The sequence below is a fragment of the Arthrobacter sp. MYb23 genome, from assembly GCF_002979775.1.
In the GTDB taxonomy this organism is placed as follows: domain Bacteria; phylum Actinomycetota; class Actinomycetes; order Actinomycetales; family Micrococcaceae; genus Arthrobacter.
Map to the genome: position 1 here is coordinate 57,672 of NZ_PCPR01000017.1, position 57,671 is coordinate 115,342.

Consider the following 57,671-nt stretch of genomic DNA (forward strand, 5'->3'; position numbering starts at 1 on the left):
GCGGAGTCGGTGCCCGGACGGTTGGCTATGACCCAACCTTCAGCGTTCCGCTGCGCGGCCAGGCTGAGGGCCAGGGCTCCCGCGGGAACATCCTTGCGGATGACGGCTCCGGCGCCGCTGTAGGCACCGTCACCAACCGTCACAGGAGCCACGAAGACCGTGTTGGAACCTGTGCGGACGCCCGAGCCGATCACCGTACGGTGCTTCTTCTCGCCGTCGTAGTTGGCGGTGATGTTGCCGCAACCAATGTTGGTGTCCTCGCCGATCTCAGCATCACCTGCATAGCCCAGGTGGGACAGTTTGGAGCCGCGGCCGATGGTGACGTTCTTTGTTTCGTAGAACGCGCCGATTTTGCCGGTCTCGCCAAGGACCGTGCCCGGGCGAAGGAAGGTGAAAGGTCCAACGCTTGCCTTTGCCCCAATGGTGGAACCGGAGCCGTGCGTGCGGATCACCTTGGCGCCCTCGCCCACCTTGACGTCAGTCAGGGTGGTGTCCGGGCCCACGACGGCGTCGCGCGCCACGGTGGTGGCACCGTGCAGTTGGGTGTTGGGCAGCAGGCGGACATCTTCGTCAAGGGTGACGGTGGCGTCGATCCATGTGGTTGCGGGGTCCACCACGGTTACCCCTGCGCGCATCCAGGACTCAATGATGCGGCGGTTGTGCTCGGCTCCCAGCGCGGACAGCTGAATGCGGTCATTGGCACCCTCAACCTGCCAGCGGTCTTCAGTCACGACGGCGGCTACCCGGCCGCCAGCGTCACGGGCCAACCCGAGGACATCGGTCAGGTACATCTCGCCCTGCGCGTTATCCGTGGTGACCTTCGCCAGGGCGGTGCGCAAAACGGCGGCGTCGAAAGCGTAGATACCGGAGTTGACCTCGCGGATGGTGCGCTCGGTGTCGCTGGCATCCTTGTGCTCGCGGATACCGGTGACGGTGCCGTCTTCGGCGCGCAGGATCCGGCCGTAACCGGTTGCGTCGTCCAGCACGGCGGTCAAGACCGTGACGGCGTTCCCTTCAGCCTCGTGGGTTGCCACCAGTTCGCCAAGAAGCTGGCCGGTCAGCAGCGGGACATCGCCGTAGGTGACCACCACGGTGCCGGAAAGCTCGGCATCGGCATCCAAGGCGTTGAGTGCTGCTTCCACTGCGCGGCCGGTTCCGGGAACCTCGTCCTGGTCAACAATCAGCGCTTCCGGGTCAAGACCTGTGACGTGCTCGGCTACGCGGTCACGCTCATGGCGGACAACCAAGGCCAGCTTCAGTGGATTGATGGCACGTGCGGCAAGAAGAGCGTGGCCAACCATGGAACGGCCGCCGATTTCGTGGAGGATCTTGGGAGTCCGCGACTTCATGCGCGTTCCGGCACCTGCGGCCAAAACGATCACCGCTGCGGGACCGATGGTTTCGGGGCTCACGTACTGGCTCTCCTTGCTCGGTATGTCCCGGGTAACCCGGCTTCGGAATGCTGCCATCCAACAATGGACCCAGGCACCATGAGAGCCGCTACAGGTACAGAGAAGGAGCGCATTTTCCGACCGTTCCGCCCATAGGATTCGAACCTATACTCCACGGCTCCAAAGGCCGGGGTGCTGCCATTACACCAGAGCGGACCGCGCATGCTTTCATCCCCCGGATCTTGCGGTCCGGAGGGTTTCCCGGATCACCGGGATGCACACACAAGAATCTAGTTTGCCATGACCACCACGTGCTTCGCGACTTGACCGCCCCGCGCCCGCCCCGCGCTTCGCCCTTCCACCCTCAGGGGACCCGCTCATCAGGCCTTCCAGCGGCCACTTAGGGCATGATGGTCACGTGAGCAACCGCACTGACCTCCCCCGCCCGGCGGCAGCGTCCGAGCCCGCAGAGCACGTCACCCACACTCCCGCAGTGCGAGTACGGATGACCGGCCAGCAGCGCAAATCTCAACTCATCGGCGTCGGACGCGCACTCTTCGCGGCCCGCGGCCTGGACGGCACCACCATCGAGGAAATCGCCGCCTCCGCCGGTGTTTCCAAACCCGTGATCTACGAGCACTTCGGATCCAAGGAAGGCCTGTACCGGCAGGTGGTGGAGACCGAGTTCCATATCCTGCTGGACTCCATCACCGGGGCCCTCAGCACAGAAGCCAAGCCCCGCGTGCTGGTGGAACGGGCTGCGCTGGCCCTCCTCGGGTACATCGAAGACCGCACCGATGGATTCCGGATCCTCATGCGTGACGCTCCGCCCTCACAGCCCGAGGGCGCCTTCTCGACGCTCCTCTCCCATGTCACTGCCCGCGTGGAACACCTGCTCTCCGACGAGTTCGCGCGCCGCGGTTTCAGCGCGGCGGACGGAGCCATGTACGCCCAGATGCTCGTTGGGATGGTGGCCATGACAGGCCAGTGGTGGCTCGACAGCCGCACTCCGGACAAGAGGGCCGTTGCCGCGCACCTGGTGAACCTGGCCTGGAACGGCCTCACGGGGCTCCAAAAAGAGCCTGAGCTCCGCAGCGGCGACTAGGTCTATTTCGCGTCGGGCCAGCCATTAGCGTCGGGCCAGCCATTCGCGTTGGGGCAGCCATCCTCTGCGTGCTGCTCCTTCGTCGCTTTGACGCACGCTGCCGGATGCATGCCACAACGCTCTCTCACATCCCACGCCCTTGAGCCCAACCATCTCTCACACCCCACGCCCTTCAGCCCAACCCTCTCTCACACCCCACACCCTTCAGCCCAACCCTCTCTCACACCCCACACCCTTGGTGCTTTGTACGATGTAGTCATGACGGCACCGCAGCTCTATGTCAGCTTTCCCGGCACAGCGCGTGAGGCGCTCGGTTTCTACGCGGAGATTTTCGGCGGGGAGCTTTCCTTGTACACGTATGGGGAATTCAGCCGCACGGACGGGCCTGTCGATGCGATCGCCCACGGCATGCTCAGCGGAGTGGTGTCCTTGGGCGGATCTGATGCGGCGGAAGGCGAAAAAACCGTCGCAATGGAAGGTGCCATGCTCTCCCTATTGGGAGCGGCTGACCCTGAAGTCCTTCACGAATGGTTCCACAAGCTCGCCGACGGAGGCCGGATCGTGGATCCCCTTGCACCAAAACCGTGGGGCGCGTCTGACGGCCAGGTAGTGGACCGCCACGGCCTGCACTGGCTCATAGGCTACGAACAGGCGCAGTAACCCGAGGGATGTGCAAGAGGGTCGGCCCGAAGCCATAGGGATGTGCAAGAGGGTCGGCCCGAAGCCAGAGGGATGTGAGAGAGCGTTGGGAATACTGTGGCGGAGCGGCAGGCATCCGGAAGCGTGCGTCAAAGCGACGAAGGAGCAGCACGCGGAGGACGCGTGGCGCTCCGCCACACCGACCAAGGCGCGGCACGCAGAGGATGTTTGTAGCCAGCCCCCGCCCTACTCGCCGAGGATTTCGGCGGCCTCCAGCCATTCGAGTTCCAGGCCCTCTTTCTCGTCGAGCAACTCGCGCAACTTGGCATTGAGCTCCCCCAGCGCGTCAAAGTCACCCGACTCGGACTTCGCAGCCATCTGGGTGTGGAGCTTTTCTTCCTGCTGGGAGATCTTGCCTAGCTGGCGATCGATCCTGTTGAGATCCTTGCGGGCTTCGCGCTTTTCGGCTTCGCTGGCACCGGACGACGCGGCAGCGGAGGAAGAAGTCCCGCTTGCAGAGGTCGGGGCACTTTGGCCACTGCGGACTGCCCCGGAGGCAAGCGCGGCTTCACGCAGTTCAAGGTATTGATCCACACCGCCTGGCAGGCCACGGAGTTTGCCGTCGCCGAGCAAGGCCATCTGGTTGTCGGTGACGCGTTCCAGGAGGTAGCGGTCGTGGCTGACCACCACGAGGGTTCCGGGCCAGCCGTCCAGGACATCTTCGACGGCGGCAAGGGTGTCGGTATCGAGGTCGTTGGTGGGTTCGTCGAGCATGAGGACGTTGGGTTCCCCTACCAGCAGGCGCAGGAGCTGGAGTCTCCGCCGCTCACCACCGGAGAGGTCGCTGACGGGTGTCCACTGCTTTTCCTTGGTGAACCCGAGTTGTTCCACGAGCTGGCCGGCCGTGAATTCCTTGCCGCCCACGTTGAAGGACCGCTTCTCGCGTTCGATGACCTCGATCACGCGAAGGTCTGAGACGTCGTCCAGCTCCTTGACGTCCTGGGTCAGCACGGCGGTGACCACGGTCTTGCCGCGTTTTACCTTGCCTGAGCTGGGCTGGATTTCGCCGTTGAGGAGTTTCAGCAGGGTGGACTTGCCGGCACCGTTGACGCCCACCAAACCGAGCCGTTCGCCCGGAGCGAGCCGAAGAGTTATGTTGTCGAACAGCTTCTGCCCGGTTTCGCCGCCTTCGAAGTCCAGCGTCACGTTCTCGAGGTCCAGCACGTCCTTGCCCAGGCGTGCGGTGGCCATTTTGCTCAGAGCCACGGAGTCGCGGGGATCCGGCACATCGGCAATGAGATCGTTGGCGGCTTCGATGCGGAACTTGGGTTTGGCGGTTCGGGCGGGAGCGCCGCGCCTGAGCCATGCCAGTTCCTTCTTGACCAGCTGCTGACGTTTACCTTCGACGACGGAGGCCATGCGGTCGCGCTCGGCACGGGCCAAAACGTAGGCGGCGTACCCGCCGTCGAACATGTCCACCATGGCGTCGTGGACTTCCCAGGTGTAGTTACAGACTTCGTCCAGGAACCAGCGGTCGTGAGTGACCACCAGGAAGGCGCCCTGGTTGGCGCGCCAGCGCGTTTTCAGGTGCCGGGCCAGCCAGGCGACGCCTTCGACGTCGAGGTGGTTGGTGGGTTCGTCCAGCATGATGACGTCGTGGTCCTCAATGAGGAGCTTGGCCAGCGCAACCCGGCGTTTCTGGCCGCCGGAGAGGGCATGAACGTTGGCGTGCCAGTCGACGTCGCCCACCAGTCCGCCCATGACTTCGCGGATTTTGGCGTTGGCGGCCCATTCGTGGTCCGCGCGGTCGCCGACGATCGCGGCGCCCACTGTGAGGTCGCCGTCGAGTACGTCGCTTTGGTCCAGGTAGCCCACGTTGACGTCCCCGCGCTTGGTGACGCGGCCGGAGTCAGGAGTCGAGCGCAGGGCAAGCAGGCGCATAAGCGTCGATTTACCGTCGCCGTTGCGCCCCACCATGCCGATGCGGTCGCCATCCTCCAAACCGAGGGTGACGCCGTCGAGGACAGTGCGGGTCGCGAACGAAACGGTGAGGTTTTCGCCGCCAAGCAGGTGGGCCAATGGGTACTACTTTCTACTGCTGGAATGCGGGGTACAGGAGCTGGAGGGGTACTACAGGAGGGTATCGGAGATGATCCGGGCGCCGGGAACAGGACCGTGGACGGCCAGGGCATTGTGTCCACGGTGGACCAGTTCTTCAGCAAGAACCGCGGCTGAGACGGAATCCCGGGCAAGCAGTGCGATGGTGGGGCCCGAGCCTGACACCATGCCGGCGAGGGCGCCGCGCGCTTCGCCCAGTCCAATGGTGTCGCGAAGTTGGGGAGCCAGCGTGATGGAAGCCCGCTGGAGGTCATTGATCAGCACCCTGCTGAGGGTCTCCGGGTCCCCGTTGCGCAGCGCTTGAAGAATGGTGGGGTCCACGTCAACGGGCTCAGGAATCTCAACACCTTCCGAGTCACGAAGGCCGTCAAGCGTGCGGAACACATCAGGGGTGGACAGCCCGTAGTCGGCAAAAACCAGCACCCAGTCCATTTGTGCCTTGGCCAGCGCGGGCGAGAGTTTGTCTCCCACGCCAAGCCCGACGGCGGTGCCTCCCAGGAGCGAAAACGGAACGTCCGCGCCGAGTTCGGCCGCCAGATGCGCGAGTTCCTCGCGTGAGAGGCCGCTGTTCCAGAGTGCGTCGCACGCCAGCAGAGTGGCTGCGGCATCTGCAGAACCGCCGCCCATTCCACCAGCTACGGGAACACGTTTGGTGATCTCCAAGTGCACGCCCGTGGGCTTTTCGGACATTTCAGCCATGATGGCTGCAGCTTTGTAGGCGAGATTGCGCTCGTCCAGGGGGATGTCCACGCCGTCCAAGTCCAGCGTACTGTCCGGGCTGATGCTGATAGTGATGCCTTCAGCCTCTGTGCTGCTGGCAGTGACTTCCTCATACAGGGAGACGGCCAGATACACGCTGGCAACCGAGTGGTAACCGTCAGGGCGCAACGGGCCCACGCTCAGGGAGACGTTGACCTTGCCCGGGGCTTTGACCCGTACTGTGCGGGCGTGGAAGCGTTCCCCCACAAATGGGAGGCTGCTGGGTTTACGGCTGCCCGGGTTCATGCGTCCACGGGGTGGCGGGCTTCGGCGATCTTGACATAGGCATTAATATCCAGGACCTCGCCGCGCGCTGTGGGGTCAACGCCGGCAGCCACAAGGCACCGCTCAGCTTCGGATGCGCTCCCCGCCCAGCCGGCCAGTGCGGCGCGCAGGGTCTTGCGCCGTTGCGCGAAGGCAGCATCAATGACGGCGAATACCTGTTCACGGGTTGCATGCGTCTCCGGGGGGTCGTGCCGGGTGAAGGCAACCAGACCCGAGTGGATTTTTGGCGCAGGCCAGAACACGTTCATCCCGATCACGCCGGCTTTTCGCATGTGTCCGTACCAGGCCGCCTTGACCGACGGGACACCGTAGATCTTGGAGCCCGGGGTGGCGGCCAGACGGTCGGCAACCTCATCCTGCACCATGACAAGGCCATGCTGAAGGCTGGGGAAATGCTGCAGCAGGTGAAGCACCACCGGCACTGCCACGTTGTAAGGCAGGTTGGCCACCAAAGCGGTGGGAGGCAAAGGCAGCTCGGTGACCTTCATGGCGTCGGAGAGCACCAGGTGGAAGTTCGCTTCCGCCCCGGGCCGCCAAGCACGCACGGTTTCCGGCAGCTTTTCCGCCAACACAGGGTCAATTTCGACGGCGACCACGGCTGCGGCCGCGTCCAGCAAGCCGAGCGTGAGGGAGCCCAGTCCGGGGCCCACCTCCAGCACGGTCTCACCATCGGCTATGTTGGCGGCGGCCACAATCCTGCGGATCGTGTTGCCATCGATCACAAAGTTCTGCCCCAGGGTTTTCGTGGGGCGTACACCGATTTCCTCGGCGAGCCGTCGGATATCTGTGGCGCCCATCAAAGGCGCGACGGCGGCGGGTTCGGAATTCGGTTCAGTCACCTAGGTATCGTATCGCCTGTGCGGGGTCAGGCCGCGTGGGCGCAGCCCCAGTCGCTGAGGCCGTTCTTTGCGTAGAGACGGTTGGCGATGTCAATCTGCTGTGCCTTGCTGGCGAGGCTGGCGTTGGGAGCGTAGGCTCCACCACCGTTTGCCAGCCACGTGGGGCTGGAGAACTGCAGTCCGCCGTAGTACCCGTTACCGCTGTTGATGGACCAGTTTCCGCCCGATTCGCACTGCGCGATCCTGTCCCACATGGCTTCGTTCGGGGCACCGGTGGGGCCGCTGGCTGCGGGTGCTGCGGTTGCGGCTGCTGCCTGGGGAGTGGCGACGGGGCGGGCCTTGGTGCCGACGCTGATCTTCTCGGCCACAGGCTGAGTGGCCACGTTGCTGGATACCAGGGTGCGGGAGGCTTCACGGCCGTCCACGAGGACCAGCTTGAAGGTCTTGACCAAGGATCCTGCCACGCCTTCCTGGGTCACTTTCTCTTCGCCCTTGAAGAGCTCTGCACTGTCACTCTTCACGCTGTCGAAGGGAACTTCTTCCGTGGCTTCGGCCGTCTTGCTGGTGTCCACGCGGGAGACCTTGATCACCATGTCCTGGACGATGGGAGCGTTGCCAGGCTGGGAGATGTGGTCGTTGGCGCCCACGGTGATTCCAGTGTCCTTGAGAACGGTGGCGACGTCGGTGGCCGTCGTGGTGGTGCTGGTGTCCTTGCCGTCAGCTACCACGCTGATGGTCTTGGGAGTGGAAATGGAGACGAATGAGCCGGTCACTTCCAAGGACGCTTCCTTGGGCTGGGAGATTTCGGAGGAGCTTGCCACGCCGAGTTCGCTCACCAGTCCAGCTACGTCAGGGGAGGTGGTGTTCACGGTCTTCCGGGCGCCATCGAGCTCGATGGACACGGCCTTGGCGAGATTGACGTTGACCACCGAGCCATTGTCGATCTTCGCGTCGAGAGCCGGTGAAACGCGGTCCGCGTCCTTCAACTCGACCTTGGCTGCCTTGACCACTTGGTCCACAGTGCCGCCAAAGGTCTGGATGGAGCTCACCTTGCCGTCCACGTTGAGGGTGACGGTCTTGTTGTTGCCCACAAATGCCACAACACCAACCACCAGCGCTGCAACTACCAGCAACTGGGTACCTACTTTGAGGAAGCTGAACTTGCCATCCGTTGTGAAGAACTTGATCACGATCGCCCATTACTCTCAGACCATCCGGGCACGGGGAAAAGCGCAAAAGTAATGCCGACCGCAAAAACGGAGGGCCAGGCATGAAGCCTGGTCCCACTCTTGCTGCCGGCATCTGCGCCGCCAAAAAACATTGAACTGATTGCACCGGAATGAACCGGAACAATTGTCCGAAGGCCTTCCCCGACCCCGGCTACTTGTTTAACACAGTAACCGATCCGTTATAAACGAACCAAGTAACATGCATACCGGGTATCCAGTCGGACCGCTAGCGGCGGAGTCGAAAGAGCCCGCTTAGGCCCAGGATCCATAGGCATTCAGGGTGTTTTCGGCCAATCGCGAACAAAGTTCGGACAAGTCATCTCCTGTCACGTCCGCCATGGACCGGACCGTGTAGGGAACCATGTAGCTGGCATTCGGCCGTCCACGGTGGGGATGCGGTGTGAGGAAGGGCGAATCGGTTTCCACCAGAATCCTGCTCGGCTCGGCGATGGCCAGGGCGGCGCGGAGATTGCCTGCGTTCTTGAACGTCATGGTCCCGGCGAACGACATGTACCAGCCGTTCTGGTTACAGATGCGGGCCAGAGCTTCGTCTCCGGAGAAGCAGTGGAAAACCACCCGTTCCGGAGCACCTTCCTCCCGCAGAACCTGGACGACGTCGTCGTGGGCGTCGCGGTCGTGAATCTGGAGCGTCAGTCCCAGCCGTTTGGCAATGTCAATGTGGCGTCGGAAGGAGTACCGCTGATGTGCCAGTCCCTCACCAGGGGTCCGGAAGAAATCCAATCCTGTCTCGCCGATGGCCCGGATCCGCGGGTGGCGGGCCAGCTCCTCGATCTCTGCGAGCGCCGATTCCAGCTCGCCACGGGCCGCGTATTCGGGGGCATCGTTGGGGTGGATGGCCACAGCTCCGAGTAGCCGGGGATCTGCTTCCACGGCCTGCACCGTGAATCGGGACGATTCGAGATCGCAGCCCACCTGCACGGCTCCCTGCACACCCACCGCTTCCGCCGAGTCCATGGCATCCCTGACGGAGACCTCAATCAGGCCGTGCCTGAAGTCCAAGTGGGTGTGGTTGTCCATGACCGCCACGGGGAGCGGCTCCGGCGCCGGCGGGTATTCGCGGCGGGAGTCTTTTTCTTCTGCGGAGGGGGACGGCGCCCTGTAGGGTGCCGGGGCGAGGGAATTGCACATGCTTCCACCTTAATCGGACTGCGGTCCTCCTTGGACAACGAAGAAGGCGTGCACCTTAAATTCCGCTTGGCACATAAATTCGGGAGCGCTATGTCAGCGGCAGCCAATGTCTGGGTAGTCTGGAACGGACAAGCGGCCACCACCAACAGCGTTAAGCGAAGATTGCTGTTGCCTAGGCCACGGCTGAAGGGCGATTCATGGAGTCCAAGCGACAAGTCACCGTTGAACCCTCTCCTGTCCAGGGCGAGGCATACAGCCCCCTGCCGCGGGATGGCGCGGGACTCAACGGGCACAGGCCGCACGTCATGGACGCGGAGCGGTTCCATGACGCCAGCGAGCGCATCCTGGGTTCCATCAATCAGGTCATTGACGGTAAAGCCGATGCTGCAAAGCTCGCTCTGACGGTCCTGCTGGCCCAAGGCCACCTTCTCTTGGAGGACGTCCCGGGTGTGGGCAAGACCCTGTTGGCCAAGACGCTGGCGCGCAGTGTGGACTGCACGGTGTCCCGAATCCAGTTCACCCCGGACTTGCTGCCCTCCGATGTCACTGGTGTGTCCATCTACAATCAGTCTTCCCGGCAATTCGAGTTCCGCCCCGGCGCAGTGTTCGCAAACATCGTCATTGGCGACGAGATTAACCGCGCTTCGGCCAAAACCCAGTCAGCGCTCCTTGAATGCATGGAGGAGCACCAGGTGACCGTGGACGGTCACTCGTACCAGCTGGGTTTGCCCTTCATGGTGGTGGCCACGCAGAATCCCATCGAAATGGAAGGCACGTATCCGCTGCCTGAAGCCCAGCGTGACCGTTTCATGGCGCGAATCTCCATGGGCTACCCGGACAAGGATGCCGAGATCGAGATGTTGGAGACCCATCAGGCGTCTTCGCCGCTGGTGAAGGTGACTCCCGTGGTGACGGCCGCCGATGTTGCTGCCATGATCGCCACCGTCCAGCAGGTCTTCGTCTCCACAGCCATCAAGGAGTACACGGTGGCCATTGGACGGGCCACCCGGGACAGCGCCCGCCTCCGCCTGGGTGCGAGCCCACGGTCCTTGCTGCAATTGTTGCGTGCGGCCAAGGCCACGGCAGCATTGGATGGCCGCGATTTTGTCCTCCCGGATGACGTGGTGGACGTGGCCGAGTCGGTGCTGGCCCACAGGATTATTCTGGACCGCAAGGCCGCGAGTTCGGGCGATACACCACAGAGCATTCTCCGGGGCATTTTCGCTTCCCTGCCCGTTGCCCAGGAACCGCCCGGCGCATGGCGCAGGGACAGGAACAGCGTTTAGGAGACATGCCCAATGGCGCTCATGGATCGGCTTCCCAAGCACTTATTCACCAACCGCGGCTGGGGGCTCCTGGCAGCCGGGGCTCTCTCGCTGGGGTGTGCCTATGTGATGGGCAGGCGGGATCTCCTGTCCTTGGCCATCTTGCTGATCCTCCTTCCTTTGGTTGCGCTTGCAGGCGTCCGGGTGCTCAAACCCAAGTTCCAGGTGTACCGGGAGTTCAATCCGTCCACGGTGGAGACGTCAAGCACCACCACTGTTCGCCTGGCCGTTGCCCGTTCTTCGTATGCCACGGGGCAGGTCATTATGGAGGAGCAGTTGCCTCCTCGTTTCGGGGAGCCTCCCGCTTTCCGTTTTCCGGCCAGATCAGCGTCCGGAGGCACCAGCCGCTACGAATATCACCTTCGCTCGGGCAAGCGGGGACAGTTCAGGATTGGTCCGGTCACGGCAGAGTTCAGTGACCCGTTCGGCTTATCGTTGCGCAGGCATGCAATTGACGACGGCGACATCCTCACCGTGACGCCTGCCGCCGTCGAACTTCCCGTCACGGGCCTCGCCGGTGCGCGCGGCAACGATGGCGTGACCGCGACCCGGATCCGGGCCAATCCCAGCGATGACGACATCATGACCCGTGAGTACAGGCATGGTGACCCCATGCGCCGCGTTCACTGGGCCGCTACCGCCCGCCATGGCCAGCTCATGGTCCGTCAGGAAGAGTCGGTGACCACACCGGAAGCCACCCTCATCCTTGACCAGAGGTTCTCCGCCTTTGCCGCCGGAAACGGGTCCGTCTTTGGAAGCCGCGACGAAGACTCGGATTTGGTGACCAGTACCAACTTTGAGTGGACTGTAACGGCAGCGATGTCGATCGCTGCACATTTGGCGGAACGAAATTATTCCTTGCGGCTCCTCGACTCATTCGGCGGACCGGCGTTCCACCGTTCACGGTCGGCCGCGGACATGGATGCCGAGGAGTTCTCGGGTGCGGGCGGTCTTCAAGCAATCGCTGAGGCACTGGCGGCAGTGGAGCTGAGCGGCCCAAGGCACATCAGGGCGGAACACCACCGGACCGAGCACACAGACCACAAATCCGGTTCGGAACACAAAGAAGGCTCCCCCGCTCCGACAGGCTCAGAGACTGCAGATTCTCCCTTCAACGACCGCCTGATGGATAAACTCTCAGCGCACCGCTTGCGTGGCCCCCTGCTGGCGTTGGTGGGCAACCTGACAGTCGCGGAAGCACGGTCTCTTGCTCCCGCAGCCGGGTACGGAGCCAATGCCTTCGCCCTGGTGATGACCGATGCTTCACGAAATAATGACGAAGTACTGGAGATTCTGCGCCTGGCAGGCTGGAGAGCGGCCGCTGTCACCTCAAAGACTCATTTGACTGCGGCCTGGTCAGCCTTCGATGAGGGCGGAATCGTCGCCGCAGCCGATGCAGCCATGGATGTCCGTCGTGGAGCAGCGGTGCCGCGATGACTACAACCTCCCACCGCGGCTCCCCCAACGCCCCGGTCCAACCTGGCGGCGGGTCAGCACCGCGGCCGTCACCCCGTGCGAAAACCCCGGGAGCCGGACCCTATCCATGGGCCATGGCCGGATCCATTGCCGTGGCCGTTCTTGGCGCGGCCTTGTCCCTGAATGGCGTCCTCAGGGGTTGGGGCTGGTTCATGCCGCTGATCACCACAGTGGTGGTGGTTGCCCTGACGCTTGCTGTGCTCCGGGCGCTCCGTGCCCAGCCCCTGCTCGCCACGTTGGCCTCTTTTGCCTCCTTGGCCGGCGTCCTTAGCTTCATTTTCTGCCGTCAGGAAAGCCTGGCGGGATTCATCCCCACCACCGGAACCTTCACCGCCGTCGGACGCCTGATCAAGCGGGCCGCAGAAACAGTAGTGTCCGAGAGCGCGCCTGTTGCACCCAACGCAGGGATCGTCTTTGTCATGTGCGCCTGCCTGGGCCTCCTGGTGATCTTGATCGATGCCCTTGCCGTTCCCTTGTCCATGCCGGCCGCCAGCGGCATTGGCCTCCTGGCGGTGATGGTGGTCCCCGCCACCATCAAGCCCCAGAGCGTGGGAGTGGCCGGGTTCATCGGTGCGGCGGTGGGCTACCTGCTCATCCTCGGCTGCAGCCACTGGTTTGCCCCTGACGCCAGGCTGCAGTCCGGATCGGGACGCGGAGCCGGCCAGTTCAGGCGCTCGGTGGTTACAGGAGGCCTGGCTCTGGCCATGACCCTGACCGTCCCCCTGGTGATTCCCGGTTTCGAGACCGGCACCTTTCCGCAGGGCTCGCGGCTGAGCCCGTGGGGAACCTCTAATGGGCTCAATCCCATGATCACCCTGGGCAACAGTCTCCGCAGTCCCACCGGTTCAGGGCGCATCACTTATGCCACCAGTGCCAGCGGTCCCCTGTATCTGCGGTCCGTCACCATTGACAACTTCGACGGCGAAACCTGGGCACCTGATGATCGGGCCGCCGGGCGACGGGCGGGTGCGGACAGGATCGAGACTGGATACGCGGTGCAGGGCGAGGTGGTCAACGCCGTGACGTCGGTCAACGCAGGCCTGTTTACCAGCCCTTACCTTCCAGCTCCTTTTGCTCCGGCCTCCGTGAACGGCCTCAACGGACGATGGACCTGGGATCCAGCAACCTTGAGCATCATGAGCACGGAGACCACCACCCGCGCGCAACGGTATGTCGTTTTTTCTGCAGCGCCCAAGATCACGTCACAGTCCTTGTCCCAGGCAACTGCGGTTCCCCAGGGCATTTCAGAAGACTTTCTGAGGATCCCAGGGAACCTTCCGGACATCGTGCGGCAAACGGCCGATACTGTCACGGCGTCCGCAGGCAGCAACTATGGGAAGGCTCTGGCCATCCAGAAGTACCTGCGTTCAGGCGAGTTCACCTATTCCCTTCAGGCTCCCGTTCAGAACGGTTATGACGGCAATGGCCTCTCGGTCCTGGCCGACTTCCTCGCGGTGAAGAGCGGCTATTGCGTCCATTTCTCCTCCGCCATGGCAGTCATGGCGCGGGCTGAAGGCATCCCCAGCAGAATTGCTGTCGGTTACGCGCCCGGCCGCCTCACGGGCGAGTCCGTGGCCCTTGTGGGTCAGGGATCCTTCCCCGAGTACGAGGTTGACGCCCGGGATGCCCACGCCTGGCCTGAGTTGTACTTCGAAGGCCTGGGGTGGGTCCCCTTCGAACCGACGCCGTCGCGTGGTGTGGTCCCCGAGTACGCCACAGAGAGTTCGGTGCCCGGCAACCTGAGCACCAACGCGGATGAGAAAGAGGTCCTCACCACTCCCGCCCCCGCCCCAACTCCTGCTGTCCCTCTCCCCGGGTTGGATACGCCCACCGCAGGTTCCGCCGCAGTGAACCCGTGGCCGGCCATCGGCGCTGCCGCAGCGGGGGTCTTGGTGCTTGCCGGATTCCTGTGGTCGCCGAGGCTGAGCAGGACGGTTCTCCGGCGACGCCGGCTCAGCCAGAAACCTCCGGACGATCCCGAGCTCACAGGCGCCAAGGATCCAGCACCTGAACTGGCGTGGGCGGAGTTGCAGGATCTCGCCACGGACTACGGCGTGCCGTCAAAACCCAGTGAGACGCCGCGGCATTTCTCCGCCCGGCTGCGCTCCAGTTCAGCGCTTGGTGTCACCGGAGGACTCGACGACGCCGCACATGAGGCAGTCGCGTCGCTCACCTCGGACTTCGAACGGCAGCGCTACGGCCGTGCAGCGACACCGGCACCGGCAGCTGCCACCCGGGTTGCTGTCATCCGCGAGTCGTTGCGCAACAATGCCCGCTGGCTGGTGCGCTTCCGCGCCGACTGGTTGCCGCCATCGATGATGCGCCGCTGGGTCCACGCACTCGGCGCCCCGTTCCGGGCGGTCGGAAGGTTCGGCAAGGCTACAGGGCGGACCGTCGCTTTGTTCTGGCGCAGGCTCAAGGGGCTGCTCCCCCAGCGCCGCTAGGTTCAGGACCGCTGAGGTACAGACAGCAAAGGGCCCGACGCCGGAACTTGTGGTTCCGGGGCCGGGCCCCTGCGTTTGTCAGCCGTTCTTGTTGCGAGAGCGGCGGACCGGATCCAATAATGCCTAGTCGGCGTACGGGTCCGCGATACCTACGTACTGGGTGTAGAGGTACTCTTCGATGCCTTCGGAACCGCCTTCACGGCCCAGGCCGGACTGCTTGACGCCACCGAACGGTGCTGCGGCGTTGGAGATTACACCGGCGTTGAGGCCGAGCATGCCGGTCTCGATCCTTTCGCTGATGCGCAGGCCACGGTTGAGGTCCTTGGTGAAGACGTAGGCAACCAGGCCGTATTCGGTGTTGTTGGCCAGACGGACGGCGTCATCTTCGGTGGAGAAGGTGATGATGGGCGCAACCGGTCCGAAGATTTCTTCCCGCAGGATGCGGGCATCAGCGGCAACGTTCTTCAGCACGGTGGGCTGGTAGAAGTAACCGGGGCCCTCGACGGCGGCACCACCGGTGACGGCTGTGGCACCTCCTGCTACGGCTTCGGACACCAGGGCGTGAACGCCATCGCGGGCCTTGCCGTCGATCAGCGGGCCCACCTTGGATTCGGGCTCAGTACCGCGGGCGGTGGTCAGGGCACCGATCTTGGCGGCGAACTTCTCAGCGAAGGCATCGGCCACGGACTCGTGCACAATGAAGCGGTTCGCTGCGGTGCAAGCCTCGCCCATATTGCGCATCTTCGCAGCGATGGCACCTTCAACAGCCTTGTCCAGGTCGGCGTCTTCAAAGACCACGAACGGTGCGTTGCCGCCCAGTTCCATCGAGGTGCGCAGGACCTTGTCCGCGGCTTCACGGATCAGGGCCTGGCCCACCGGGGTGGAGCCGGTGAAGGAGATCTTGCGGAGACGGTCATCCTTGATCAGCGGGCCCGTGACAGCGCCGGCGGTGGAGGTCTGGATGACGTTCAGGACACCGGCGGGCAGGCCGGCTTCCTGCATGACCTGTGCGAACAGCAGGCTGGTCAGCGGGGTCAGGTTGGCGGGCTTGAGCACCATGGTGCAACCGGCAGCGACGGCGGGGGCAATCTTGCGGGTGGCCATGGCCAGCGGGAAGTTCCACGGGGTGATCAGCAAGCAGGGGCCTACCGGCTTCTTCTGCACCAGGAGGCGGTTCTTGCCATCAGGTGCTGCGGAGTAACGGCCGGACACGCGGACGGCTTCCTCGGAGAACCAGCGCAGGAACTCAGCACCGTAGGTGACCTCGCCGCGGGCTTCAGCCAGGGGCTTGCCCATTTCCAGGGTCATCAGCAGGGCGAAGTCTTCGGCGCGCTCGGTGACCAGCTCAAAAGCGCGGCGCAGGATCTCGCCGCGTTCACGCGGTGCGGTCCGTGCCCAGTCAGCCTGGGCGGCAGCAGCGGCGTCGAGGGCGGCAGCGCCGTCTTCAGCACCGGCGTCGGAGATGCTGAGGAGGACCTTGCCCGTCGCCGGGTCCTCAACATCGAAGGTCTTTCCGGAACCGGCCGGGCGCCACTGACCGTTGATCAGCAGGCCGGTAGGGACGGAAGCCAGCAGTTCGCTTTCGCGTTCAACCGTGACAGTCATGGCGACTCCTTCGTCTTGGGTGCATTGGAGAATTGCACCACTGGGGTTCGTTGCCGGAAGTGGCTTGAATTACTGCCACGGTACTGCCCCACGAGAAGCAGTGTCTACGCCTTCACGCACTGCCTCATGGCTGCCGATTTGTGCAAGTGCACAGCGCGGGTCAGCGTGCTGCGAGCACCGCCGAGTAGAGCTCGCGCTTGCTGACTCGGGCTTCCTCGGCCACTGCTGCCACGGCCTCCTTCAATCGGATGCCCTGGGAAATGAGCTCATTGACCGCTGCGACGTGGTCTTCAGGCTTTCCAGGTTCTTGTTCGGGTGCACCGCCCACTACCACCGCTATCTCTCCGCGGACCTCATTGTTCTCTGCCCACTCCAGCAGTTCACGCAGGGTGCCCCGGATGACTTCTTCGTAGGTTTTAGTCAGCTCACGGCAGACCGCCACGCGGCGCTCGGCCCCGAAGCGCTCATGCAGCGCCCGCAACATCACTTCGAGCCTGTGCGGGGCCTCGAAGAAGACCATGGTGCGGCGTTCGCCGGCCAGGTCTGCCAAGCGTGAATTCCGATCCCCCGACTTTCGCGGCAGGAATCCTTCAAAGCAGAAGCGGTCCGTAGGCAGACCCGACAGTGCCAGGGCCGTCAGCACCGCAGAGGGGCCGGGAACCGCAGTGACTGTCAGACCGGCAGCAACCGCACCCTCCACCAAGCGGAAACCGGGGTCCGAAACTGCCGGCATTCCGGCGTCGCTGACCATCAGAATGGTCTTGCCGGCGCGGACGTGGTCCAGCAGTTCACCGGTCTTGGCTACCTCATTGTGCTCGTGGTAGCTGATGACGCGTCCAGTGACCTCGACGCCAAGGGCAGTTACCAGCCGGTGCAAACGTCGGGTGTCCTCCGCGGCCACGATGTCAGAGTTTCCAAGGAGCTCAATCAAACGCGCGGAAGCGTCGCCGACGTTGCCTATAGGTGTTGCCGCAAGCACAATCCTGCCGACGCCGGGAGTTGCCTCTGGAGCAGAAGCTTCCTCTTCCAAGTAGTCGTCGAAAGGAGCTTCGTCAGGGGTGCCGCGTTGTTCGTCCACCTGCCAAGCCTAATACCGTGCGGGGTTCAAGGATGCAGCCGCGGGGTTCAGGGATACAGCAAGGATGGAAAGGTAGCATGGGCGGGTGAACCAGTCGCCCGTTCCTGCCACCGCTTCCGGATCCCCGGCAGCGTCCCCAGCGAGCCCGGAACCTGGTGGCACCACGGTGGCGGAGGGCAACGGCCAAACGGACACACCGGAACACGCAGGCACATCGCGGGTACATACAAGGGAGCCCCTGCCAGGCCGTGACGTGCCCGGCCGCCGTTTAGCCGCCCGGATTTTGCCAGGCCGCGGCCTGGAAGGGCACCGTTGGATCGCGCGGCCGTCCGAGGCCTACACTGCCCAGGCGTTGAAGGAACGTCTGATCGGTGCAGTCCAAAGCTGGCGGGACTATCCGGCGTCCTTGCGCTTGTGGTTCTGGCTGATCCCCACCCTCACGGCAATCCTGGGCGGCATCCTCCGCTTCTTCCGGCTTGATGCTCCGCACAGCCTGGTTTTCGATGAAACCTACTACGTCAAGGACGCCTACTCCTATGTGGTGAGCGGCTACGAACGCAGTTGGCCGGCCAATGCCAACGACTCCTTCATCGCCGGCAACCCGGATGTACTCCTGAACACTCCCGAGTACGTTGTCCACCCGCCGGTGGGCAAATGGATGATCGCGTTCGGAATGTGGCTGTTCGGTGGAGACAACCCCTTCGGCTGGCGGTTCAGCGCAGCTTTGGCAGGCACCCTGACGGTCTTCCTCGTTTCGCTCATCGCACTGAAGCTGTTCCGCTCACACACCCTCGGGGCCGTTGCCGGTCTCCTGCTGGCCATCGACGGCCATCACCTGGTGCTCTCCCGGACGTCCCTGCTGGACGTCTTCCTGGCCCTGTGGATCCTGGCCGCTTTCGGCGCCTTACTCATGGACCGCGACGACGGCCGCCGTCGTCTGGCTTCCCGGCTCGCCGCGCAGGCGGCTGCTTCGCCGGGAGGCCGCCCCACACCTACCCAACTGGTGGCCGGTCCCTGGCTTGGCATGCGGTGGTGGCGCCTGGCTGCAGGTCTTTGCCTGGGCCTCGCTGTGGGTACCAAATGGTCAGCACTGTTCTTCGTGGCTGCCTTCGGGATCATGACTGTGCTGTGGGACCTGAGTGCCCGGCGCATTGCGGGCATCCGGAGCTGGTTCAGCGCAGGCATCATCAAGGACGGCCTGCCCGCGTTCGTGACCATCATTCCGATCGTTGCCGTCACTTACGTGGCCACGTGGACGGGCTGGTTCCTTTCGAAGGACGCCTATTACCGGCAATGGGCTGCCACCAACCCTGCCCCGGGCTGGGATTGGCTGCCCAACTCCGTACGCTCCCTGGCGCATTACCACCTTGAAGCGTACAAATTCCATCAGGGACTCAGCTCCGACCATCCGTATGAGTCCAGTCCCTGGACGTGGCTCATCATGGGCCGTCCCACCTCGTTCTTCTACCAAACCCCCAAACAGGGCACTCCCGGCTGCGTGGTTGAGACGTGTTCCTCGGCCATTCTTCCGGTGGGAAATCCGGTGGTCTGGTGGGGCGGAACCATCGCCCTGGTGATCCTGTTGTTCTGGTGGGCCGGCCGCCGCGACTGGCGTGCCGGTGCCATCCTTGCGGGCGTGGCAGCCGGTTACCTTCCGTGGTTCATGTACCCGGAACGCACCATGTTCATCTTTTACGCCGTGTCCTTCGAACCGTTCCTGGTTCTGGGTCTGACGTACGTGCTGGGGTTGGTCCTGGGACGCAGCAGCGACCCCGTCTGGCGGCGAAGATCCGGCTTCTACGTCGTGGCGCTCGTAATGGTGTTGGCCGTGCTGGCAACCGCATTCTTCTATCCGGTGCTCACGGCGGAGGTCATCAGTTACCAGGAGTGGCGGATGAGAATGTGGATGCCATCGTGGATCTAGGAGGAGGCAAGCAGTGAGGGAAGCAAGCACGGAGCTTCTGGTCGAGGCGGACCCGAACACCAACGTGACGGATCTCCTCCTGGAACGCTGCCACAAAGATCCGTTCGGTAACCTTTATGAGCACCAGACAGCGAACGGTTGGTTGAACGTCTCCGCGGCGAGGTTCCTTGCCGATGTCACGGCCCTGGCCAAAGGCCTGATCGCCGGTGGGCTCAACCCTGGCGATCCTGTGGCTGTCCTGTCCCGCTCAAGCTTTGAATGGACGCTGGTGGACTTCGCCATCTGGATGGCCGGCGGGGTCACCGTCCCCATTTATGAGACGTCGTCGGCAAGCCAGATCGAATGGATCCTCGCCGATTCGGGAGCCCGACGCATCTTTGTGGAAGACTCGGGCAAAGCTGATCTCGTCCACGCTCTGGTGGAGAACTCTGCCGTCCTGGGAGAGGACCCCGTCACCATCATCCGGATGGAGCACGACGGCGACGCACCCAACCTGACCAGCGTCTCCGCCGTCGGGATCGGCGTCATGGACAACGAGCTGGAGCGCCAGCGCAGCGCAGCAAACCTTTCCAGCATCGCCTCAATCGTCTACACCTCTGGGACAACCGGCAAGCCCAAGGGCTGCGAAATCACCCACGGCAACTTTGTCCTCGTGGCACGGAACGTCATCCCGTTCCTCCCCGAGCTCCTCATGCAAGAAGGTGCCCGGACGCTGATGTTCCTGCCCTTGGCGCACGTCCTCGCCCGGGCGGTCCAGGTTGTCTGCCTGACTGCGGGCATCACTCTGGGGCACAGTGCCGGTGCCAGTGGGCTGATGGCAGACCTGGGATCCTTCAAGCCCACTTTCCTGCTCGCGGTGCCCCGCATTTTCGAAAAGGTCTACGCAGGGGCCAACCACAAAGCGGCCATGAGCGGTAAGTCCGCCCTCTTCACGGCAGCTTCGGCCACCGCGGTGCAATATTCGACGGCGGTGGACCTCGCCGCCCGCGGCAAGGGCGCGGGTCCGGGCTGGCTTCTGAGCATGAAACATTCCACGTTCAACAAGCTCCTCTACCCCAAGGTCAGGGAGCTGTTCGGCGGCGACGTAGGCTACACGGTTTCCGGCGCCAGTCCCCTCAGCCTCCGGGACAACCATTTCTTCCATGGAGCTGGCGTTCCGGTTCTTGAGGGCTATGGGCTGACGGAGACCACTGCGCCCTGCACGGTCAATACGCCCAGCATGTCCCGGATCGGCACGGTGGGGATTCCCCTGCCGGGAACCACCATCAGGGTGGCCCATGACGGAGAGGTGCTGGTCAAGGGCATCGGCGTCTTCAACGGTTACCACAATGATGGCGAAGCCACCCAGGCTGCCTTCGTTGACGGCTTCTTCCGCACCGGGGATCTGGGCGAACTCGACGCCGACGGCTTCCTGACCATCACCGGCCGCAAAAAGGACCTCCTGGTGACGGCCGGTGGCAAGAATGTGGCGCCGGCTCCCTTGGAGGAGAAACTGCGCGAACACCCCTTAGTGGGGCAGGCAGTGGTTGTGGGCGATGGCCGGCCGTTCGTCGCCGCGCTGCTTGGATTGGACCCCGACGGGCTCGCGGACTGGTGCGCCGAAAACAAATTAGGGCCGCTGAGCCCCGAGGAAGCCGCTGGCGAAGACCGGGTAAAGGCGGCCGTTCAATCAGCAGTGGACGAGGCCAACAAGCTCGTCTCAGCTGCTGAATCCATCAAGAAGTTTGCGTTTATCACCGAGGATCTCAGCGTCGAGTCCGGGCACCTGACGCCGTCGCTCAAACTGAAGCGGGCCGCTGTCCTCACCGACTTCTCAGCGGCAGTGGAGAAGCTCTACAAGAAGTAAGGCCTCCACCTAGGCCGCCTCGAATCACCACCTAGTGCTGCCAATTCGGCACCTAATTCGGCCAAATTCACCACCTAGTTAGGCCAATGTCCCTCTAGGTGCCGTTGTTATCCCCATAGCGTTTCCTCACGAACCAAACGTTCAAAGGGGAACTCATGGCCACACCATCAGGCATACCAACACCGGCGCTCTACTACTCGCGTGTCCGGGCTACCTTGGTACCTCGAGTTGCGGGTTTCACGATGGTTGCGCTGGGCCCGGTGCTGTTCGTGCTGATCGTCCTGAAGAACACACCGGAAGTGCTCTTCGCACCGCTGGTCATCACCGCAGCTGGTTCATTCATCGCGTTCACGACCGTCACCGTCAAGGTCGACTCGCAGAACGTCGTGATCGCCTTCTGCGACATCTTCAAACGGACATTACCCAGGGATGAAATCGCGACGTTGACCACGGACAACGCGGCCGGTCCCAGTGGTTACGGATTCCGATACATGGGGCCCGGCATGGTCGGGTACCTCGTCGGCGGTCCCGAGATCAATATCGAGATGAAAAGCGGTAAGACCGTCATCGCCAGCACGGACCGCCCTGAACAGCTCATTCGTGTTCTGACCGAAGCAAACCACTAAAAGAGGAGAACAAATTGTCGAAACGAACCTGGCCCCTGTCAGCAGGAGCTGTGGCACTGACCGCCGCCATCGCCCTGGGCTCAAGCGGAGTCGCCTCGGCAGCACCCACGCAAACCCACGCCGTCACACGGCATGTGGTGAAGGACGCCACATCCGCTGGCAAAGGGCTCTTCAAGGCCATCTACTTTGGCGTCGGACCACAGGTGGCTGAAGTTCAGGAGAAGCTGGGTGACAGTACCTACGAAGCTTTCGCGCAGTCCGCATCCAGCCACGAGGGACAAGCTCAGGCAGCGGACGCGGTCGTGTCTGCCTTGGAGGCCAAGAATCCCAAATTCTTCGCCGCCTTCCACGCCGCCTTGACGAGTGGCGACGTCCTGCGGGTTGATGCGAAATTCAAGCAGGTCCAGAAGATGATGACGGACCTCCTCAAGTCTGAGCCGCAGCAGGTTTCGGCATTGGCAAAGTCAGATACCGCCAATCCCCTGGCGGCCGTACCTGTCTTCATTTGGGCCGCAGCGGTGTGGGATGTCGCGGCAGCTGTTAACTACGCTGTCGGCGTCAACGTCGCTGTGGCGGCAGCCGCAGTGGTGGTGGTGTACGCCAAGGTGGCCTTCTGGCCCTCTGCGGGCACCACGGGATCGCAACTGGAGAGCGAGAACAGCATCTCCCAGTTCACAACGGCCCTGGCGCAGAACTGATCCCGGCCCTATTGATGAGCTGCAAACACAGCGTTGAGGGTGTCCCCGTTCCGGACTGGACGCCCTCAACGGGACCACAAGTAAATCCCCTTCATCTGGTGGCTCCCATAGCTGGCCTCCTGGTCCTGGGAATGTACTCCGGTTTGTCTTCGATTCCTTCAACTATCCTTGCGCTGCCTTACTTCGACCAAGTGAAACCCAACGCCGTCTCCGCCATGCCTCAAGGGTGGGCCTTCTTTTCGAAGTCGCCCCGAGATCCTTCCATCGCTCCATATCGCGAAGATATCAACGGCTCATTTGAGTCGGTCAGCAAACTTCCAACTACCCGGGTCGAGAATCTCTTTGGTGTTAGCAGGGAGGGGCGCGCCCAAGGCGTCGAGGTGGCTTTGATATCCGGCGAGTCCGGGGCCGAAAATTGGCTGGATTGCTCCACCCCAGCACTCCAGGAGTGCGCCGAAATGGTGCGTGACGCAACGTCGACTGCTGTTACCAATACCGTTGCGTCCCCCACGGTTTGCGGTGAGATAGTGCTTGTTCAAACCACGCCGGTGCCGTGGTCATTTAGGCACCAAACCGCACTGAGGGAGAAAGCCGACAAGGTAATCAAGCTGCGTGTGGAATGTAATGGCCAATAGGCTTTCAACCATCGCAGACCTGCCGCAGATTACCCTGCCCCTGGTCTGGTCTCCGTTCATGGGAATGGTACGAAGCATTTTGGCTGTCGGTACGCTGCTGACCTTGATTTTCACTAGCAACGACGCGTTGTTCCGTCCAGTTCTTGGTGTGGGCAACTATCCGCTGTGCCGCGGAGTCGAATCGCTAGGCCTCTTCTGTATCATTTCGCTAGAGCAACTCGGTCTCGCCAAGATTCTAGGCATTCTCATCCTGTTGCTAGTCATCTCCGGCTACTTGCCCCAGCTCACGGGTGTCCTGCACGCGTGGGTGGCCTTCAGCGTGGCAACGGGCATTTCAATCCCGGACGGCGGGGACCAGATTACGTCCAACTTGGCACTTCTGCTGGTTCCGATCTGCCTGACAGATCCAAGGCTGAGCCACTGGTCCCGGGCTAAGACGGGTTCCTTGTGGATTCCAAGCAGGGCCGGAATTGCAGGTGTCTCCCTGGCAGGACTGAAAGTTCAAGTTTCCGTTTTGTACTTCTATTCCATGACCGGAAAGATGTTTCAGACCGAGTGGGCCGAGGGTTCGGCGCTGTACTACATAGGATCCGGGTTCTTCGGACCTTCCGGGGCCTTGAAGGATGCCTTTGCCGTACTGACGGATAATCCGGTGATGTCCCTTGGTATGTCGTGGGCCGCACTTCTGATCGAGTTGCTGCTGGCAGTGACGTTGCTGACGCCCGTCAGGTACCGACTTGCCTGGTTTGCCCTGGGCGCTTCGCTCCACACAGGCATCGCAGTATTCTTGGGAATCTGGAGCTTCCAGGTCGCCATGTTGGCTGCCTTGTCCTTGCTGACTATCCCGGCCACGTCGCCGGTGTATTCGTCCGAATTTCGCCTTCGCCACTTCAGGTTGAAGACGGCTTTCGCGGCGCGATAACCGAAGAACGGACACGAATTGAAAAGTTATTCGGATCGTGTCCGTCAGGCTTCAGCTAACGGCGGGCCTCTGTAGCCTCCTGGCGGATGTCAGCGGATACGGGCTCATCGCCGACTTCCTGCGCGGAAGACTCAGCGTCCGCGGCCTCTTGCTTATCCGCAAGGCCACGACGCCGCTTGGTGGGCCACGTGAAGATGAACGTCAGCGTCGCTGCAAGGAACACCAGAGCGCCAATGACGATGCCCGCATCAATCCAGAACTGGCCCGGGAAGAGCCGGATCAGGGTGTCTTCCAGCGAGAAGGTCCACGTTCCATTGGCAAAGAAGATCCGGTGGAACTCCGTGAAGAACTGCTGCCAGCTCAGGGCTGCCAGGACGGCGAGACCAATGATGATGACCAACGTGACGATTGAACCGGCGAAGAGACCGCGCCGGATCCCGCCATTGCTTCGCTTACGCAGATACAGGATGGCGATGATGCTGAGGATGATGAGCAAGAGCCCAGCCCCGAAGGAGGACAGGATAACCAGCTTCACGTCGGCCATATGCGAGACTTCGCTGTCCGTGAAGAGCTTCTCCCCGTCTTGGTTGACCAAGCCCCCAAGGAAGCGGGGACCGGCCCAGTTGCTCAGGTAGTCCACCGCGTACGAACCATAGGTCATGCGGTCATCAGTGCTGAAGCCATATCCGTCGCCGGGGAAACCCGGACGGTTGTACTCCACCCACAGGAACAGCGGACTGGTCACTGCCCGGACGGCCAGCACCAGGAGAATGACGGGATAGAAAATGGCCAGCAGCACCTGAAAAATCCGTGGGCCGATCGGCTTCACCTTTGCGGCTTGCTCGCGTTCGGCATTCCGTCGCGCCACTTCGTCGTCCGGTGGACGGATCTGAAGAGCCGACGTCGGCAAAGGTTCCGAATAGTGCGACGGCCCCTTGGTGCTGGACGGCGCCTTGGTGGTGGAGGCCTCCGCAAGGGTGTCGGCGAACAGCGGAGTTTCAGTTCCGGTGTCGGCAGCCTCAGCAGCTTTGCGGTCCGCGCGGCTCTCGGGCTGGCCGTTGGCTGGCGTCGCAGTTGAGGGAGTTGCTGACGATTTTGCTGCCGCGGGTGTGGCTCCGGCCTTTGGTGCAGGAGTGGCCTCGGTAGTGCCACCGGACGATTTCGGCTTCATCCAGTCGAAGGCCGGTTCGTTGGGGTCCTCATGGACGTCCATGTCCGGTTCTTGTGGTTTTGGGCTCTTGTCGCTCACAGCGGGTTCACTTCCGTAGGCATCCACCGGCGATTGCTTGCTGCCGGCTCTCTTGTCTGCATTCGAGCCTACCGCCCGGCATTACACAGACACGCGGTGCCACCCCGGCTGCGACCAGATTGAAACGTAACTGTAAGCTCTAGGCTGCGATGCTGCGATATCCGGCGTCGTTGGCTTCCAAGTCTCCCGTGACGCCCGCGCGGACCGCTTTCCCACCAAGAACCAAGGTGTACACCCAGTAGCCGGCCAAAACCAACGCACCGATAGTGATCTTGGCCCATACCGGGAGCGGGCTCGGCGTGACAAAGCCTTCCACAATGCCGGAGACGAGCAGGACAAGTACCAACCCCATGGCAATGGTGATCAGCGAACGGCCTTCATCAGCCACAGCCTGCAGCCTCGTCCTCGGGCCCGGCCGCACCATGGCCCAGAAAATCTTGAGTCCCGCAGCACATGCTATGAAGACGGCCGTGAGTTCCATGAGTCCGTGCGGAAGAATGTAGCTGAAGAAAATGTCCATCTTCCCGGTCGCCAGGAAGAGCCCCGCCGCGATTCCCAGCCCCTGGGCGTTCATGAACAGGATGTAGGGCACCCAGAATCCCGTGACGCCGAAGGCCACGGCCTGGGCGGAGATCCAAGCGTTGTTGGTCCATACCGCTCCGGCGAAGGAAGCCGCCGGATTCTCGGAGTAGTAGTCGATGAAGTCTTCCTCCACGTACTGCTGCACCCTGGCGTCGCTGGAGGCCACAGCCCTCAATGCCTCCGGTGAGGTGCCAATCCACAGAGCATAAGCACCCGCAACCAGGACAAAGGCGAGCCCGCACCACAGGGTCAGCCACCGGATGCGGTAAAACGCTGCAGGAAGTGAAATGACGAAAAACCGCGCCAGATCCTCCATGAAATTCGAGCGGGCCCCGGTGAACCGCGTCCGCGCCTGAGCAAGCGCTGCGGACAAGGACTCGGACAATCCCGTCTCCGGTGCCACAGAACGGATCAGTGAGAGGTGCCCGGACACCGTCTGATAAAGGCGCAGAAGTTCGTCTGCCTCGGCACCCGTCAGTCGGCGCTTGTGCGCCAGGAAATGAAGCCGCGACCATTTGTCCTCATGTACGGCCGAGAAGGCATCAATGTCCACGCCACCACCCTAGCGCCTGTATCCACCGTGCGGTCTGCCCCGCCGCCGCTAGACTCGTTGGTGCGGGCACTCAAGGCGCCCGCAGAATTGGCAAAACTTGGGGGCAGGCATGAGTTCAATCATCACAGGCGAGGCAGTAGTCCTCGAGCTTCGCCCCGCCTCCTTTGCCGCGCGCGCCCTGGGCCTCATCCTGGATGTCATCTCCCAAGTGGTCCTCGCGATACTCCTGATCATCCTCATCGCCACAGCCTCCCAGGATCTCGACGAGGCTGCCGTCCAAGCGCTCATCCTCAGCAGCGTTGTGTTCTCCGTGGTCATCGTCCCCGTTACCGTGGAGACGCTGACCCGCGGGCGCTCGTTGGGGAAACTCGCAACGGGACTACGCATAGTCCGCGACGACGGCGGGTCCATCCGCTTCCGGCACGCCCTCATCCGCGGTCTCCTCGGCTTCCTGGAGATCTACATGACCTTCGGCGGCCTCGCAATCGGTGTGGCACTTTTTAACGACAAATCCAAGCGCCTCGGCGACATCGTTGCAGGCACCTACTCCCTCCGGCAACGCGTTCCCTCAAAACCCCGGATCATGCCCATGGCCCCGCATCACTTGCAATCATGGGTGGCCATGGCGGACATCGGCAAGGTACCGGATGCCACCGCCCGGCGGGCTGGAACTTTCGTGCAGCAGGCATACCTCATGGCACCGGCGTCGCGCGTCAATATGGCGGCCTCGCTGGCATCCGAACTCGCCAGGTACGTGGCCCCTCCGCCTCCGGCCGGCACCATCCCCGAAGACTACATAGGCGCAGTCCTCGGGGAACGGCGCAACCGCGAACTCGTGCGACTACGGCAAGCGGAACAGCGGAACGCCACCATAGGTGAGCGACTTAGAAAGCTGCCGTTCACTCATGACTCGTAGGTCCGGTGCGGCTGTTACCAGCCGTCCTCGGCGTGCTCGCTCATTCTTCGCTTAGACGCACGCTGCCGGACGGCTGGCGACCGCCGCCCCGTCCAGGTCACCAGTGATCCGGTTTGGTGAGTCTTGGGGGTAGGAGGGTGTTGGGGTTGCCTTCGGCGGCGTTGATCTGGGGTTGGGTCAGGTAGAGCGCCTTGGAGAGGTCTGCGTTGTGCAGCCGGGCTCCGCGTAAGTCAGCTCCCAGAAGATCCACGGCTGTGAGGTCGGAGTTTTTGAGGTTGGCTCCGATCAGGTAGGCGCCGCGTAGGTCTGCGCCGCAGAGGCGCTGGTTCGCAAGGTCAGCGCCCATGAGGTCGGCACCCGCCTGGAGGCCGCCGTCGGGGGTTTGCCGACCCTCGGCGCCGTAGGAAGCGCGGGCATCTTCGCTGACCTCCATCAGGAGCGCCCGAACCTCTCCGTGGAGGGACTCGACGTCGGCCGCAAGGACCGTGATCGCGTCGCCTTGGGCGGAGGCGGCCAAGCCCTCGGACAGATAGTCCGCCGCAGCCGCGAGCTCGGGATCGAAAGTCCGCTGCCTGGCTTCGGCCAGGTACCAGAGCATCTCGTGGAGTTGCCTGACTACTTTGAATACGGCGAACATCGAGGACTTGGACGAAGGGTCCTGTGTCCAACTGGTTCCGGCGAAGATGTGTTGGGACACCACTTGGCCGGCGCCGAAACAATCAAAGACCGTGCAACCGCGGAAGCCCCGGGGCCTGAGGCGGTTGTGGATGCTGCAGGAAAAGTCGTCCGCCATGTTCGGGCATGGCGAGGCGGCAGGTTTTTCGATCGCGAAGTCAGCGGATCGGGCGAATCCGAGCGCGGTACAGCAAAGGGCAAAACAGTTGCCGCAATCCGGGCTGAGGCTTGGTGAAATGGTCATGCATGCTCCAGGTGAAGAGAAAGGGTCCGGGGGAAAGAGCCGGGGAACCCACGAGAGGGTTCCCCTGAGGGACACCCGTGATCACCTTGGAGGGCAGCACAAAGAACAGGGCCGACGTATTGTCAGCGCTGGAGAAAAGGGTCAAAGCGCGCAGGAAAGAATCACTGCAACGATCTTAACAGCAGGACTAGCGCTGGGCGTAGCTCGCCCAGGGGATGTTCCAGTCGCCGAAGCCTTCCAGCGGTTCCACTGCCGGTGCTCCGGTGTTGAGGATCTGGACGACGTCTCCGGTCTTCATGTTGTTGAAGAACCATTCGGCATCCTCAGGCAGCAGGCCCACGCAGCCGTGAGAGACGTTCACCCGGCCGATGGCCCCCCACGCCGATTCGAGGGCTTGGTGGACATAGACGCCGGACCAGGTGAGTCGGTTGGCGTAGTCCACCACCATCGGGGCGTAGTAGCCCTTGTCCCCCGGCTTCAGACCGATGCTGCCGGCGTTGAAGTTGGACTTGCGTTCCTGTTCCAGAATCACCGCGTACCCCGTGGGCGAAAGCCAGTCCTCGCCGCCCAGCGATACGGGCGCTGTATGGACCAACTGCCCATCGGAGTACACATTCATGGTCTTGGTGGTGTCATCCACCACTGCCACCCGCTGGGGGCCGGTGGTGAAAGTCGAAACGACGTCGGCATTGCCGATCATCTTGTTCCCGAAGTCGACGCCCAAAAGCTTCATGTCCACGGTGACGGTGGTGCCCGAAACCCAGAAGGCCTCCGGACGGATCCTGACCTTCTTGTCCGAGTACCAGTGCCAAGCCACGGGCTGGCCGGACGAAACGGTGATGGCAACCCGCTTCTCCATGGCCACTTTGTCTATAACGGGCTCGCTGAAGTTGATTTCAATGGGCTGTCCGGAACCTGCTGTGGTGCCGTGGCGGGGGTAAATGGACGCATCTGCCTCGTAGGCAGCGGAAACCGTGGTGAAGGTTTGGGACTTCTTGGTCTCCTTGCCCGCCGTGTCCACCACGGTGAAGGCGAAGCTGTACTGCGTTTTGAACTTCAGGACTTCAAGGGTGGTCCACGTGCTGCCATCAGGGCTGGTCTGACCCTGCACCGACACCCCGCCGCCCACCGGCGTCAACATGACGTCCTTCAGCTTGCCGTTGACCGCTTTGATTTGGGGGCCAACAACGGGGTTCCACTCCACAGCGCCGTCCAGCGGAGTGATGCCCAACTCCACGGGTTTGGCCTCCACCGTGGGAGCGGGCGACGGCGCAACGGCCGCTCCTTGAGGAGAGCCAGCCAGGAGCCCGGGCACCGTGACCACGCCAATTCCGCCCACCACAATAGCTGCGCAGACTCCAATGATGGCAATGATCTTGCCCTTTTTCCGTGTGGCGACTTCCGTCATGGTTCCCGTCATCCTGTCCCCCGCAAGCAGTACTGAACACCCAATTCTAGCCGAAAGGCCGGACACGCTGGTCGCGTGTCCGGCCTTTCACCATCGATTTGGGTATCACCGGCATCGGCGAACGGTGCAGCCTAGTAGCGGTAGTGCTCCGGCTTGTACGGCCCTGCGACGTCCAGGTCGAGGTAGTCGGCCTGATCCTTGCTCAGTTCGGTCAGCTCGACGCCCAAAGCATCCAGGTGGAGGCGCGCAACCTTCTCATCCAGGATCTTGGGGAGGACGTAGACCTGATTCTGGTACTCGCGCTCCCCGGCGGGCTGGTCCTTCTTGGTCCAGAGTTCAATCTGCGCAATGGTCTGGTTGGCGAAGGAGTTACTCATCACGAACGACGGGTGGCCTGTGGCATTGCCCAGGTTAAGCAACCTGCCCTCGGACAGCACAATGATGGAACGCTCCGAATCCGTGCCTGCCTCGAACACCCACTCGTGGACCTGCGGCTTGATCTCAACCTTCTCGACGCCAGGAATCTTCGCAAGCCCGGCGATGTCGATCTCGTTGTCGAAGTGGCCGATGTTTCCAACGATTGCTTTGTTCTTCATGCCCAGCATGTGCTCGGCCATGATGACGTCCTTGTTGCCCGTGGTGGTGATGAAGATGTCACCCTGGGCGAGCACCGTCTCCAGCTTGGCCACCTGGTAGCCGTCCATCGCAGCCTGGAGAGCACAGATGGGGTCGATCTCGGTGACGATGACCCGTGAGCCCTGGCCGCGCAGCGCCTCAGCGGCGCCCTTTCCGACGTCGCCGTAGCCGCAGACAACCGCAACCTTGCCGCCCATGAGGACGTCCGTGGCCCTGTTGATGCCATCCGGAAGGGAGTGCCGGATGCCGTACTTGTTATCGAACTTGCTCTTGGTCACGGAGTCGTTGACGTTGATGGCCGGGAACAGCAGCTTGCCCTGCTCCGCGAGCTGGTAAAGGCGGTGCACGCCGGTGGTGGTTTCCTCGGTGACGCCCTCAATGCGGGCGGCCAGGCGGGTCCACTTGTTCGGATCAGCGGCAAGGGTCCTGCGCAGGAGGTCCAGGATGAGGACGTACTCTTCCGGATCTTCCTCTGTGGCAGTGGGAACGGCACCCGCGGCTTCGAATTCGACGCCCCTGTGCAGCAGCAGCGTGGCGTCGCCGCCGTCGTCGAGAATCATGTTGGGACCCAACTCCGGGTTGGCGTCAGCGCCAGGCCAGGTGAGGATCTGCTCCGCAGTCCACCAGTACTCCTCGAGGGTTTCGCCCTTCCAAGCGAAAACCGGGACACCCTGCGGGTCCTCCGGAGTGCCCTTGCCGACGACGACGGCGGCAGCGGCTTCATCCTGGGTGGAGAAAATGTTGCAGGAGGCCCAGCGGACCTCGGCGCCCAGGGCAGTGAGGGTTTCGATGAGCACAGCGGTTTGTACCGTCATGTGCAGTGACCCGGCGATCCTTGCACCCTTGAGCGGCTGCGCGGCACCGAACTCCGCGCGGAGCGACATGAGGCCCGGCATTTCGTGCTCGGCCAGACGGATCTGGTGGCGGCCGGCCTCCGCGAGAGTGATGTCAGCCACTTTGAAGTCAAAAGTCATGAAAGTCCTTTAGGGGTACCGTGCGGATGTGGTGGAAGAAGGCGCGTCAGGCCTTGGAATCGTGCTGGCCCGAGGTTGCCGCGTTGGCGGCTGCCAGCAGTTCCGGTGGCAGGAGCAGCGGGATGCCGTCCTCAATGGTGTAGCGGAGCTTTTCGCCGTCCGCAGCGGCATCGGTGGAAACCAACTCATCGCCCTCTTGGACCAGCGGTGAACCCGTCACCGGGCAGCGCAGGATGGACAACAGTTCAGGACTGACCTTTGGCATGAATGATGCTCCCTGGGTGGCGCCGGCATGGCGCCGCTGGCGGATATATCTGCAGATTCCAGACTACCGCGCACTGAGATCGGGTTTTGATCCCGACGACGAATTGCGTCCAGAGCCCGGGAACCGAGGGCCTGGGGAGGGCGGGTCAGGACGGTTCGCGGAGGATGCGCAAGTGCCCTCGCCGGGTGCCCTCGGCGCCGGCGGGCGGCTCCATCTGCGCGTGGCTTTGCCGGGCCGGAGTTTCAGTGGTGGCCGAGGCAGCCTCCCGGACCGCGTTGGCAAGTGCCAGCAAATCATCCGGACCTGGCTCCTGTGGCGTTGTGGGCATAGCCAAGCGCAGCACTTCCCAGCCACGCGGAACCGTCAGGGACTCCGCATGCTGCGAGCAAAGATCATAGGCATGCGGTTCCGCGTAGGTGGCCAGAGGCCCCAGAACTGCGGTTGACTCTGCGTACACGTACGTCAAAGTGGCCACCGCGGACTGGCGGCAGGCTGATCTGGAACATTGACGAATGGCACCCACAACATCCCAGATTAGCGCCATTGGGCACGGACATTGTGCATTGATGGCCCGTGCCTCACTAACTCGCCACAGTATTGAGCCGGCGAATCTTTGGAGTATCAAGCCACGCGGCGCGGTGCAGCCCATGAGGTCGCGCTGGCGGGCCCTCCGGACTAAAGTCGATATATGCAGTCACAGCCACATGTTCCCGGATTCACTATCCGGTGGACTGACGCCGATGGCGATCAGGCCCAGGAACACGCCGGTTCGGAAGTGCGGGGATTCCGGCGACGCCGGCGCAACCGGCACGGACGTGGACTGCGCGGAGAACTGATGCTCCCCAATCTCCCCGGATTCCGCACCCGCGCAGAGCGTTTCGATGACATGGTGCTGGACTCGGCGGAGCGACTCCAGGACATGTGGGGCAAACAACTCGACGGCGTTCTCTTTGCAGTCGACGAAATCCCGCCCAACCTTGAACAGCTCGTCGCCATGGGGAACACGGCCCCGTTGGGCTCCTACACGCCCGGTGGCCGCGGCGAGGCCCCCATGATCACGGTGTACCGTCGCGTCGTTGCGCAGGGTGTCTCCACCCGGGAGGAACTCCAGGACCTCGTCCATGACGTAGTGGTGGAGTACACGGCCGAGATGCTCGGCGTGCCTCCTGAGACGCTGGACCCGGTTTACCGGCGTCGATACCAATAGCTTCGCATCAATAACGACGCCGGCAGGCGGCTCAGGCGGTCAGCCGGCTCAGGCGGTCAGCCGGCTCAGGCAGTCGGCCGGCTCCTGCGGATGCTGCTGAGGCGTTGAGCGTGCGGCTAGTAGCCAACCGAGACAGGGACCTTCTGCAGCCCCGCGGCCGCATCCTGAATTGCCACGACGGAAACATCTGTGCGGCCTTGCTTTCCAAGCACCAGCGCGCCGTACACGGGGTCACCCGAAGCAGAAACCACGTAGCCCGCCACTACCGAGCCTCCGGACTTCTCCGGTAGCTCAATCATGGAGGTTGTCCCGCCGGAAAGGTCCACGTCAACGGCTTTGCCCACTTTTCCGTCGGCAGTGACCGGAGCGTAGCTGACCGTGCCACGCCCTTCAGGGACACCGAAGCTCAAAGACCTCTGGCCTTCCCGGGGTATGGCCACCAGGTGCTGGCTGCCGAGGCGGGCCGACGACGGCGACCAGGCAAAGTCCGTTGCATCCTCCGCTTTGGCGCCGCGGGTTACCCTCGACGATGCCAGAAAGGATACGTCCGAGCTGGCTCTGACGGTGTAGCTGCCGGCTGGAACGCCATCAAGGTTGAGGGTGGCCACGGTCCCGCCTTTGACCGTCAGCACTCCCCCGTTGGGAATCTTGCGTTCCCCGTTGGCACCATAAAGGCTGACTTGAACCACGGCGTCCGTGGAACCGGGGACGGCAATCTGAAGGGCCGGCACGGCATCCGCAAAACCTGACTTGGCGGCCAGGGCTTTGACTCCCGCCGGGTCCTGAATGTCGACGCCGGACATCACTTGCAGGTTCGATGGCCCGGCGCCCGGCGAGAGGTACTCGACGCCACCTGGAGCGATCCCACGCAACACGCTCTGTTGGATGGTGGCTGCAACCGGGCCGCCTGTACTGCGCACGTGCACGGCAAGTTGCGATTCACCAGGCGCGAGTCCGGCCAGGTTCACTGAACGGGTGGTTCCGGGAGCTACCAGGAGACCACGAGCCCCCGGTGCCTGGATCTGACCGGCGTATCCATACAATTCGAGGTTGACCGTGGCAGGGGTCTCGGAGGCATTGCTCACGTTAAGGACAGCAGTTCGGCCAACGGCAGTGTTTGCGCCCAACAGCCAGGCGTCATTTCCCGGTGGCTGGCACTGCGTGGACGCCAGGCCCCGGAGATCACCGTCCGTGGCTGAGTAGCTCAGGTTGCCAGCCAAGGACGCTTGCTCGTTTCCAACGGCCTCGGCGCCCACCACAGTGGGCGATGTGACAGGGCTGATGGACGCGACGCCGGCTGCCAGTACAGGCGGACCCACGGTGGGCGTAGGCGTGCTCGTGGGGGAATCTGCAATCCGGGCCACCGTGTTGCCACCGAGGGATGCCACATTGCTCCCTGGCACCGTTCCGGCCGGGTTGCTCAGCACCACGGCGTTCAGGGCACTGCTGGCCGTGGTGGACACAGGACTGAAGTCAGCATCCGTGCCTACTACGGTTCCGTTGACAAGCCTCGCGGGTTCGGGACAGACACCCAAGGCACGGCCCGCAGGCACGTCGGCCTGGCGGATGTCCGTGGTGGTCCCCCCGGAGGGTTCGGGCACCATGGACGTCGCGGCCACCGCCCCACCGCCTGCCGCAAGGATAACCACGGCCGAGAGGACGCCGGTGATGACCCCTTTATTGGAGCTGCGGCTGCTCGAGCTGCGGCTGCCGGAACTCCGGGGCTTCTTTGGCTCGGGGGCGCCAGTGCTTTCGCCGGACTCGTTCTTTTGGTCCTCAGACACTGCTGTACTCCTTACGGAGGGAGACTTCGTCCCTCGACATGCCGGTTCGGCTGCGGCGTGCGGGCATGGGCACGGCCAACAGAACCGTTAATCCAATCACCACTGCCTGCAGTATTCCGAACCACAGGGCCCAGGGGTTGGTATAGCGGATTTCAAGGTCACCCCCGCTGGCCGGCAGCTCGAAGGCCTGCGACCAACCGGATGTTGTGGACTGCAATTGGCGGCCATCCAGCCAGGCGGTCCAGCCGGGATCGGCGCGTTCGGCGAGGACAATCTTCCGGACGTTGTCCCCCGCTGCCCCGGTAGTGGCTGGTGGCACAGTGGCGTCCACGGACACTTCTTCGGATGGCAGCGTACTCAGGAGAGTGCCTTGGGAGTCCACGATGCGTACCCGGTGTGCGGTGTCGGCGGCAGTAGCGGCCTCCTGGTTCCGAGGCGTCACCCGCCACAGCCACCCGGCGTCGGTCTGGCCTACAGCCACGAGTCCCGGGACGGCGTCCATCCTGCTGGCCGTCAGTTGGGCTGCGTTGTCCTCTGCCTTGAGGACGATGAATCCTGCACCAAGCTGTTCAAGGTCTGCGCGAGGGTCCACGCCCGTGCCCGCCACGATGGTGGCAACAGCCCGGCGCAGGGACGCCGTGGCAGCGTCATCGTCAGCGATTTCCTCACGTCCCGGTGCGCCGATGATGGTCCGTGCAGAGGCAATGGTGGACAAGCTGTCCAACGTGGTACCGGCTCCGCGCATCAGTGATGAGGAGAAGGCGCCCTGCTCGCCGCTGGTGATGACCAGTGTTCGCGTGCGCTCAGGTCCCTGTCCACGGTCCACGGCAGTAGCAGGCAACGTGCCCGTCTCTACCGGCCAAATCTGGCGGCGGGTGCCAAGGGAAGACGTCTGTTCGGCAGTCCGGGATGCCGCACCCGATCCAGCAGTGGGCGTGGGCTGGAGGACATTTTGGGCGGCCCAGGCAGCCATGCCCGCAAGTGGACCTGCAACCAGGAGCGCCATGGCAACAGCCGAGGCAACGCGGCGGAGTGGGAGCTGACGGCGGGAAACCTTCGGTGCCTTTCGAGGTGCAGCGAAGAGCTTCTCAGCGCCAAGAACGGCAGCGCCCAGGAGCAATATGCCCGACGCCGATACGGCAGGGCCGGTAAAAGGGCCAACAATCACGTTGTTGTTGACCCCGGTGGCCACGTGGCCCACCAACCAACCGCTCGCCAGCGTAGCCAAAGCAACCAACCAGAACACCCGGGCCAGCGCAGCGCGTTTTCCAGGCAGGAACAAAGCGGCAACAGCGAGGATCAGGACCGGCGCAATGACCAGTAGAGCCAGCAGCAGAGCCCACGGCACAGGGCCAGGACCGAAGACCGCCAAACCGGTCACACCGCCGTCGATATTGAAAGCCAGCGGTTGGCCGAGAAGCTGCTGCCACAACGGAGCTGCCTCGAACGTCAGTGGCAATCCAGGATCGGCGAGCAATGAGCGCGGCCGGTCCAGCACGGATATTCCATAGGGCAGGAACAAGGCGACGGTTGGCAGGAGCGACCACCAGAGTGTTTTGCCCCGATGCCCGAGGACCACCGCGGCCAGGACCACCGCAACGACCACCGGCCCCAACAACGACGGCGCAGAGGCTGTGACCACGGCCATCGCCAGGCCTGCAGCGGCTGCGGCAGTCCACGATGGCGTTCCGTTGATGCCGGGCTTTCCGATGATCAGTACAGGACGACGGCTGAGCTGCCTGCCCGCCAACGCCGGGCCCTGGGCTACGGCGGATCCGGAGGCGCGCAAGAGCGCCAGAAGCAACAGTGGCATCATGACGTGGGCCACCACGGCGCCGGCACGGCCCTCGTTGATAGCGATAAGGAGCGCGGGAGCAGCGGACCATGCCAGGGCGGCAGCAAGCCGGAAACGGCGTTTGGTAGTAAGCGCACCGGATGCGAACCACGCCCCCAGAGCGGACAACGGCATGGCAAGGATCAGCAGCCACACCATCGCAGCGTTGCCGTCCCCGCCCCCAAAGAGTGAGAGCAGCCACAGCACATAGCCAAACGGATCGCCGTGCCCGGGCAGGCCAGCACCCAAGGAGATCCACCAAGCAGACGCGTTGGCCCAAACATCTCCTGGCGAGGCCGACAACGGCAGGAGCCCCCCACCGGCAACCGTGCCTGAGCGGAGCAGCCCCAGGAGCCCTACGAGAGCTGCTGCGAGGGCCACCAGTGCGGCTGCCACCGCGCCTGTGCCCACCCAGCCACGTTCATTGGTGACCAGTGCGGTGAAGTCATCGGCAGCATCCCCGCTGGGTTCCGGAGCCAGAAGATCGGAGAAACCTTGGGTGTCATCGGCGGGACGGATCGCTTCCAGCAACGAGCGCCTGTTGGCACGTACCTCGCGGGTGGGCGTCTGCAGTCCACGGACCACCGAGCGGTGCACGCGGCGTGTCCTCGCCGCGACGCGGCGGCCCTTGGCAATGGCGACGGGCCGGACAAGGGCAGCGATGGTGGCAGTGAACTGCGAGAGGCCATATCCCGGTTCTTTGACCAGGATACTCAGCACTAGTCGGACCACGGCCCCGAACAAGGCGCCTACCGCTTGGAAGGGTACATTCCACCAAGGGGTGTGCTTGAGCCGCAGGTGGATCTGGGCTTTTCGTGCGGCGGAAGACGTCCCCAGACCATGCGGGCGGTGTTCCACATGGAACATCCGGGCACTGGGGACGATGACCACGCGATTGCCCGCGAGCCAGTTTCGCCAGCAGAAATCCACGTCATCGCCACTGCCCGGAAGAGCGGGGTCAAAACCTTGCAGAAGTTCCCAGACGTCGCGTCGGATCAGCATTCCTGCGGAGTTCACGGCGAAGGTGTCGGTCCGGGCATCGTATTGCCCTTGATCCACTTCATCGGCGTCGATCAGCGTAAGGCGTTCAGCCCAGCGGCTCGTCGACAGTCCCACGTCCACCAGGTGCCGCTTGTTGTCCCAACCAAGCTGCTTGCATCCCGCCACCGTGACAGAGGGCGCGCGTTCAACCGCATGGAGAAGTTCCGCCAGCGCATCAGGCGCCGGCGCGGCGTCGTCATGCAAGAGCCAGATCCATTCGACGGAAGAGTCCTTCGCGCCACTGTTGGCCGGCGCGGCATCGCGTGCCGAACTGCCCACAGCATCGTGTGCGGCACCTCCTGAAGGAGCGAGCTCTTCCAGACCGGCGTGGACGGCTGCCCCGAAACCCGACTTCGCATGGTGGAACGAGGTCACATTGTTCTGGCCGAGGGCCTCGCTGAGCAATTCAAGCGAGTTATCCGTGGAACCTGTATCAACGCCAATGGCGGCATCTACCGAACGCGTCTGGTCCGACAATGCCGCCAATGTCCTGGGCAGATAGTTGCCGCCGTCGTGGGCAACCACGACGGCGGTAACATGCACTTCCTTGAGAATTAGACTGCTCGCTTCCTTAGCCGGCGACGCTCCCGCTCGGAGAGCCCGCCCCATATCCCGAACCGCTCATCATTGGCGAGTGCATATTCCAAGCACTGCGAGCGGACGTTGCACGCCCCGCAGACCTTCTTGGCGTCCCTCGTTGACCCACCCTTTTCAGGGAAGAAAGCTTCAGGATCGGTCTGTGCGCACAGCGCGTCAGTCTGCCAGCCGAGTTCGCCTTCGTCATCGAAGTCTCCCTGGGGAAGGCCGATCCACACGGGCTGCCCCGGCGTTTCAAGGGGACGACGCAGCTCCATGGGAGGGTCGTCCAAATCTTCGTCCGGCCCAGCGGGCAGGTCACCAATCAAGGCCTCATGTGCGGCGAGGAGGGCGGTAGCCTGATCCTCCAAAGATTGCTGCACATTCTGGTTGTATCGGTCTGCCGCTTCCGGGTCCGCCGGGTCAACGTACCAATCCCCCGGTACTTCCCGCGAACGGTATTTCACCGACGCATGTTCTGCGACGACTGCATCTTCCTGGATACGCAACGCTTGCCCCATGGCGTCCCTCCTGATTTTGCAGCTGCTGCTTGGATGTGTTTCCGATTCCCGGTGACGTTCCGGTTATCTGTGCAGCGGCGTTGATTACTAATTACACGCGTGTAACTACCCGGCAGTCAAGCTGCGCCGGGATAATAATCAAGAATTTGTAGAAACGTGGGATGCGCCACGCCCAACTTTTTGGCCGTGCCGCCGCGTGTCCTTGCGGGAAATGGAAGCGGCGGATCGCTTCAGGTTAACTTTCATTGAATTTCCGCGGAAAATTGGCGCTGCAGCCGCTGGCACCCCAACGACTGGAGAAATCGGGGTGTGTTGCATTTCACAATCACGGCACAAAGGCCAAGGACGCCGCGGAACCAGCGTGGCAAGATTGACGCATGAGCATCCCGGCAGCGAACCTGATGACCGCCCTTCGATCCGGCCATTCAACGTCACCTCGACTCACCTGGTATGGACCCGACTCCGAGCGGGTGGAGCTTTCAGGCCGCGTACTGGACAACTGGGTGGCCAAAACAAGCAATCTGCTGCAGGACGAACTTGACGCCGAACCCGGCATGTCCATCAGATTGGACCTCCCGGCGCACTGGAAGTCCTTCGTCTGGGCCCTGGCTGCATGGCAACTGGGTATGGAGGTGGTCTTCGACGCCACCTCCGCGGATCTCCTGGCAACAGACAAGCCCGACGACGGCGCGGGGGCCGGCTTCGATGCGGTGGTCGCCGTACCGCTCGCGGCACTTGCAATGCGATGGCCGGGAGAGCTGCCATCCGGCGTCGTGGATTACGCGGCTGAAGTCCGTTCGCACGGCGACGTCTTCATGTCCCACAACGAACCAGAGGCGGACTTGCCCGCCGTCCGTGGAACCACGGGCCTCCCCCACGGGGATCTCCTTGACGGTTTTGCAGCCGCCCAGGAGCCAGGCGTCCGCCTGCTGGTCCGCGCGGCCGACGGACTGGAGTCATGCCTCGCAGCTTCATTGGGCGCTTGGAACGAAGATGGCTCCGTTGTCTTAGTACATCCAGAGCTGGCTGTGACGGAGCACCTTCTCGAGAACGAGCGCGTCAGCCGTTCGTAGCGTCAGAGGTTTTTTACTGAGGGAAATTCGCCGGTTGCCGGGTTCGCGCCTGTTTCGGAACCGCTCTTGGACTTGTGGTGAAGCTCGATGATCTCGTGGTCATGCGAGAACTCGGGTTCGGCGTCCAGCTCTTCGTTGAACACCCAGAAGCGGTAGGCGAAGAAACGGAAGATAGTACCCAGGATGAGGCCAACAACGCTGCCGGCGATGAACAGTGACGGCTTGTCATTGAGGTCCAGGACGTACTTGGCGAACCACACGCAGCCGGACGCAATCAGGAGCCCTACAAGGTTCATGACGGCAAACAGCACGGCCTCGCGAACAACATTGGCCTGCTTGCGATGCCTGAACGTCCAGAAGCGGTTTGCAACCCAGGAGAAAATACTCGCAACAATGGTTGCGATGGCCTTCGCCCACACTTCGCTGCCGTGCATCGGACCGGAAAACAGCCAGATGAAAACCGCCGAGTCAATGACAAAAGCAACACCGCCGACGGCGCCGAACTTTGCTACCTCACGCCAAAAAAGTGAGGCAAGTCCGCGGATGCGATCTGCAAGTGTGGTGATCATGACCCTCCATGGCCGTTGAAAAAGTGGGCCGATGGGCCAACCCCATTTTAGCGCCGATTTCCTTGCGCTGCCTTTGAGGGGGCTGTGAGAAGCCCGATACCGGCCCTTCGCGCCACGGAAAACCGTCCCCGGAGGCGGCAGAATCAGTGATCCCGCCGCCGGTTCGGTAGGCTGAACCTTGTGACTTTTCCAGTAATTGGCGTAGTTGGCGGCGGCCAACTCGCACGAATGATGGCTCCGCCCGCTACCGCCCTGGGCTTCGAACTCCGCGTTTTGGCCGAGGGTGAGGACGTTTCTGCCGTGGCTGCAGTGGCCACTGCACCTATTGGCGACTATAAGGACTTGGACGCTCTTCTGGAGTTCTCCAAGGGCCTGGACGTCATGACGTTCGATCACGAACACGTCCCCACGAAACACCTGCAAGCCCTCCTGGATGCCGGAGTCAACGTCCAGCCGGGCCCCGATGCTTTGGTTAACGCCCAGGACAAACTGGTGATGCGTGCTGCCATTGATCGCCTTGGACTCCCTAACCCGGAGTGGTCAGCGGTCACCACCGTTGATGAACTGGTCGCCTTTGGCGACAGGATCGGCTGGCCCGTGGTTTTGAAGACGCCGCGCGGAGGCTATGACGGCAAGGGAGTCAGGATTGTTGACTCCCCGGAGGACGCCCTGGACACTTCCGACTGGTTCCAGGCCATGAGCCCTCTGCTTGCCGAAGCCAAAGTTGATTTCAGCCGTGAACTTTCGGCCCTTGTGGCACGCCGTCCCAGTGGCGAATCCCGTGCCTGGCCCGTTGTGCACACCATCCAGGTGGACGGAGTTTGCGACGAAGTGATCGCACCCGCCCAGAACATTTCCGTTGAGGTGGCTGCTGCCGCGGAAGAGGCGGCACTCCGCATTGCCAACGAACTCGGCGTCACGGGGGTCATGGCTGCAGAACTCTTCGAAACGCCCGGCGTCGGAGTGGGCTTCCTCATCAACGAACTTGCCATGCGCCCGCACAACACCGGTCACTGGACGCAAGACGGCTCCATCACCAGCCAGTTCGAGCAGCACCTGCGGGCCGTCCTGGACCTTCCGTTGGGCGCTACCGATGCCTTGGCCCCGGTAGTGGTCATGAAGAACTTCCTGGGCGGCGACAACCAGGATCTCTTCAAAGCCTTCCCCATGGCCTTGGCGTTCGAGCCCGCAGCGAAGGTGCACTCCTACGGCAAGTCCGTCCGCCCGGGCCGCAAGATCGGCCACGTGAACCTCGTTGGCAGCTCGGTTTCCGACGTCGACTCCGTCCGCCAGCGCGCTACCGCGGTGGCCAACATTATTCGTGACGGCCGCAAACCGGAACAGACCACTCTTGAGGAGACCGTATGACTTCGGAAACTACAGCCCCGCTCGTTGGGCTCGTGATGGGCTCGGATTCCGACTGGCCCGTCATGGAGGCCGCGGCGGACGCCTTGGCCGAGTTCGGCATCCCTTTTGAGGCAGACGTTGTCTCAGCCCACCGCATGCCCACCGAGATGATCCGGTACGGACAGACGGCACACGAACGTGGCCTGCGCGTCATCATCGCCGGCGCCGGCGGTGCAGCCCACCTCCCCGGCATGCTGGCTTCGGTGACGCCCCTTCCGGTCATCGGCGTCCCGGTTCCCCTCAAGACCTTGGACGGCATGGACTCCCTCCTGTCCATCGTGCAGATGCCTGCCGGTGTTCCCGTGGCCACGGTGTCCATCGCCGGTGCCCGCAACGCAGGACTCCTCGCTGTTCGCATGCTGGCTTCGGGAGCCGATGAACTCGCGGCCAAGCTCCGCGCGGACCTCCTCACCTTCGCCCAGGAACTGAATGACGTCGCCACCAAGAAGGGCGAAAACCTGCGCCACAAAGTGGAAGAGGTCTTCTCCCCCGCCAACGCTTCCGCCCGGAGCCCCCGCTAGGAAGGCAGCGGATGATGACCATGCACAAGACCCCGAGTCAGCCCGGCGCCGCCTTGACTGATCCCGTCCGCTATCCCTCCGGCGCCAGCGCTCCGGTGCGGACCAAACGCGCCTTTGTGCTGGTCCTCCTCACTCTGTTTGTTCCCGGCAGCGCCCAAATCGTTGCCGGTGACCGCAAACTTGGCCGCATCGCTTTGCGCGTCACCATCACGGTGTGGGCCCTCGTCCTGCTCACGCTGTTCATCGCCCTGGTGAATCGAAGCTTGCTGCTCAGCCTCGCCACGCACCCCGTGGGCTCCTTGTTCATCATTGTGATCCTGGTGGCCTTGGCCTTGGGTTGGGCTTTCCTGTTTCTCAATACTCTGCGGATCATCAGGCCAGCACTCCTGGCACCGGGAATGCGCCCCATCATCGCCGTCGTCCTGGCAGTAAGCACGGTCATCGGCAGTGGATCCCTGGGCTATCTCGCTTACGTCCTGAACGTGAGCCGGAATGCGATCGGCAGCATCTTCAATGCCGGTCCCGCCATAGATCCCGTGGACGGGCGGTACAACTTCCTCATGATGGGCGGCGACGCCGGAGATGATCGGACCGGCCGCCGTCCGGACAGCCTCTCCGTCATCAGCGTCGATGCGAAAACAGGCGAGAGCGCTATCATCTCCGTCCCCCGCAACCTTCAGAATGCGCAGTTCAGCGAGGGTTCGCCCATGCGCAAAATCTACCCGGACGGCTACAACTGCGGCGACGAGTGCCTCATCAACGCCGTCAACACCGAGGTCACCAACAACTACCAGGATCTCTACCCGGGAGTTGCCGATCCTGGTGCGCAGGCCACGCTCGAAGCTGTGTCCGGCACCTTGGGCATCACCGTCCAGGCTTATGTCCTGGTGGATATGGACGGCTTCGCGAAACTCATTGATGCCATGGGTGGCATCGGTATCAAAGCCGGAGGCTGGGTACCCATCAGTGGTCCGGTCACTGACGAGGCCAACGGAATCCACGGCATGCCTGATGGCTGGATCCCGGCAGGTGATCAGCACCTTAATGGCTTCCAGGCCCTGTGGTACGGACGTTCCCGCGAATTCGTGGATGACTACGCCCGCATTGCGCGCCAGCAGTGCGTGCAGCAGGCCATGCTCAAGCAGTTGGACCCCGCCACCCTCCTGACAAAGTTCGAGGACATCGCCAACGCCGGCACCAAAGTGGTTGACTCCAACATTTCCTCCAACCAGCTGGGCAGCTTCGTGGATCTTGCCTTGAAGTCCAAGAACCAGCCGGTCAAGCGCCTCACTATCGGCCCGCCGGACTTTGACGCGTCCTTCTCCACAGTGCCGGACTTTGACCTGATCCACTCCAAGGTCCAGGAAACACTGGCGTCGTCCAATACTCCCAAGGCGAGTGACGCCGTCGTCTCCTATAACGGTGCAGCTGCCGGGGCCGTCATGGCCGCCGGTCCGCTGGCTGGGTCCGTAACGGCGGGTCAGTTGCCGTCGCCGTCGTCCGACTTCACCCCGGTCACCACTACACCCGACGGCACTCCCATCACCATCGAGTTGCTGAACGGCCTCAAGGCCCAAGGCGATGAGCAAGGCATCCGAGACCTTGTGGCCACCAACGGACAGTGCGCACCGCTCTAAGCTGCCTTCCGCCCTCACGTTCAGCGCGACGATAAGGACTTTCTTTCGTGTACCAGATTGAAAATGTTTTGCGACCCTATGCATGGGGTTCGACGACGGCGATCGCCGAGTTGCTGGGACGGCCGGCACCGGGTGGTCCCGAAGCCGAAATGTGGATCGGAGCCCACCCGGACTCCCCCTCCACAGCCGTCCACCCCAACGGGGTCACTCAGCCGCTCGACGCCTTGATTGCCGCGGATCCCGTGCGCTGCTTGGGCTCGGAAAGCATCGCCGAGTTCGGGCCACGATTGCCGTTCCTCACCAAGTTCCTGGCTGCCGCTCAGCCCCTGTCCCTGCAGGTTCACCCGAGCCTGGATCAGGCGAGGGAGGGATTCGCCCGCGAGAACGCTGCCGGCATCCCCGCGGATGCAGCAGAACGCAATTACCGGGACGATAACCACAAACCGGAGATGATCTTTGCCCTGACTCCGTTCAAGGCCATGTGTGGCTTCCGGCCACCCGCGGGGTCAAAAGCAGTCTTCGAGCACCTGGCCCGCGTCCTTGATTCCGCTGCCGTCACTGTTCCGTCGGTCATCACCAACGTCATTTCGGACCTTGCTGTGCGCGACGAATCCGCTGCCCTGAAAGCAGCTTTCAGCCGCCTGATCGAAGGCGGCAGTGAGGTTTCCGACGCAATCAACGAAGTAGTGGCCGTCTTCTCCGCCGGCGCGCCATTGGAACCGCACCGTGAGGTGCTTGCTGCGATGCTGGACATCAATGAGGCCTTCCCCGGCGATCCCGGCGTCCTCATCTCGCTCCTTCTCAACCACCTGTCCCTGGAGCCCGGCGAGGCTGTTTACCTGCCGGCCGGGAACATCCACGCCTACCTCCACGGTTTGGGGGTGGAAGTCATGGCCTCCTCGGATAACGTGTTGCGCGGCGGCCTCACCAACAAGCACCTGGACATTCCTGAGCTTCTCAGGACCGTGCGCTTCGAAGCCCTGGGAGTGCCGCGTGTCCAGCTCAGCGGGACGGAATTCGGGCAGGAACTGTACCGCCCGCCGTTCAAGGAATTCCAGCTCCAGCGTATTGAGCTTGGCCCTGGCGCCGAGCCGGTGCCCCTGGCACAATCCGGGCCAGCCGTCGTCGTGGTGGTCTCCGGTTCGGTATTGCTCGATTCCCCCAAAAGCGACCTTCGACTTGAGCGGGGCGCCGCCGCGTTCATCCCGGACATCGAAGCGCCCGTCAATGTTCACCCCGTGCAGGGTGCCACGGACGTCAGTGTTGCCTTCGCAGTGACCACGGGCCGGGGGAACTGATCCGTGGAGTTCTTCCTGCAAACGCCCGCGTGGGCGGCCGTCCAGCGTTCCTTGGGACGCCGCGTCCATGAGCAGTCCGGACCCGGCTGGAGCTTCCTTGCCATTGAGGAGAAGAACCCTGCCGGCAAGGTCATTTATGCTCCTTACGGCCCCGTGGCCGAGTCCGTGGAAGCTTTCGACGCCGCCACTGCGGCGTTGGTGGAGCTGGCCAAAAAGGAGCGTGCGGTCTTCGTTCGGATGGAGCCTGCCGCAGCAGGCTTTGAAGCGTTCGACGCCGGCACTCTCCTCCGCGCGCGTGGCTTGCGCCCGGCGCCGGTCAACCAACAGCCGGAGCTCAGCTGGATTGTGGATCTTGACGGGGATTTCAAGGACGTCCTGGCCGGCATGAAGCCGACCAACCGAAACCTTTACCGGAACATCCACAAGAAGGGCGTGACGTTCCGTGCGTCCCAGGATCCGGCGGACATCAAAATTCTCCTGCATTTCCTTCACCTGACGGCTGCCCGGAACGGCTTCAAACCCCAAAGCGACGAGTACCTCACGCAAGTAGCCGCCTCGTTGCTGCCCAACGGCGCGGGAACGCTGTTCATCGCTGAGCTTGAGGGCGAAGCGATCGCCGCTGCCTTCGCCTACGATTCTGCCGACACCCGCGTGTACGCCCACGCAGCCCTGGATGATACCCATCGCAAACTCAGCGCGGGCATCCCCCTCCTGGTGACCCTGATGGCCGACGCCAAGGAGAAGGGCCTCAAGCACGTAGACCTCTGGGGCGTGGCTCCCGAGGACCAGCCGGACCACAAATGGGCGGGCTTCACGGCCTTCAAGAAGTCCTTCGGCGGCCGCGAAGTCTCCTACCCCGGCACCTGGGACCTCCCGGTGAACAAGCTCCGCTACGGCGCCTACCAACTGGCCAGAAAACTCCGCGACAAACTCCGCTAAACCCACCCCACCACCCAAACAGCGCGCAACCGTAACCCGCTGCCCTCAACGCATCCAAACAGCGAAAAGCGCCCCATCGCGGGAGCGGCATCAAATCGACGAGGTACGAGGAGATAGCCGCAGAGCGATGGGGCGCTTTTCGCGTCAAAGACGCGACTGAACTGGAGGGGTTACGGCTTGCGCGCGTACGTCTCCCACTTGGAGGCGTGGTGCTCAGCTTCAACGAAGCGGACCGTCCCGGACTTGGAGCGCATCACGATGGACTGCGTCATGACGCGGTCCTTCTGGTAGCGCACGCCGTGGAGGAGGTCGCCGTCGGTGATGCCGGTTGCTGCGAAGTAGCAGTTGTCCGAGGTGACGAGGTCGTTGGTGGATAGGACGCGGTCGAGGTCGTGTCCGGCGTCGATTGCCTTCTGCTTCTCGTCGTCCGAGGTGGGCCACAGGCGTCCCTGGATGACACCACCGAGGGACTTGATGGCGCAGGCGGTGACAATGCCTTCCGGAGTGCCGCCGATGCCCATGAGGGCGTCCACGCCGGTGCCGGAGCGGGCTGCTGCGATGGCGCCGGCGACGTCACCGTCCATGATGAACTTGGTGCGTGCACCGGCTTCGCGGATTTCTTCCACGAGGGGGCGGTGGCGGTCGCGGTCCAGGATCATGACGTTGAGCTGGTTGACCTTGACGCCCTTGGCTTTGGCGATGAGGTGCAGGTTCTGTTTGACGGGCAGGCGCAGGTCCACCATGTCGGCGGCTTCGGGGCCCGTAACGAGCTTCTCCATGTAGAACACGGCGGAGGGGTCGAACATGGAGCCACGCTCAGCAACTGCCAGCACCGCGAGGGCGTTGTTGATGCCGAGGGCGGTCAGGCGGGTTCCGTCGATGGGGTCGACGGCGACGTCACACTCGGGACCGGTGCCGTCACCAACCTGCTCGCCGTTGAACAGCATGGGGGCTTCATCTTTTTCGCCTTCACCGATGACCACGACGCCGTTGAAGTGGACGGTTTGAAGGAATGAACGCATGGCATCGACGGCGGCGCCGTCTGCCTTGTTTTTGTCACCGAAACCTACCCAGTGGCCGCCGGCAATTGCCGCGGCTTCGGTGACACGGACGAGTTCAAGCGCAAGGTTGCGGTCGGGTTCGTCGAGGCCGACGGCGAGCGACGGCGAAATCGTGGAATACTGCTGGGTCATTGGTGCAGGAGACACTTGAACCTCTTCTTCGAGTGACGATTCACGGGACCGGACATGGTTGCACGGGGCAACCCGGGGTTCCTCTATCAACGATCATAGTCGCCGCGTGGTCCGGGAGTCTTTGGATGACCACGGCCCCCGGCACCTGCGGTGAGGTTGGCGGATGTGTGTTCCCTGCCCGGATAAGGGATCATGGAGGGGTGAGTGAAACGCAGGACAAGCCCGCAGCAGAGAACCCGTCTGAAGCTGCAGCGGCCAACCCCACCGATGCCCAGGCAGCCACGGATGCCCCCTTTAAACCCGTCATTGCGGCGAAAGCTGCCAAGCGGGCCAATGCTTCGGTCATCGGCATGGTCATTGCGCTGCTGGTCTGTGTCCTGGCTTTCCTCCCCATCGTCTTGATGAACCCGGCCCCCAAGGGCGAGGGTTTCCGGCCTGATGTTGACGTCTCGGCCATCGCCCGCAACGCCACAGGTGTGGCGGGATTCACACCAGTTACCCCGGATACGGGCGACACATTCAAGCCCAATTACGCCCGCTGGGAGTCCGGCACGGGCAGCGGTGTACCTACCTGGGAGATCGGTTTCCTGACTCCCAAGGAAAAGTTCATTGGGCTCACCCAAACCAGCCAGGCGAACCCCACGTGGGTTTTGCAGCAGACGGAGAACCTTCCCGTTACGGGCACCCGGAGCGCGGGCGGCCAGGAATGGGAACTGAGGGACTCCGGCAAGGAAAAGCGCAGCATGGTCCTGGAGTACCGCGGCACCACCATCGTCCTTAGCGGCACGGCGAACCTCGACGAGTTCGCAACCCTGGCGGCCGCCGTCGTGAAGTCCGCAGAGCAGGCGCCGCCTGCAAGTGTGCCGGCCACCGCAACGTCTTCCGCGCAGCCTTAGGCGCAACAGTTTCACGGACTGCGGTGTCCGCGTCGTAAAGTAAGGCTCGTGCCTACTTACCTGACTCCAGCCCTGGCGTGGCGCCGTCTCCGCGAGGGCAACGAACGCTTTGTTTCCGGCGAATCCCTGCACCCCAACCAGGATGCTTCGCGACGATCTTCGCTCATCGAGAACCAGAATCCCTTCGCCGTGATCTTTGGCTGCTCGGATTCCCGGCTTGCTGCAGAAATCATCTTTGACCTCGGATTGGGCGACGCCTTCGTAGTGCGCACTGCAGGCCAGGTCATTGACGACGCTGTTCTGGGCTCCCTTGAGTACAGCATCAGCGAACTCCGTGTTCCCCTGATCGTCATCCTTGGACACGACAGCTGTGGTGCCGTGAAGGCCACCAAAGCGGCCGTGGAAACCGGTGAGATGCCTCCTGGCTTCATCCGCGACCTCGTGGAGCGCATCACCCCGTCGGTTCTGACTGCCCGGCGCAATAACCAGGACGACGTCAATGACATGGTGGTGGAGCACGTCAAGCAGACGGCAGCCCGTCTCGCTGACAGCTCGCGTGTGATTTCCGACGCCATCGACGACGGCCGTGTGGCCGTGATCGGCTTGTCCTACAAGCTCGATGAAGGCCGTGCGGCCCTCGTTTCCGGGATCGGCAAGCTCTAGGAGCGCGTGCTCCGGCCTCAGCGCCGGAGCACGTAGCACTCCCCTCCGGGTTTTCTGTGCGGCGTCCAATCGCCATAAGCTAGCCCCATGACTTCCACCACTGAGTTCCGTATTGAACATGACACGATGGGCGAAGTTCGCGTCCCCGTGAACGCCCTGTACCGCGCCCAGACGCAGCGTGCTGTGGAGAACTTCCCCATCTCCGGCAAGACGCTTGAGCGCACCCACATCGAGGCCCTGGCCCGCGTGAAGAAGGCAGCCGCACTGGCGAACGCCGAACTGGGGGTGCTCGATGGTGAGCTCGCCGAGGCTATCGCCGCAGCTGCCGACGAGGTTGCAACCGGCAAGTACGACGGCGACTTCCCGATTGACGTCTTCCAGACCGGCTCGGGCACGTCCTCCAACATGAACACCAACGAGGTCATCGCAGAGCTCGCATCGCGCGCCCTTGCCGCTGCCGGGAGTGACAAAGTTGTCCACCCGAATGACCACGTGAACGCGTCGCAGTCCTCCAACGACGTCTTCCCGACGTCCGTGCACGTTGCCGCTACCTCGGCACTGATCAACGACCTGATCCCGGCCCTCGAGTACTTGGCAGCATCCCTGACGCGCAAGGCCGTTGAGTTCAAGGACGTCGTCAAGTCGGGCCGCACGCACCTTATGGATGCCACGCCCGTCACGCTCGGCCAGGAATTCGGTGGCTACGCGGCGCAGGTCCGCTACGGCATCGAGCGCATCAACGCTGCACTCCCCCGCGTTGCCGAAGTTCCCCTTGGCGGCACCGCTGTTGGCACCGGCATCAACACCCCGGCCGGCTTCCCGGAGCGCGTCATTGAGCTTCTGGCCGCTGACACCGGACTGCCACTGACCGAAGCCCGCGATCACTTCGAGGCCCAGGCGAACCGCGATGGCCTCATCGAGGGCTCCAGCCAGCTGCGCAACATCGCGATCTCCTTCATGAAGATCAACAACGACCTCCGCTGGATGGGCTCGGGCCCCAACACCGGCCTCGGCGAAATCGCCATCCCGGACCTTCAGCCGGGCTCCTCGATCATGCCGGGCAAGGTCAACCCTGTCATCTGCGAAGCGTCCATCATGGTGTGCGCCCAGGTGATCGGCAACGACACCGCCATTGCCTGGTCCGGTACCAACGGTGCCTTCGAGCTGAACGTCGGCATCCCCGTCATGGCTGCCAACCTGCTTGAATCCATCCGCCTGCTGGCCAACACCAGCCGCGTCATGGCCGACAAGATGATCGACGGCATCACCGCCAACGTGGAGCGCGCCCGCTTCCTTGCCGAGGCTTCCCCGTCCATCGTGACGCCGCTGAACAAGTACATCGGTTACGAAAACGCAGCAAAGATCGCCAAGATCGCCGTCAAGGAGGGCCTGACCATCCGCCAGGCAACCGAGAAGCTCGGCTTCGTCGGTGAAGGCGAAGGCCAGGTTTCCGAGGCCGACCTGGACAAGGCCCTGGACGTCACCACCATGACGTCCCCGGCCCACAAGGCCTGACCTCTGGTCTAAAACTCCCAGCACGACGACGGCCGGTACCTTTCACCCGAAAGGTACCGGCCGTCGTCGTACCCGGAGTTTTTGTACAGCAGATGCCTTTTTGCACTTTCTAGTTGAAAGTGCAAAACTTTACTTTGTGAGCAATAGTGCAAATATCGACGGCGGCCTTCGCGAGCGCAAGCGGGCTGCCACGCGGACGGCGATTACCGCCGTCGCGCGTTCCATGACCGCTGCGCGTGGCCTAAGCGGTTTCACGGTTGAGGAGGTCTGCGAAGGGGCGGGGATTTCACGCCGGACCTTCTTCAACTACTTCCACTCCAAGGAAGATGCAGTGATCGGCTCGTTTTCCGACGAACTGCCTGAAGAGGCGCTGGAGGCCTTCACACGGAATCCTTCCCGTACGGCTGACAGCATCTCGCAAACCCTCCTGGCAGCACTGCATGTGCTCACCGTGACGCTGATGGAGCGTTCATCCATCAGCCGCACCGAAGTTCAGCAGTTCATTGCCGCCATCACCGCAGAGCCTCAACTCCTGGCGCGGCTCACCCTTGAAGGGGAGGCCCGCGAACGCCAATTCGCAGGGCTGGTAGCCGCCCGCGAAGGGCTGGATCCGGACCACCCTGAAGTCATGACAGCGACTGTTCTGTTTGGGGCTGTCTCCAAAAAGACGGCACAGCAGTTCTTCTCCGAGGACAACATCCGCCCTTACCGCGGGATCCTCGAACGGAACCTCAACGCAGCACGGAAACTCTTCGCCCAGCCGCTGGCCACGAGCCAACAACTGGGACCAAACCCCCTTGAAACCTCGAAGGACCCCGCATGAGTACACTCTCGAAGGCAGCCGAACCGTTGCTGCTGACCCAGAAACGCATCTGGATCATCTTTTCGGCGCTGATCGCAGGCATGCTCCTGTCCAGCCTCGACCAGACCATCGTCTCCACCGCCATGCCCACCATCGTGGGCAAGCTGGGCGGCGTGGAGCACCAAGCGTGGATTACCACGGCGTATCTCCTGGCCACCACTATCGTCATGCCCATCTACGGCAAGTTCGGTGACATTCTGGGGCGTCGAAACCTGTTCCTCGTGGCCATCGCGCTCTTCACGCTCGCATCCGTGGGCTGCGCGTTCGCCACGGATTTCTGGGGCTTCGTCATTTTCCGCGCCATCCAAGGCCTGGGCGGCGGCGGCCTCATGATCCTGTCCCAGGCGATCATCGCTGACATTGTTCCCGCCAAGGAGCGCGGCAAGTACATGGGCCCTTTGGGCGCCATCTTCGGCCTTTCCGCTGTGGCCGGGCCCCTGCTGGGCGGGTTCTTCGTTGACCACCTCACCTGGGAATGGGCCTTCTACATCAACATCCCCATCGGTATCGCCGCGTTCATCACCGCCTGGTTCACCCTGACGCTTCCCAACAAGAAGGCAGAGAAGAAGATCGACATCCTCGGTGTCCTGTTCCTCTCCGCTGCCACCACGTGCCTCATCTTCTTCACCGACTTTGGTGGCAAGAAGGACGAGGGCTGGGACTCACCCCTTACCTGGGCCTTTGGTGCAGGCATGGTCCTGGCAGCCTTTGCCTTCGTGATGGTTGAGCGTCGCGCCGAGGACCCCATCATTCCATTGAGCCTGTTCAAGAACCCCATCTTCATCAACGCAACGGCCATCGGCTTCACTCTGGGCCTGGGCATGTTCGCGGCCATCGCCTTCGTTCCCACGTTCCTTCAGATGTCTTCCGGGACGTCTGCCGCTGAGTCAGGCCTGCTGATGCTGCCCATGATGGTGGGCCTGATGGGCACGTCCATCTATTCCGGTATTCGCATTTCCAAGACCGGCAAGTACAAGATGTACCCCATCCTGGGTGCAGCGCTCACCATCGCTGCAATGCTGTGGCTCACCACGCTCGCAGCCTCCACCCCCATTTGGGTCATCTGCGTCCAGCTCTTCATCTTCGGCGCGGGCCTGGGCCTGATCATGCAGGTCATCGTCCTGGTGGTGCAGAACTCCGTGCCCGCTGACCAGATTGGTACGGCTACCAGTACCAACAACTACTTCCGCGAAGTAGGCGCATCGCTGGGTGTGGCCGTGTTCGGGGCAATCTTCACCAACCGCCTGGCCGAGTCGCTCACCGAAGCCTTCACCGGTGCCGGCGCTTCCACCGAGCAGGCTTCGCAGTCCACCAGCACGCTGGACCCCCAAGCACTGGCCCAGATGCCCGAACAGTTGCGGGATGCGATCGTCAACGCTTATGCCAATTCCCTGGCCCCCGTCTTCTGGTACCTGGTGCCGTTCATCGCCATCGCACTGATCCTGGCCATCACCCTGAAGCAGATCCCCCTCTCCGATACCGCCGGCATGGTGGCGCGCGGCGAGGCTGTGGGTGGCGAGGAAGCGGACAGGCTTGAGGCCGAGCGTCTGGAGACGGCGCGGCTGGAGACTGCGCGGCTGGAAGCCGCTATGGCAGCTTCGGATGATGCCGAAAAGGACCGTCCCACCGCCGACGCGGGACGTCACTAGCGTTAGTCCTCCACTTGGTACGCCACGGGGCCTTCGGGCTCCGTGGCAAGCCTGATGGCTTCAAGGTTTCCGGCACTCATCTCCGGAAGGTCCTCCAATGCGAACCACCCAACGGCCAGGGATTCGTCATCGTTCACCTGCGCCTCTCCCGAGATGTATCGGCACCGGAACGTGATGTCCAGGAAATCGCACACGTCGCCGTTGGGGAAGGTCACCGGCCCTACAACGCCGACGCCGATGATGCGCTCAGTCTCGGCCACCACCGCCGTTTCCTCAAAGATCTCGCGCACCAAACCAGGCGCGGGGTGCTCCCCCGGCTCAAGCATTCCGGTGATGAGGGTCCAGTGACCGTTGTCGGCACGCTGGCCTAACAAGACCCTGCCCTCATCATCGAACACCACTCCCCGCACGGCCGGCAGCCAGAGGGGATCGTTGCCGATCTTTTCCCGCAGTTTGAGCACGAAATCGGGTGCACCCATGGTCAGTTTTTCCTCAGTTCAATCGTTGCGTGTGAGTCGCTGGGCTAAGCATGACCCAGCCCGGTGAACAGGGAGAATACGGCGAGCGTTGCAATTTGGCCGCAGTTGGCCTTGCACGAGGGTTGCTAAGCGGGCAGGAGCACCATGGCGGCCGCCGCTCCGGCCAGCATGAACGGTCCGAACGGTATGGCCGAGCGCAGCGTGCCACGCCGGGCTATCAAGATGCCCAAGCTCCACAGCCCTCCCAACAGGAAAGCCGCGAACGTTCCAGCAAAGACGTGGCTCCATCCCAAATAGCCCAGGTAGAGCCCCAACACGCCCGCCAGTTTCACGTCGCCGAAGCCCATTCCGGGAGGGTGAATCAGACGCAGCACGAAGTAGAACAACCAGAGCACGGCGCCGCCGGCCACAACGCCCAGCCCCGGTACGCCAAAGAGCAGAGCCGCAGGAGTGTTCTCCGTGGCCGAATCACCGAACGAGGCCAGGATCGCGGCAGCCAGCAGAAGCACCCCCGCCACCACGTACGAGGGAAACACGATGCGGTTAGGCAGCAGGTGGCTCCGGACATCTATCACTGTCAGCCGCACGGCCATGGCCACGAAGTACAGGCAGGCTGCCAGCACCAGCCAGAAGCCCAGCGGGCTGCCGGTCCAGAGGTCTGAAAGTCGTCGGATCACCTTCGGATGCTATCCCGCTTTGGCCACCGGACCAGCTTGAACGCTTGGGTAAACTGTGGATATGGGGCGATACAGTGCAGGTGGACCAGGTTTTGACTTGTCCTCCACATTCCGCAATCTTTGCCGTTCTTCGCCGTGGAAGTGGACCAGCCTCCGCTTCGAGTACCTCGAGCGGCCCGCTTCCGGTGCCGCGATTGTCCGGGCATGGCTCAGGCGTCCCGGCGCCCTCCGACTCGAGACCCCGGACGGTCAGCTGCTGCACAGCACCACCGGCATCAACGATTCCCGGGATGATCGTTACGTCAGTTCCACACGCCGTTCGTGGCTGCTTCCGGCCCACTTGGTCACACCGGTATATGACGACGCCGGACTGGTCCGCCGACGCCCCGAAGCCGAGTACGGGGAGCCCTCCTTTGGCAACGGTCGCCTCGCCGCCGCGCTCGATCCCGTGGAACTTGCCGGCAAGGCCCCGGTCCCCCTGGAATTCCCGGATACAAACCCTGTCTTCCTTGAGCCACCCCGCGAGGTGGACCATGAGGGCCGCCTGGCCTTGGAAACAATCGTCACGCCTAGCCGCACCTACGTCCCCTCAGATCCAGAGGAACCGCTGATCTACCCGGGCCGGACACTGCTCAGGATTGACGCTGGCACAGGCGTTTGCGTCGCCAGCCAAAGCCTGGACGGCGACTCCTCAGGCAAAGGTCACTGGCTCAAGATCCTGGCAGTGGACGAGTACATGCTGGATGACCTTTTCCTGGCAGAGTCGATGAATCTCACGGATGTCCGCCGCCACATCTCGTGGGACATCGGCCCGGCCGCCTGAACAGCAGCGTGTTCGGCGCTAAGCTACGGCGATGACATCGCTGGCAGAAATTTGGCCCCCGTTCGGACTCAGCCTCACCACTCCGAGGCTGACCATCCGTCCCGTTCTGGACGAAGACATCCCTTCAGCCATAGCGGCGGCACGTTCCGGCATCCACCCACCAGGAAAGAGCCCGTTCAGCATGCCGTGGGCCGAACTTCCGGAGGACAAACTGGCACCGAATATGGCTCAGTGGTATTGGCGCTGCCGGGCAAACTTCAGCAAGGACTCCTGGACCCTCCTCCTCGGAGTCTGGAACGACGATGAGCTCCTGGGCGTCCAGGACGTCGGCGCCAAGAACTTCAGCACCCTCAAAACCGTCAGCACTGGCTCTTGGCTGAAGCAGTCCGCGCAAGGCCACGGCTTCGGCAAGGAGATGCGCGCCGCCGTCGTGAGCTTCGCGTTTGATTACTTGGGCGCCGAAGTAGCCGAGTCTGAGGCGGCCATCTGGAACCAGAAGTCCCTGGGAGTCTCCACCAGCCTCGGCTACGAGCTGAACGGCGTCTTCCGCGACGGCTGGGGCGAAAAAGTGGAGGAGGTCCAAAGAGTCTGCCTCACCCCCGCCACCTTCAAACGCCCCGACTGGACCCTCAAAGTCCAAGGCCACGAAGAGCTGAAAACCTACCTCACGCTCTAACCGCTGGATCCACGAGCCGAGCTGCGGTCCTTCGCAGAGGAGCGCATCGCGAGACATCGAACCCCGAAGGTCGCCCAGCGACCGGAAGGGTTCCTATGTGGCGTGTCTAAGCGACGGCGAAGGGCCGTAGCCCGGCGAACCGGACCACGGCCCCGGAAAGAACCTAGATTTCAGCCCCTTCGAGCAACTCAGTCACCAGGGCAGCAATGGGCGACCGTTCCGAGCGGGTCAGGGTGATGTGCCCGAACAGCGGGTGGCCCTTGAGGGTCTCCACTACTGCGGCGACGCCGTCGTGCCGCCCCACACGGAGGTTGTCGCGCTGGGCGACATCGTGGGTGAGGACGATTTTGGAGTTTTGTCCGATGCGGCTCATCACGGTGAGGAGGACGTTTTTCTCGAGTGACTGTGCTTCGTCCACAATCACGAAGGCGTCGTGGAGCGATCGCCCCCGGATGTGGGTCAGCGGCAGGACTTCGAGCATGCCCCGGTCCATGACTTCTTCGACGACTTCCTGGCTCACCAATGCCCCGAGGGTGTCAAACACGGCCTGCGCCCAGGGGTTCATCTTTTCCGATTCGGAGCCGGGGAGGTAGCCGAGTTCCTGGCCGCCCACGGCGTAGAGGGGACGGAACACCACCACTTTGCGGTGTTCCTGGCGTTCCAGGACCGCTTCCAGGCCCGCACAGAGGGCGAGTGCGGATTTGCCGGTACCGGCGCGCCCGCCGATGGAGACGATTCCTACTGCCGGGTCCATGAGGAGATCGATGGCCAGCCGCTGTTCTGCTGAGCGACCGTGGAGTCCGAAGACGTCCCGGTCGCCCTTGACGAGCCGGACTTGCTTGTCTGCCCCTACCCGGCCGAGCGCGGAGCCGCGGTTGGAGAGGAGAACAAGCCCGGTGTTGACGGGCAGTTCTGCAGCGGCGGGGATGAAGGCCGGTTCGTGGCCGTAGAGGGTGGTGATTTCCTCTTCGGTTGCATCCACTTCGGCCATCCCGGTCCAGCCGGAGTCCTTGACGAGTTCGTTGCGGTACTCGTCAGCTTGGAGGCCCATGGCGGAGGCTTTGACGCGCATGGGGAGGTCTTTGGAGACGACCGTGACGTTGTGGCCTTCGTTTGCCAGGTTCTTGGCGACGGCCAGGATTCGGCTGTCGTTGTCGCCTCCACGGAATCCTGCAGGCAGTACTTCCGGGGAAATGTGGTTCATTTCCACCCGGAGCATCCCGCCGTCTTTCCCGAGGGGGATGGCGTGGTCCAGTCCGCCGTGTTCGATTCTGAGGTCGTCCAGGAGCCTCAGGGCTTTTCGGGCGAAGTAGCCCAGTTCGGGGTCGTGGCGTTTTCCTTCCAGTTCGCTGATGACCACGATGGGGACGATCACCTCGTGTTCGGCGAAGCGCAACAGTGCGTGTGGATCGGATAGCAGGACGGACGTATCAATTACGTAGCTGCGGCCTGTAGCGGACGGTGCGGTCCGCCCCTTTTGTGAGACCCGCTTGGTGCGAGAGGTAGCTGCACTTTCCCCGTCGGAAACCATTGCGGGCAGTTGCTCAGAAATAGCCACATCGACTCCAGCCCCGGGCAGTTCGCCCGGCCTAATGGTGAAGCGGCTCGGCCGGAAGGCCGGGCGTGGCCTCCCCTGTAACTGGTGCGATAGTCCGCTCCATATACTGGCCTCCCCGATCAGCGGGCGGTTTTGCCTGCTGATGGGATTAACGTAATCCCCAGCACATTCATTTCCGTAATCTGCGCTCGGCAAGTCGCATGTCGGGAACGTTAATTTTTGGTGACGGGGCGGCGATTACGTGCCGAAGCGCCGCTGGCGCCCGGCGTAATCCCTGAGCGCGCGGAGGAAATCGACCTTGCGGAAGGCAGGCCACAGGGCTTCGCAGAAGTAGAACTCGCTGTAGGCGCTTTGCCACATCAGGAAGCCTGAGAGCCGTTGCTCCCCTGAGGTGCGGATGACGAGGTCCGGATCGGGTTGGCCTCGGGTGTAAAGGAACCTGGAGATGTCGTCCACCGAAAGTTCATCTGCCACTTCGGACATCGTGCGGCCCTTGGCGTCGGCGTCGTGCAGGAGTTCCCGAACGGCGTCGACGATTTCCCGGCGGCCGCCGTAGCCCACGGCCACGTTCACGTGGATCTTTTCGTGAATCGGGGTGCGCGCGGTCAGTTTGTTGAGGCGCTCGGCCAGGTAGTCCGGCAGGAGCTCCGGCGCGCCCATGGCGTGAACCGAGACGTC

Annotated in this window: 50 protein-coding genes and 1 tRNA gene (2 of these 51 cut by a window edge); 26 read left to right on the top strand and 25 right to left on the bottom strand. The window is 62.9% G+C overall.

Annotated features, from left to right (window positions below; translation table 11 throughout):
- Together glmU and CQ020_RS16560 are read right to left on the bottom strand one after the other, a co-directional pair.
- Positions 1-1,412 carry the 5' portion of a bifunctional UDP-N-acetylglucosamine diphosphorylase/glucosamine-1-phosphate N-acetyltransferase GlmU gene (gene glmU, locus CQ020_RS16555; protein WP_105692847.1) on the bottom strand. Its footprint begins 82 nt before the window's first position, so the window shows 1,412 of its 1,494 coding nt (coding positions 1-1,412); its start codon is at positions 1,410-1,412; its stop codon lies beyond the left edge, outside the window.
- 123 nt (positions 1,413-1,535) lie between these two features.
- Positions 1,536-1,607: transfer RNA gene (locus CQ020_RS16560), tRNA-Gln, on the bottom strand.
- A 289-nt stretch (positions 1,608-1,896) separates the two neighbouring features.
- Here CQ020_RS16560 and CQ020_RS16565 point away from each other — a divergent pair.
- Together CQ020_RS16565 and CQ020_RS16570 are read left to right on the top strand one after the other, a co-directional pair.
- On the top strand, positions 1,897-2,496 hold the full coding sequence (locus tag CQ020_RS16565; protein ID WP_105692893.1) for a TetR/AcrR family transcriptional regulator: 600 nt from the start codon (positions 1,897-1,899) through the stop codon (positions 2,494-2,496).
- A 258-nt stretch (positions 2,497-2,754) separates the two neighbouring features.
- A complete protein-coding gene (locus CQ020_RS16570) occupies positions 2,755-3,156 on the top strand; it encodes a VOC family protein (RefSeq protein ID WP_105692848.1) in 402 nt (133 codons plus the stop codon).
- Between the two features lie 225 nt (positions 3,157-3,381).
- Here CQ020_RS16570 and CQ020_RS16575 read toward each other — a convergent pair whose 3' ends face one another.
- The 5 genes from CQ020_RS16575 to CQ020_RS16595 all read right to left on the bottom strand — a co-directional run bounded on the left by CQ020_RS16575 (position 3,382) and on the right by CQ020_RS16595 (position 9,514).
- Positions 3,382-5,214 carry an ABC-F family ATP-binding cassette domain-containing protein gene (locus CQ020_RS16575; RefSeq protein ID WP_105692849.1) on the bottom strand — a complete coding sequence of 611 codons (1,833 nt, stop codon included), beginning with the start codon at positions 5,212-5,214 and terminating at the stop codon, positions 3,382-3,384.
- 51 nt (positions 5,215-5,265) lie between these two features.
- Complete coding sequence (locus CQ020_RS16580) at positions 5,266-6,258, bottom strand: 4-(cytidine 5'-diphospho)-2-C-methyl-D-erythritol kinase (protein WP_105692850.1); 993 nt, start codon at positions 6,256-6,258, stop codon at positions 5,266-5,268.
- Positions 6,255-7,136 (bottom strand): 16S rRNA (adenine(1518)-N(6)/adenine(1519)-N(6))-dimethyltransferase RsmA, encoded by an 882-nt coding sequence (gene rsmA, locus CQ020_RS16585; RefSeq protein ID WP_105692851.1) that lies wholly within the window; start codon positions 7,134-7,136, stop codon positions 6,255-6,257. The genes CQ020_RS16580 and rsmA overlap by 4 nt, the downstream gene beginning before the upstream one ends.
- A gap of 26 nt (positions 7,137-7,162) precedes the next feature.
- Complete coding sequence (locus CQ020_RS24660; protein ID WP_105692852.1) at positions 7,163-8,326, bottom strand: resuscitation-promoting factor; 1,164 nt, start codon at positions 8,324-8,326, stop codon at positions 7,163-7,165.
- A gap of 291 nt (positions 8,327-8,617) precedes the next feature.
- Entirely contained in the window at positions 8,618-9,514 is an 897-nt protein-coding gene (locus tag CQ020_RS16595; RefSeq protein ID WP_105692853.1) for a TatD family hydrolase, read from the bottom strand.
- A 197-nt stretch (positions 9,515-9,711) separates the two neighbouring features.
- On the opposite strand from CQ020_RS16595, the gene CQ020_RS16600 reads away from it, so the two are divergent.
- The 3 genes from CQ020_RS16600 to CQ020_RS16610 are packed head-to-tail and all read left to right on the top strand — an operon-like array spanning position 9,712 to position 14,759.
- On the top strand, positions 9,712-10,800 hold the full coding sequence (locus CQ020_RS16600) for a MoxR family ATPase (RefSeq protein WP_105692854.1): 1,089 nt from the start codon (positions 9,712-9,714) through the stop codon (positions 10,798-10,800).
- Positions 10,801-10,812: 12 nt separating this feature from the next.
- A complete protein-coding gene (locus CQ020_RS16605) occupies positions 10,813-12,276 on the top strand; it encodes a DUF58 domain-containing protein (RefSeq protein WP_105692855.1) in 1,464 nt (487 codons plus the stop codon).
- Positions 12,273-14,759 carry a DUF3488 and transglutaminase-like domain-containing protein gene (locus CQ020_RS16610; RefSeq protein WP_105692856.1) on the top strand — a complete coding sequence of 829 codons (2,487 nt, stop codon included), beginning with the start codon at positions 12,273-12,275 and terminating at the stop codon, positions 14,757-14,759. Before CQ020_RS16605 ends, CQ020_RS16610 begins: the two co-directional genes overlap by 4 nt.
- A gap of 123 nt (positions 14,760-14,882) precedes the next feature.
- Here CQ020_RS16610 and CQ020_RS16615 read toward each other — a convergent pair whose 3' ends face one another.
- Complete coding sequence (locus CQ020_RS16615; RefSeq protein WP_105692857.1) at positions 14,883-16,364, bottom strand: NAD-dependent succinate-semialdehyde dehydrogenase; 1,482 nt, start codon at positions 16,362-16,364, stop codon at positions 14,883-14,885.
- Between the two features lie 160 nt (positions 16,365-16,524).
- Positions 16,525-17,394 carry a 16S rRNA (cytidine(1402)-2'-O)-methyltransferase gene (gene rsmI / locus CQ020_RS16620; RefSeq protein ID WP_105692894.1) on the bottom strand — a complete coding sequence of 290 codons (870 nt, stop codon included), beginning with the start codon at positions 17,392-17,394 and terminating at the stop codon, positions 16,525-16,527.
- 286 nt (positions 17,395-17,680) lie between these two features.
- On the opposite strand from rsmI, the gene CQ020_RS16625 reads away from it, so the two are divergent.
- The 6 genes from CQ020_RS16625 (at position 17,681) to CQ020_RS16650 (ending at position 24,093) form a co-directional block, all read left to right on the top strand.
- Positions 17,681-19,366, top strand: a complete 1,686-nt coding sequence (locus tag CQ020_RS16625) for a dolichyl-phosphate-mannose--protein mannosyltransferase (protein WP_374955202.1) — start codon at positions 17,681-17,683, stop codon at positions 19,364-19,366.
- A gap of 13 nt (positions 19,367-19,379) precedes the next feature.
- Positions 19,380-21,212 carry a long-chain fatty acid--CoA ligase gene (locus tag CQ020_RS16630; protein ID WP_105692859.1) on the top strand — a complete coding sequence of 611 codons (1,833 nt, stop codon included), beginning with the start codon at positions 19,380-19,382 and terminating at the stop codon, positions 21,210-21,212.
- Positions 21,213-21,367: 155 nt separating this feature from the next.
- The gene (locus CQ020_RS16635; protein WP_146116669.1) at positions 21,368-21,838 is read left to right on the top strand and encodes a hypothetical protein; all 471 of its coding nucleotides are present in this window, start codon (positions 21,368-21,370) and stop codon (positions 21,836-21,838) included.
- Between the two features lie 14 nt (positions 21,839-21,852).
- Positions 21,853-22,536: a hypothetical protein gene (locus CQ020_RS16640; protein ID WP_146116670.1), complete on the top strand. Its 684-nt coding sequence runs from the start codon at positions 21,853-21,855 to the stop codon at positions 22,534-22,536.
- A 215-nt stretch (positions 22,537-22,751) separates the two neighbouring features.
- A complete protein-coding gene (locus CQ020_RS24785; protein ID WP_374955203.1) occupies positions 22,752-23,171 on the top strand; it encodes an SdpA family antimicrobial peptide system protein in 420 nt (139 codons plus the stop codon).
- The gene (locus tag CQ020_RS16650; RefSeq protein WP_105692863.1) at positions 23,161-24,093 is read left to right on the top strand and encodes a sporulation-delaying protein SdpB family protein; all 933 of its coding nucleotides are present in this window, start codon (positions 23,161-23,163) and stop codon (positions 24,091-24,093) included. Before CQ020_RS24785 ends, CQ020_RS16650 begins: the two co-directional genes overlap by 11 nt.
- A gap of 55 nt (positions 24,094-24,148) precedes the next feature.
- On the opposite strand, the gene CQ020_RS16655 is transcribed toward CQ020_RS16650, so the two are convergent.
- Together CQ020_RS16655 and CQ020_RS16660 are read right to left on the bottom strand one after the other, a co-directional pair.
- Positions 24,149-25,342: a TIGR01906 family membrane protein gene (locus CQ020_RS16655; protein ID WP_258141960.1), complete on the bottom strand. Its 1,194-nt coding sequence runs from the start codon at positions 25,340-25,342 to the stop codon at positions 24,149-24,151.
- Positions 25,343-25,481: 139 nt separating this feature from the next.
- The gene (locus CQ020_RS16660) at positions 25,482-26,477 is read right to left on the bottom strand and encodes a stage II sporulation protein M (protein WP_105692865.1); all 996 of its coding nucleotides are present in this window, start codon (positions 26,475-26,477) and stop codon (positions 25,482-25,484) included.
- Between the two features lie 109 nt (positions 26,478-26,586).
- Between CQ020_RS16660 and CQ020_RS16665 the strand changes: the two genes are divergently transcribed.
- On the top strand, positions 26,587-27,393 hold the full coding sequence (locus CQ020_RS16665) for an RDD family protein (protein WP_105692866.1): 807 nt from the start codon (positions 26,587-26,589) through the stop codon (positions 27,391-27,393).
- Between the two features lie 97 nt (positions 27,394-27,490).
- On the opposite strand, the gene CQ020_RS16670 is transcribed toward CQ020_RS16665, so the two are convergent.
- From CQ020_RS16670 to CQ020_RS16695, 5 genes are all read right to left on the bottom strand, one after another.
- Positions 27,491-28,312 (bottom strand): pentapeptide repeat-containing protein, encoded by an 822-nt coding sequence (locus CQ020_RS16670; protein ID WP_105692867.1) that lies wholly within the window; start codon positions 28,310-28,312, stop codon positions 27,491-27,493.
- Between the two features lie 187 nt (positions 28,313-28,499).
- Positions 28,500-29,720: an Ig-like domain-containing protein gene (locus CQ020_RS16680; RefSeq protein WP_258141962.1), complete on the bottom strand. Its 1,221-nt coding sequence runs from the start codon at positions 29,718-29,720 to the stop codon at positions 28,500-28,502.
- Between the two features lie 131 nt (positions 29,721-29,851).
- On the bottom strand, positions 29,852-31,330 hold the full coding sequence (gene ahcY, locus CQ020_RS16685; RefSeq protein WP_105692870.1) for an adenosylhomocysteinase: 1,479 nt from the start codon (positions 31,328-31,330) through the stop codon (positions 29,852-29,854).
- A 46-nt stretch (positions 31,331-31,376) separates the two neighbouring features.
- Positions 31,377-31,595, bottom strand: a complete 219-nt coding sequence (locus tag CQ020_RS16690) for a Trm112 family protein (protein WP_017198664.1) — start codon at positions 31,593-31,595, stop codon at positions 31,377-31,379.
- Between the two features lie 145 nt (positions 31,596-31,740).
- A complete protein-coding gene (locus CQ020_RS16695; RefSeq protein WP_043457131.1) occupies positions 31,741-32,139 on the bottom strand; it encodes a DUF3499 domain-containing protein in 399 nt (132 codons plus the stop codon).
- Between the two features lie 144 nt (positions 32,140-32,283).
- Between CQ020_RS16695 and CQ020_RS16700 the strand changes: the two genes are divergently transcribed.
- Positions 32,284-32,802 carry a metallopeptidase family protein gene (locus CQ020_RS16700; RefSeq protein WP_024820125.1) on the top strand — a complete coding sequence of 173 codons (519 nt, stop codon included), beginning with the start codon at positions 32,284-32,286 and terminating at the stop codon, positions 32,800-32,802.
- 116 nt (positions 32,803-32,918) lie between these two features.
- Here the strand turns inward: CQ020_RS16700 and CQ020_RS16705 are convergent, their stop codons facing one another.
- From CQ020_RS16705 to CQ020_RS16715, 3 genes are read right to left on the bottom strand one after another with little or no spacing between them, the layout of a single operon-like run.
- Positions 32,919-34,586, bottom strand: a complete 1,668-nt coding sequence (locus CQ020_RS16705) for a DUF5719 family protein (protein WP_105692871.1) — start codon at positions 34,584-34,586, stop codon at positions 32,919-32,921.
- Complete coding sequence (locus CQ020_RS16710; protein ID WP_105692872.1) at positions 34,579-38,004, bottom strand: glycosyltransferase family 2 protein; 3,426 nt, start codon at positions 38,002-38,004, stop codon at positions 34,579-34,581. Before CQ020_RS16710 ends, CQ020_RS16705 begins: the two co-directional genes overlap by 8 nt.
- Positions 38,005-38,015: 11 nt before the next feature.
- Positions 38,016-38,558 (bottom strand): WhiB family transcriptional regulator, encoded by a 543-nt coding sequence (locus tag CQ020_RS16715; RefSeq protein ID WP_014921116.1) that lies wholly within the window; start codon positions 38,556-38,558, stop codon positions 38,016-38,018.
- Between the two features lie 377 nt (positions 38,559-38,935).
- Between CQ020_RS16715 and CQ020_RS16720 the strand changes: the two genes are divergently transcribed.
- The gene (locus tag CQ020_RS16720) at positions 38,936-39,631 is read left to right on the top strand and encodes a TIGR03089 family protein (protein WP_105692873.1); all 696 of its coding nucleotides are present in this window, start codon (positions 38,936-38,938) and stop codon (positions 39,629-39,631) included.
- A 2-nt stretch (positions 39,632-39,633) separates the two neighbouring features.
- Here CQ020_RS16720 and CQ020_RS16725 read toward each other — a convergent pair whose 3' ends face one another.
- A complete protein-coding gene (locus CQ020_RS16725; protein WP_105692874.1) occupies positions 39,634-40,200 on the bottom strand; it encodes a GtrA family protein in 567 nt (188 codons plus the stop codon).
- Between the two features lie 180 nt (positions 40,201-40,380).
- On the opposite strand from CQ020_RS16725, the gene CQ020_RS16730 reads away from it, so the two are divergent.
- From CQ020_RS16730 to CQ020_RS16750, 5 genes are read left to right on the top strand one after another with little or no spacing between them, the layout of a single operon-like run.
- Complete coding sequence (locus CQ020_RS16730; protein ID WP_105692875.1) at positions 40,381-41,568, top strand: 5-(carboxyamino)imidazole ribonucleotide synthase; 1,188 nt, start codon at positions 40,381-40,383, stop codon at positions 41,566-41,568.
- On the top strand, positions 41,565-42,128 hold the full coding sequence (gene purE / locus CQ020_RS16735; RefSeq protein WP_105692876.1) for a 5-(carboxyamino)imidazole ribonucleotide mutase: 564 nt from the start codon (positions 41,565-41,567) through the stop codon (positions 42,126-42,128). Before CQ020_RS16730 ends, purE begins: the two co-directional genes overlap by 4 nt.
- Positions 42,129-42,142: 14 nt before the next feature.
- Entirely contained in the window at positions 42,143-43,765 is a 1,623-nt protein-coding gene (locus CQ020_RS16740; protein ID WP_105692895.1) for an LCP family protein, read from the top strand.
- Positions 43,766-43,812: 47 nt separating this feature from the next.
- A complete protein-coding gene (gene manA, locus CQ020_RS16745; protein WP_105692877.1) occupies positions 43,813-45,063 on the top strand; it encodes a mannose-6-phosphate isomerase, class I in 1,251 nt (416 codons plus the stop codon).
- A 3-nt stretch (positions 45,064-45,066) separates the two neighbouring features.
- Positions 45,067-46,002, top strand: coding sequence for a peptidoglycan bridge formation glycyltransferase FemA/FemB family protein (locus CQ020_RS16750; protein ID WP_105692878.1), 936 nt, complete (start codon positions 45,067-45,069; stop codon positions 46,000-46,002).
- 170 nt (positions 46,003-46,172) lie between these two features.
- Here the strand turns inward: CQ020_RS16750 and glpX are convergent, their stop codons facing one another.
- Entirely contained in the window at positions 46,173-47,195 is a 1,023-nt protein-coding gene (glpX, locus tag CQ020_RS16755; RefSeq protein ID WP_181151917.1) for a class II fructose-bisphosphatase, read from the bottom strand.
- A 200-nt stretch (positions 47,196-47,395) separates the two neighbouring features.
- Here glpX and CQ020_RS16760 point away from each other — a divergent pair, with 200 nt between their 5' ends.
- The 5 genes from CQ020_RS16760 to CQ020_RS16780 all read left to right on the top strand — a co-directional run bounded on the left by CQ020_RS16760 (position 47,396) and on the right by CQ020_RS16780 (position 52,780).
- On the top strand, positions 47,396-48,091 hold the full coding sequence (locus CQ020_RS16760; protein ID WP_024820114.1) for a DUF4245 domain-containing protein: 696 nt from the start codon (positions 47,396-47,398) through the stop codon (positions 48,089-48,091).
- A gap of 48 nt (positions 48,092-48,139) precedes the next feature.
- Positions 48,140-48,754: a carbonic anhydrase gene (locus CQ020_RS16765; RefSeq protein WP_026542810.1), complete on the top strand. Its 615-nt coding sequence runs from the start codon at positions 48,140-48,142 to the stop codon at positions 48,752-48,754.
- An 87-nt stretch (positions 48,755-48,841) separates the two neighbouring features.
- A complete protein-coding gene (locus CQ020_RS16770) occupies positions 48,842-50,269 on the top strand; it encodes a class II fumarate hydratase (RefSeq protein WP_105692881.1) in 1,428 nt (475 codons plus the stop codon).
- 136 nt (positions 50,270-50,405) lie between these two features.
- Positions 50,406-51,092 (top strand): TetR/AcrR family transcriptional regulator, encoded by a 687-nt coding sequence (locus CQ020_RS16775; protein WP_105692882.1) that lies wholly within the window; start codon positions 50,406-50,408, stop codon positions 51,090-51,092.
- Positions 51,089-52,780: an MDR family MFS transporter gene (locus CQ020_RS16780; RefSeq protein ID WP_105692883.1), complete on the top strand. Its 1,692-nt coding sequence runs from the start codon at positions 51,089-51,091 to the stop codon at positions 52,778-52,780. Before CQ020_RS16775 ends, CQ020_RS16780 begins: the two co-directional genes overlap by 4 nt.
- Positions 52,781-52,782: 2 nt before the next feature.
- Here the strand turns inward: CQ020_RS16780 and CQ020_RS16785 are convergent, their stop codons facing one another.
- Together CQ020_RS16785 and CQ020_RS16790 are read right to left on the bottom strand one after the other, a co-directional pair.
- Positions 52,783-53,259 (bottom strand): NUDIX domain-containing protein, encoded by a 477-nt coding sequence (locus tag CQ020_RS16785; protein ID WP_105692884.1) that lies wholly within the window; start codon positions 53,257-53,259, stop codon positions 52,783-52,785.
- A 125-nt stretch (positions 53,260-53,384) separates the two neighbouring features.
- Positions 53,385-53,936 (bottom strand): A24 family peptidase, encoded by a 552-nt coding sequence (locus CQ020_RS16790; RefSeq protein WP_105692885.1) that lies wholly within the window; start codon positions 53,934-53,936, stop codon positions 53,385-53,387.
- A gap of 61 nt (positions 53,937-53,997) precedes the next feature.
- Between CQ020_RS16790 and CQ020_RS16795 the strand changes: the two genes are divergently transcribed.
- A complete protein-coding gene (locus CQ020_RS16795) occupies positions 53,998-54,759 on the top strand; it encodes a hypothetical protein (protein WP_105692886.1) in 762 nt (253 codons plus the stop codon).
- A gap of 31 nt (positions 54,760-54,790) precedes the next feature.
- The gene (locus CQ020_RS16800) at positions 54,791-55,435 is read left to right on the top strand and encodes a GNAT family N-acetyltransferase (RefSeq protein ID WP_105692887.1); all 645 of its coding nucleotides are present in this window, start codon (positions 54,791-54,793) and stop codon (positions 55,433-55,435) included.
- Positions 55,436-55,598: 163 nt separating this feature from the next.
- On the opposite strand, the gene CQ020_RS16805 is transcribed toward CQ020_RS16800, so the two are convergent.
- Positions 55,599-57,188, bottom strand: a complete 1,590-nt coding sequence (locus CQ020_RS16805; RefSeq protein ID WP_105692888.1) for a PhoH family protein — start codon at positions 57,186-57,188, stop codon at positions 55,599-55,601.
- Positions 57,189-57,230: 42 nt separating this feature from the next.
- On the bottom strand, positions 57,231-57,671 hold the 3' portion of the coding sequence (locus CQ020_RS16810) for an isoprenyl transferase (RefSeq protein WP_105692889.1). The gene runs 366 nt beyond the window's last position; 441 of the gene's 807 nt are visible here — the last part of the coding sequence; its start codon lies off the right edge, out of view; the stop codon is at positions 57,231-57,233.

Coding starts and splice junctions, on each gene's coding strand:
- CQ020_RS16665 (WP_105692866.1), top strand. CDS start 26,587: ATGAGTTCAATCATCACAGGCGAGGCAGTAGTCCTCGAGCTTCGCCCC.
- CQ020_RS16670 (WP_105692867.1), bottom strand. CDS start 28,312: ATGACCATTTCACCAAGCCTCAGCCCGGATTGCGGCAACTGTTTTGCC.
- CQ020_RS16740 (WP_105692895.1), top strand. CDS start 42,143: ATGACCATGCACAAGACCCCGAGTCAGCCCGGCGCCGCCTTGACTGAT.
- CQ020_RS16635 (WP_146116669.1), top strand. CDS start 21,368: ATGGCCACACCATCAGGCATACCAACACCGGCGCTCTACTACTCGCGT.
- CQ020_RS16770 (WP_105692881.1), top strand. CDS start 48,842: ATGACTTCCACCACTGAGTTCCGTATTGAACATGACACGATGGGCGAA.
- CQ020_RS16650 (WP_105692863.1), top strand. CDS start 23,161: ATGGCCAATAGGCTTTCAACCATCGCAGACCTGCCGCAGATTACCCTG.
- CQ020_RS16800 (WP_105692887.1), top strand. CDS start 54,791: ATGACATCGCTGGCAGAAATTTGGCCCCCGTTCGGACTCAGCCTCACC.
- CQ020_RS16695 (WP_043457131.1), bottom strand. CDS start 32,139: ATGGCGCTAATCTGGGATGTTGTGGGTGCCATTCGTCAATGTTCCAGA.
- CQ020_RS16690 (WP_017198664.1), bottom strand. CDS start 31,595: ATGCCAAAGGTCAGTCCTGAACTGTTGTCCATCCTGCGCTGCCCGGTG.
- ahcY (WP_105692870.1), bottom strand. CDS start 31,330: ATGACTTTTGACTTCAAAGTGGCTGACATCACTCTCGCGGAGGCCGGC.
- CQ020_RS16610 (WP_105692856.1), top strand. CDS start 12,273: ATGACTACAACCTCCCACCGCGGCTCCCCCAACGCCCCGGTCCAACCT.
- CQ020_RS16715 (WP_014921116.1), bottom strand. CDS start 38,558: ATGGGGCAAGCGTTGCGTATCCAGGAAGATGCAGTCGTCGCAGAACAT.
- CQ020_RS16565 (WP_105692893.1), top strand. CDS start 1,897: ATGACCGGCCAGCAGCGCAAATCTCAACTCATCGGCGTCGGACGCGCA.
- CQ020_RS16725 (WP_105692874.1), bottom strand. CDS start 40,200: ATGATCACCACACTTGCAGATCGCATCCGCGGACTTGCCTCACTTTTT.
- CQ020_RS16600 (WP_105692854.1), top strand. CDS start 9,712: ATGGAGTCCAAGCGACAAGTCACCGTTGAACCCTCTCCTGTCCAGGGC.
- CQ020_RS16680 (WP_258141962.1), bottom strand. CDS start 29,720: ATGACGGAAGTCGCCACACGGAAAAAGGGCAAGATCATTGCCATCATT.
- CQ020_RS16785 (WP_105692884.1), bottom strand. CDS start 53,259: ATGGGTGCACCCGATTTCGTGCTCAAACTGCGGGAAAAGATCGGCAAC.
- CQ020_RS16605 (WP_105692855.1), top strand. CDS start 10,813: ATGGCGCTCATGGATCGGCTTCCCAAGCACTTATTCACCAACCGCGGC.
- CQ020_RS16580 (WP_105692850.1), bottom strand. CDS start 6,258: ATGAACCCGGGCAGCCGTAAACCCAGCAGCCTCCCATTTGTGGGGGAA.
- CQ020_RS16595 (WP_105692853.1), bottom strand. CDS start 9,514: ATGTGCAATTCCCTCGCCCCGGCACCCTACAGGGCGCCGTCCCCCTCC.
- CQ020_RS16615 (WP_105692857.1), bottom strand. CDS start 16,364: ATGACTGTCACGGTTGAACGCGAAAGCGAACTGCTGGCTTCCGTCCCT.
- CQ020_RS16700 (WP_024820125.1), top strand. CDS start 32,284: ATGCAGTCACAGCCACATGTTCCCGGATTCACTATCCGGTGGACTGAC.
- CQ020_RS16720 (WP_105692873.1), top strand. CDS start 38,936: ATGAGCATCCCGGCAGCGAACCTGATGACCGCCCTTCGATCCGGCCAT.
- glpX (WP_181151917.1), bottom strand. CDS start 47,195: ATGACCCAGCAGTATTCCACGATTTCGCCGTCGCTCGCCGTCGGCCTC.
- CQ020_RS16570 (WP_105692848.1), top strand. CDS start 2,755: ATGACGGCACCGCAGCTCTATGTCAGCTTTCCCGGCACAGCGCGTGAG.
- CQ020_RS16795 (WP_105692886.1), top strand. CDS start 53,998: ATGGGGCGATACAGTGCAGGTGGACCAGGTTTTGACTTGTCCTCCACA.
- CQ020_RS16780 (WP_105692883.1), top strand. CDS start 51,089: ATGAGTACACTCTCGAAGGCAGCCGAACCGTTGCTGCTGACCCAGAAA.
- purE (WP_105692876.1), top strand. CDS start 41,565: ATGACTTCGGAAACTACAGCCCCGCTCGTTGGGCTCGTGATGGGCTCG.
- CQ020_RS24785 (WP_374955203.1), top strand. CDS start 22,752: ATGCCTCAAGGGTGGGCCTTCTTTTCGAAGTCGCCCCGAGATCCTTCC.